51 protein-coding genes and 1 pseudogene are annotated in these 49105 nt (G+C 58.9%); 33 read left to right on the forward strand and 19 right to left on the reverse strand.

The genetic code is table 11. The features are described 5' to 3' along the window. From DEO48_RS06235 to queE, 3 genes are all read left to right on the forward strand, one after another. The coding region (locus DEO48_RS06235) for a PTS transporter subunit EIIC (protein WP_109844655.1) at nt 1–1409 on the forward strand (1409 nt) is incomplete at its 5' end. Then, nucleotides 1409–2116: an N-acetylmannosamine-6-phosphate 2-epimerase gene (locus tag DEO48_RS06240; protein WP_109844656.1), complete on the forward strand. Its 708-nt coding sequence runs from the start codon at nt 1409–1411 to the stop codon at nt 2114–2116. The genes DEO48_RS06235 and DEO48_RS06240, both read left to right, overlap by 1 nt. A 54-nt stretch (nt 2117–2170) precedes the next feature. Then, entirely contained in the window at nt 2171–2842 is a 672-nt protein-coding gene (gene queE / locus DEO48_RS06245) for a 7-carboxy-7-deazaguanine synthase QueE (protein WP_023333236.1), read from the forward strand. Nucleotides 2843–2927: 85 nt separating this feature from the next. Here queE and queD read toward each other — a convergent pair whose 3' ends face one another. Beyond that, a complete protein-coding gene (queD, locus tag DEO48_RS06250) occupies nt 2928–3290 on the reverse strand; it encodes a 6-carboxytetrahydropterin synthase QueD (RefSeq protein WP_023309002.1) in 363 nt (120 codons plus the stop codon). Between the two features lie 306 nt (nt 3291–3596). Between queD and cysJ the strand changes: the two genes are divergently transcribed. The 3 genes from cysJ to cysH are packed head-to-tail and all read left to right on the forward strand — an operon-like array spanning nt 3597 to nt 7864. Continuing rightward, nucleotides 3597–5402 carry an NADPH-dependent assimilatory sulfite reductase flavoprotein subunit gene (gene cysJ, locus DEO48_RS06255; RefSeq protein WP_109844657.1) on the forward strand — a complete coding sequence of 602 codons (1806 nt, stop codon included), beginning with the start codon at nt 3597–3599 and terminating at the stop codon, nt 5400–5402. After that, entirely contained in the window at nt 5402–7114 is a 1713-nt protein-coding gene (cysI, locus tag DEO48_RS06260; protein ID WP_109844658.1) for an assimilatory sulfite reductase (NADPH) hemoprotein subunit, read from the forward strand. Before cysJ ends, cysI begins: the two co-directional genes overlap by 1 nt. Before the next feature lie 15 nt (nt 7115–7129). Continuing rightward, nucleotides 7130–7864 (forward strand): phosphoadenosine phosphosulfate reductase, encoded by a 735-nt coding sequence (gene cysH, locus DEO48_RS06265; protein WP_109844659.1) that lies wholly within the window; start codon nt 7130–7132, stop codon nt 7862–7864. Between the two features lie 88 nt (nt 7865–7952). Here the strand turns inward: cysH and DEO48_RS06270 are convergent, their stop codons facing one another. After that, nucleotides 7953–8996 (reverse strand): aminopeptidase, encoded by a 1044-nt coding sequence (locus tag DEO48_RS06270; RefSeq protein ID WP_109844660.1) that lies wholly within the window; start codon nt 8994–8996, stop codon nt 7953–7955. Between the two features lie 237 nt (nt 8997–9233). On the opposite strand from DEO48_RS06270, the gene cysG reads away from it, so the two are divergent. From cysG to rpoS, 13 genes are all read left to right on the forward strand, one after another. Then, nucleotides 9234–10592, forward strand: a complete 1359-nt coding sequence (gene cysG, locus DEO48_RS06275) for a siroheme synthase CysG (protein WP_023308997.1) — start codon at nt 9234–9236, stop codon at nt 10590–10592. Between the two features lie 9 nt (nt 10593–10601). Then, a complete protein-coding gene (gene cysD, locus DEO48_RS06280; RefSeq protein ID WP_006811770.1) occupies nt 10602–11510 on the forward strand; it encodes a sulfate adenylyltransferase subunit CysD in 909 nt (302 codons plus the stop codon). Nucleotides 11511–11519: 9 nt separating this feature from the next. Beyond that, nucleotides 11520–12944 carry a sulfate adenylyltransferase subunit CysN gene (gene cysN / locus DEO48_RS06285; RefSeq protein WP_109844661.1) on the forward strand — a complete coding sequence of 475 codons (1425 nt, stop codon included), beginning with the start codon at nt 11520–11522 and terminating at the stop codon, nt 12942–12944. Then, entirely contained in the window at nt 12944–13549 is a 606-nt protein-coding gene (gene cysC, locus DEO48_RS06290) for an adenylyl-sulfate kinase (protein ID WP_010434543.1), read from the forward strand. Before cysN ends, cysC begins: the two co-directional genes overlap by 1 nt. Before the next feature lie 58 nt (nt 13550–13607). Then, nucleotides 13608–13934 carry a DUF3561 family protein gene (locus tag DEO48_RS06295; protein ID WP_109844662.1) on the forward strand — a complete coding sequence of 109 codons (327 nt, stop codon included), beginning with the start codon at nt 13608–13610 and terminating at the stop codon, nt 13932–13934. Between the two features lie 166 nt (nt 13935–14100). Beyond that, on the forward strand, nt 14101–14412 hold the full coding sequence (ftsB, locus tag DEO48_RS06300) for a cell division protein FtsB (protein WP_008499609.1): 312 nt from the start codon (nt 14101–14103) through the stop codon (nt 14410–14412). A gap of 19 nt (nt 14413–14431) precedes the next feature. After that, on the forward strand, nt 14432–15142 hold the full coding sequence (gene ispD / locus DEO48_RS06305) for a 2-C-methyl-D-erythritol 4-phosphate cytidylyltransferase (RefSeq protein WP_109844663.1): 711 nt from the start codon (nt 14432–14434) through the stop codon (nt 15140–15142). Further along, nucleotides 15142–15621 (forward strand): 2-C-methyl-D-erythritol 2,4-cyclodiphosphate synthase, encoded by a 480-nt coding sequence (ispF, locus tag DEO48_RS06310; RefSeq protein WP_008499607.1) that lies wholly within the window; start codon nt 15142–15144, stop codon nt 15619–15621. The genes ispD and ispF overlap by 1 nt, the downstream gene beginning before the upstream one ends. After that, nucleotides 15618–16667, forward strand: a complete 1050-nt coding sequence (gene truD, locus DEO48_RS06315; protein WP_023308991.1) for a tRNA pseudouridine(13) synthase TruD — start codon at nt 15618–15620, stop codon at nt 16665–16667. The genes ispF and truD overlap by 4 nt, the downstream gene beginning before the upstream one ends. After that, a complete protein-coding gene (gene surE, locus DEO48_RS06320) occupies nt 16648–17409 on the forward strand; it encodes a 5'/3'-nucleotidase SurE (protein ID WP_109844664.1) in 762 nt (253 codons plus the stop codon). Before truD ends, surE begins: the two co-directional genes overlap by 20 nt. Next, nucleotides 17403–18029, forward strand: coding sequence for a protein-L-isoaspartate(D-aspartate) O-methyltransferase (locus DEO48_RS06325; protein ID WP_023308989.1), 627 nt, complete (start codon nt 17403–17405; stop codon nt 18027–18029). The genes surE and DEO48_RS06325 overlap by 7 nt, the downstream gene beginning before the upstream one ends. 116 nt (nt 18030–18145) lie before the next feature. Continuing rightward, nucleotides 18146–19270 carry a murein hydrolase activator NlpD gene (gene nlpD / locus DEO48_RS06330; protein WP_029741538.1) on the forward strand — a complete coding sequence of 375 codons (1125 nt, stop codon included), beginning with the start codon at nt 18146–18148 and terminating at the stop codon, nt 19268–19270. 59 nt (nt 19271–19329) lie between these two features. Beyond that, the gene (gene rpoS, locus DEO48_RS06335; protein ID WP_008499600.1) at nt 19330–20322 is read left to right on the forward strand and encodes an RNA polymerase sigma factor RpoS; all 993 of its coding nucleotides are present in this window, start codon (nt 19330–19332) and stop codon (nt 20320–20322) included. A gap of 53 nt (nt 20323–20375) precedes the next feature. Here rpoS and DEO48_RS06340 read toward each other — a convergent pair whose 3' ends face one another. Together DEO48_RS06340 and DEO48_RS06345 are read right to left on the reverse strand one after the other, a co-directional pair. Further along, nucleotides 20376–20756 carry a DUF4440 domain-containing protein gene (locus DEO48_RS06340; RefSeq protein WP_109844665.1) on the reverse strand — a complete coding sequence of 127 codons (381 nt, stop codon included), beginning with the start codon at nt 20754–20756 and terminating at the stop codon, nt 20376–20378. After that, nucleotides 20753–21955: an MFS transporter gene (locus DEO48_RS06345; protein WP_109844666.1), complete on the reverse strand. Its 1203-nt coding sequence runs from the start codon at nt 21953–21955 to the stop codon at nt 20753–20755. Before DEO48_RS06345 ends, DEO48_RS06340 begins: the two co-directional genes overlap by 4 nt. A 108-nt stretch (nt 21956–22063) precedes the next feature. Between DEO48_RS06345 and DEO48_RS06350 the strand changes: the two genes are divergently transcribed. Continuing rightward, the gene (locus tag DEO48_RS06350; RefSeq protein WP_109844682.1) at nt 22064–22951 is read left to right on the forward strand and encodes a LysR family transcriptional regulator; all 888 of its coding nucleotides are present in this window, start codon (nt 22064–22066) and stop codon (nt 22949–22951) included. Here DEO48_RS06350 and DEO48_RS06355 read toward each other — a convergent pair. Further along, nucleotides 22948–23355, reverse strand: coding sequence for a MarR family winged helix-turn-helix transcriptional regulator (locus DEO48_RS06355; protein ID WP_023308984.1), 408 nt, complete (start codon nt 23353–23355; stop codon nt 22948–22950). The genes DEO48_RS06350 and DEO48_RS06355 overlap by 4 nt on opposite strands. Nucleotides 23356–23527: 172 nt before the next feature. Here DEO48_RS06355 and DEO48_RS06360 point away from each other — a divergent pair, with 172 nt between their 5' ends. The 3 genes from DEO48_RS06360 to DEO48_RS06370 are packed head-to-tail and all read left to right on the forward strand — an operon-like array spanning nt 23528 to nt 25779. Next, nucleotides 23528–24130 (forward strand): non-oxidative hydroxyarylic acid decarboxylases subunit B, encoded by a 603-nt coding sequence (locus DEO48_RS06360; RefSeq protein ID WP_023308983.1) that lies wholly within the window; start codon nt 23528–23530, stop codon nt 24128–24130. Next, a complete protein-coding gene (locus DEO48_RS06365; RefSeq protein ID WP_047348031.1) occupies nt 24120–25547 on the forward strand; it encodes a non-oxidative hydroxyarylic acid decarboxylases subunit C in 1428 nt (475 codons plus the stop codon). The genes DEO48_RS06360 and DEO48_RS06365 overlap by 11 nt, the downstream gene beginning before the upstream one ends. 10 nt (nt 25548–25557) lie before the next feature. Further along, nucleotides 25558–25779: a non-oxidative hydroxyarylic acid decarboxylases subunit D gene (locus DEO48_RS06370; RefSeq protein ID WP_003862116.1), complete on the forward strand. Its 222-nt coding sequence runs from the start codon at nt 25558–25560 to the stop codon at nt 25777–25779. Nucleotides 25780–25872: 93 nt separating this feature from the next. Here the strand turns inward: DEO48_RS06370 and mutS are convergent, their stop codons facing one another. Next, nucleotides 25873–28434, reverse strand: a complete 2562-nt coding sequence (gene mutS / locus DEO48_RS06375) for a DNA mismatch repair protein MutS (RefSeq protein ID WP_109844667.1) — start codon at nt 28432–28434, stop codon at nt 25873–25875. Nucleotides 28435–28547: 113 nt separating this feature from the next. Continuing rightward, on the reverse strand, nt 28548–28778 hold the full coding sequence (locus DEO48_RS06380; protein ID WP_109844668.1) for a SymE family type I addiction module toxin: 231 nt from the start codon (nt 28776–28778) through the stop codon (nt 28548–28550). 175 nt (nt 28779–28953) lie between these two features. On the opposite strand from DEO48_RS06380, the gene DEO48_RS06385 reads away from it, so the two are divergent. Then, nucleotides 28954–29298, forward strand: a complete 345-nt coding sequence (locus DEO48_RS06385) for a nitrous oxide-stimulated promoter family protein (protein ID WP_045418265.1) — start codon at nt 28954–28956, stop codon at nt 29296–29298. Between the two features lie 5 nt (nt 29299–29303). Here the strand turns inward: DEO48_RS06385 and DEO48_RS06390 are convergent, their stop codons facing one another. The 10 genes from DEO48_RS06390 to hypA form a co-directional block, all read right to left on the reverse strand. After that, the gene (locus DEO48_RS06390) at nt 29304–30524 is read right to left on the reverse strand and encodes an MFS transporter (protein ID WP_063622358.1); all 1221 of its coding nucleotides are present in this window, start codon (nt 30522–30524) and stop codon (nt 29304–29306) included. A gap of 16 nt (nt 30525–30540) precedes the next feature. Further along, nucleotides 30541–31302: an ABC transporter ATP-binding protein gene (locus DEO48_RS06395; RefSeq protein WP_045908495.1), complete on the reverse strand. Its 762-nt coding sequence runs from the start codon at nt 31300–31302 to the stop codon at nt 30541–30543. Then, nucleotides 31302–32339, reverse strand: a complete 1038-nt coding sequence (locus DEO48_RS06400) for an iron ABC transporter permease (RefSeq protein WP_045908496.1) — start codon at nt 32337–32339, stop codon at nt 31302–31304. Before DEO48_RS06400 ends, DEO48_RS06395 begins: the two co-directional genes overlap by 1 nt. Then, entirely contained in the window at nt 32339–33337 is a 999-nt protein-coding gene (locus DEO48_RS06405) for an ABC transporter substrate-binding protein (protein ID WP_109844669.1), read from the reverse strand. Before DEO48_RS06405 ends, DEO48_RS06400 begins: the two co-directional genes overlap by 1 nt. Nucleotides 33338–33490: 153 nt before the next feature. Continuing rightward, a complete protein-coding gene (gene flhA, locus DEO48_RS06410) occupies nt 33491–35563 on the reverse strand; it encodes a formate hydrogenlyase transcriptional activator FlhA (protein WP_109844670.1) in 2073 nt (690 codons plus the stop codon). A 63-nt stretch (nt 35564–35626) separates the two neighbouring features. Further along, nucleotides 35627–36637, reverse strand: a complete 1011-nt coding sequence (gene hypE / locus DEO48_RS06415; RefSeq protein ID WP_109844671.1) for a hydrogenase expression/formation protein HypE — start codon at nt 36635–36637, stop codon at nt 35627–35629. After that, nucleotides 36634–37755: a hydrogenase formation protein HypD gene (gene hypD, locus DEO48_RS06420; RefSeq protein WP_109844672.1), complete on the reverse strand. Its 1122-nt coding sequence runs from the start codon at nt 37753–37755 to the stop codon at nt 36634–36636. Before hypD ends, hypE begins: the two co-directional genes overlap by 4 nt. A gap of 2 nt (nt 37756–37757) precedes the next feature. Beyond that, nucleotides 37758–38030: a HypC/HybG/HupF family hydrogenase formation chaperone gene (locus DEO48_RS06425; protein WP_109844673.1), complete on the reverse strand. Its 273-nt coding sequence runs from the start codon at nt 38028–38030 to the stop codon at nt 37758–37760. Next, nucleotides 38021–38884 carry a hydrogenase nickel incorporation protein HypB gene (gene hypB / locus DEO48_RS06430; RefSeq protein ID WP_109844674.1) on the reverse strand — a complete coding sequence of 288 codons (864 nt, stop codon included), beginning with the start codon at nt 38882–38884 and terminating at the stop codon, nt 38021–38023. The genes DEO48_RS06425 and hypB overlap by 10 nt, the downstream gene beginning before the upstream one ends. A 3-nt stretch (nt 38885–38887) precedes the next feature. After that, nucleotides 38888–39238, reverse strand: a complete 351-nt coding sequence (gene hypA / locus DEO48_RS06435) for a hydrogenase maturation nickel metallochaperone HypA (protein ID WP_047059961.1) — start codon at nt 39236–39238, stop codon at nt 38888–38890. A 211-nt stretch (nt 39239–39449) separates the two neighbouring features. On the opposite strand from hypA, the gene hycA reads away from it, so the two are divergent. The 9 genes from hycA (at nt 39450) to hycI (ending at nt 47228) form a co-directional block, all read left to right on the forward strand. Beyond that, nucleotides 39450–39914 carry a formate hydrogenlyase regulator HycA gene (gene hycA / locus DEO48_RS06440; protein WP_045404197.1) on the forward strand — a complete coding sequence of 155 codons (465 nt, stop codon included), beginning with the start codon at nt 39450–39452 and terminating at the stop codon, nt 39912–39914. Between the two features lie 70 nt (nt 39915–39984). Beyond that, nucleotides 39985–40593: a 4Fe-4S dicluster domain-containing protein gene (locus DEO48_RS06445; RefSeq protein ID WP_023308971.1), complete on the forward strand. Its 609-nt coding sequence runs from the start codon at nt 39985–39987 to the stop codon at nt 40591–40593. Continuing rightward, complete coding sequence (gene hycC, locus DEO48_RS06450; protein WP_109844675.1) at nt 40590–42404, forward strand: formate hydrogenlyase subunit 3; 1815 nt, start codon at nt 40590–40592, stop codon at nt 42402–42404. Before DEO48_RS06445 ends, hycC begins: the two co-directional genes overlap by 4 nt. A gap of 1 nt (nt 42405) precedes the next feature. Further along, nucleotides 42406–43329 carry a respiratory chain complex I subunit 1 family protein gene (locus DEO48_RS06455; protein WP_109844676.1) on the forward strand — a complete coding sequence of 308 codons (924 nt, stop codon included), beginning with the start codon at nt 42406–42408 and terminating at the stop codon, nt 43327–43329. A gap of 15 nt (nt 43330–43344) precedes the next feature. Then, complete coding sequence (hycE, locus tag DEO48_RS06460) at nt 43345–45054, forward strand: formate hydrogenlyase subunit HycE (RefSeq protein WP_109844677.1); 1710 nt, start codon at nt 43345–43347, stop codon at nt 45052–45054. A 9-nt stretch (nt 45055–45063) separates the two neighbouring features. Further along, nucleotides 45064–45606, forward strand: coding sequence for a formate hydrogenlyase complex iron-sulfur subunit (locus DEO48_RS06465; RefSeq protein WP_109844678.1), 543 nt, complete (start codon nt 45064–45066; stop codon nt 45604–45606). Next, nucleotides 45606–46373 (forward strand): NADH-quinone oxidoreductase subunit B family protein, encoded by a 768-nt coding sequence (locus DEO48_RS06470; protein ID WP_033146382.1) that lies wholly within the window; start codon nt 45606–45608, stop codon nt 46371–46373. The genes DEO48_RS06465 and DEO48_RS06470 overlap by 1 nt, the downstream gene beginning before the upstream one ends. Next, on the forward strand, nt 46370–46780 hold the full coding sequence (locus DEO48_RS06475; protein ID WP_109844679.1) for a formate hydrogenlyase maturation HycH family protein: 411 nt from the start codon (nt 46370–46372) through the stop codon (nt 46778–46780). The genes DEO48_RS06470 and DEO48_RS06475 overlap by 4 nt, the downstream gene beginning before the upstream one ends. Continuing rightward, nucleotides 46773–47228: a hydrogenase maturation peptidase HycI gene (hycI, locus tag DEO48_RS06480; protein WP_109844680.1), complete on the forward strand. Its 456-nt coding sequence runs from the start codon at nt 46773–46775 to the stop codon at nt 47226–47228. Before DEO48_RS06475 ends, hycI begins: the two co-directional genes overlap by 8 nt. Before the next feature lie 50 nt (nt 47229–47278). On the opposite strand, the gene DEO48_RS06485 is transcribed toward hycI, so the two are convergent. Further along, nucleotides 47279–48703, reverse strand: a complete 1425-nt coding sequence (locus tag DEO48_RS06485) for a 6-phospho-beta-glucosidase (RefSeq protein WP_109844681.1) — start codon at nt 48701–48703, stop codon at nt 47279–47281. A gap of 18 nt (nt 48704–48721) precedes the next feature. Then, nucleotides 48722–49105: pseudogene (locus tag DEO48_RS06490) on the reverse strand (PTS cellobiose/arbutin/salicin transporter subunit IIBC); the annotation flags it as partial.

A 49105-nucleotide genomic window follows, 5' to 3' on the forward strand; every position in this document is an offset into this window, starting at 1 on the left:
CAGCCTATCCGTTTTTAGACGTGAGCTGGCTTCAGGCCATTTTCACCATCATGAGCAGCGCAGGATCCATCGTGTTTGCGAACCTCTCGGTGTTGTTTGCCGTTGGGGTGGCCGTCGGGCTGGCAAAAAGCGATAAGGGCACGGCGGGTCTGGCGGCGCTACTTGCGTTTCTGGTGATGAATGCCACCATCAACGCGCTGCTGATCCTCACCGGCAAACTGGCGCATGAGAACCCGGGCGCCGTGGGGCAGGGTATGACGCTGGGTATTCAGACGCTGGAAACCGGCGTCTTTGGCGGCGTGGTGATTGGGCTGGTGACCTGCACGCTCCATCACCGGTTTAATAAAATTGCGCTTCCGCAGTTCCTCGGGTTCTTTGGCGGCTCGCGCTTTGTTCCCATCGTCAGCTCGCTGGCGGCGATACTCGTCGGCGCACTCATGACCGTGGTCTGGCCGCATTTCCAGAAACTGATTTTTGGTCTCGGTGGGCTGGTGGATGCCACCGGCTATCTGGGCACGCTGCTGTACGGCTTTATCTTACGCATGCTGGGCCCGTTTGGTTTGCACCACATCTTCTATCTGCCGTTCTGGACCACCGCGCTCGGCGGCAGTGAGATTGTTAACGGTCACCTCGTTGAGGGAACACAGCGGATTTTCTTCGCCCAGCTGGCCGACCCGAACACGCAGCATTTCTATGAGGGCACGTCGCGCTTCATGTCCGGGCGCTTTATTACGATGATGTTTGGCCTGCTCGGCGCGTGTCTGGCGATGTACCACACGGCAAAACCGGAGAACAAAAAGCGCGTTGCCGGGCTGCTGCTCTCTGCGGCGCTAACCTCGTTCCTGACCGGGATTACCGAGCCTATCGAGTTTTCCTTCCTGTTTATTGCGCCGGTGCTTTACGTCATTCATGCGCTGTTTGACGGCCTGGCGTTCATGCTCGCACACATGCTGCATATCACCATCGGGCAAACCTTCTCCGGCGGTTTTATCGACTTCGTGCTGTTCGGCATTTTGCAGGGGGAGGCCAAAACCAACTGGATGTTCGTTCCGCTGGTGGGCGTGCCGTGGTTCTTCCTTTACTACTTCACCTTCCGCTATCTGATTAACCGTTTCGATTTTGCCACGCCGGGTCGGGAAAAGGAGGCGATGGTCAGTGAAGCGACCTTCTCGCAGAGCGAGCGCGCCGTTGCGGTGATCGCGGGATTAGGCGGAAAAGAGAATCTGGAAGAGGTGGACTGCTGCGCCACGCGTCTTCGCGTTACGGTGAAGGACGGCAGCAAAGTGAATGACGCGGCGCTGAAAGCCACCGGCGCGCGCGGCGTTATCGTGCGCGGTAACGGTGTTCAGGTCATTTATGGACCGCACGTCACGATTATCAAAAACGAAGTGGAAGAGATCTTATCGTAATGAAAACTGTACTGGATAACCTGAAGGGAAAACTGGTCGTCTCCTGTCAGGCGCTGGAAAATGAACCGCTGCATAGCCCGTTTATTATGTCGCGGATGGCGCTGGCGGCGGCGCAGGGCGGGGCCGCCGCCATTCGTGCCAACAGCGTGGTGGATATCGAGGCCATTAAGCAGCAGGTCTCTTTGCCTGTTATCGGCATCATCAAACGGGATTACCCGGAAAGCGAGGTGTTTATCACCGCCACGATGAAAGAGGTGGATGAGCTCATGGCCGCCTTTCCGGAAATCATTGCGCTTGATGCGACGGCGCGTGAGCGTCCCGGTGGAGAATCCCTGGAAACGCTGGTCACGCGCATTCGCTCGCGCTACCCCTCGGTACTGCTGATGGCGGATATTTCCACCGTGGGCGAAGCCGTGACGGCGCAGGCGCTTGGCTTTGACTGCGTCGGCAGCACGCTTTACGGCTATACGGCGGAAACGGCGGGCCATTCGCTTCCGGAAAATGACTGCGCGTTCCTGAAGGCCGTGCTGGCCGCCGTGACGGTTCCCGTGATTGCCGAAGGCAACGTGGATACGCCTGAACGCGCGGCCAGATGCCTGGCGCTGGGCGCGCATACGGTCGTCGTCGGCGGCGCGATCACCCGTCCACAGCAAATTACCGAGCGTTTTATGGCGGCGATTGGCGCGCAAAGCACCGATGGAGCATGACCATCCGGCGGGGATCTGCGATACTTATCGTTTATCCCCTTTACTGAGATGACTATGCAGTACCCGATTAACGAGATGTTCCAGACCCTGCAAGGCGAGGGTTACTTTACCGGCGTTCCCGCTATTTTCATTCGTTTACAGGGATGCCCGGTTGGCTGTGCCTGGTGTGATACCAAACATACGTGGGATAAGCTCGCAGATCGGGAAGTGTCGCTGTTTAGCATTCTGGCGAAAACCAAAGAGAGCGATAAGTGGGGCGCGGGCAGTTCTGAAGATCTGCTGGCCATTATTGGTCGTCAGGGCTGGACGGCGCGCCACGTCGTGATCACCGGCGGTGAACCCTGCATCCACGATCTGACGCCGCTGACCGAGCTGCTCGAAAAGAACGGCTACAGCTGCCAGATTGAAACCAGCGGCACCCATGAAGTGCGCTGTTCACACACGACCTGGGTGACGGTATCGCCAAAAGTGAATATGCGCGGCGGGTATGACGTGCTGTCTCAGGCGCTGGAACGCGCGGATGAGATTAAGCACCCGGTAGGGCGCGTGCGTGATATTGAAGCGCTGGATGAACTGCTGGCCACGCTGACGGATGAAAAGCAGCGCGTCATTGCGCTACAGCCGATCAGCCAGAAAGACGACGCGACGCGTCTGTGCATTGAAACCTGTATTGCGCGTAACTGGCGCCTGTCGATGCAGACGCACAAGTACCTGAATATTGCATAAAAAAGCCCGGTGGCGCTAGCGCTTACCGGGCCTACGGTTCGAGGCTCTTGTAGGCCGGGTAAGCGTCAGCGCCACCCGGCAAGCATCACTCCCCGCGATAGATACAGCCAGCGGTGCAGGTCTCTTTGATCATCACCGCGCTCAGCAGCGGCACCAGCGGCTTCATCTGATCCCAAATCCACTTCGCCAGCACTTCGCTGGTCGGGTTTTCAAGGCCCGGAATATCATTCAGGTAGTAATGATCCAGACGATCGTAGGTCGGCTTAAACGCCGCCTTCAGCTCGGCAAAATCCATGATCCAACCGGTATGCGGATCAACTTCACCGGTGATCTCAAGACGCACCATGAACGAATGCCCGTGCAGACGGCCGCATTTATGCCCTTCAGGGACATGCGGAAGGTGGTGGGCGGCTTCGAAGGTGAAATCTTTAAACAGTGTGGTGGACATGATCGCTCTCAGTAATGCGGAAAAAACCGCCGCATAGTACCGGAAAGCACAATTTTTAGCATTAACTAAAACGGCTCTGAAGCCAGGTGTCTCGTTAACAGGCGTTTTTTGTGGTTTTTATCGATAATTTTCAGTGGGTTAATTAATCGTTTTTATCGCTAAGTATGACAACTAAAACAGGTTAGTCCATTTGGTTATTTATTATTTCCATCCCTTCTTTAATTGTTATTATCCTCGCCGTTAACCTTATCTTCAGTTTGGATTTATTCGCTTAAAGTCCGCTTGGCTACTGGAACATAACGACGCATGACAACACAGGCCCCACCTTCAAATTTGCTTCCCCTGAACCCGGAGCAACTGGCGCGCCTTCAGGCTGCCACCTCTGATTTTTCTCCCACTCAGCTTGCCTGGGTCTCCGGTTATTTCTGGGGAATGCTCAATCAGCAGCCTGGCGCTGTGGCGGGTGCACCGGCAACGGCCGTTGAAATTCCGGCCATTACCCTGATTTCCGCCTCGCAGACGGGCAATGCGCGTCGCGTGGCCGAAGCGCTGCGTGACGACCTGCTGGCCGCCAAACTGAACGTGAACCTGGTCAACGCCGGGGATTATAAATTTAAGCAAATCGCGTCAGAAAAACTGCTGGTGATGGTCGCCTCTACCCAGGGCGAAGGTGAACCCGCTGAAGAAGCGGTGGCGCTGCACAAGTTCCTGTTCTCGAAAAAAGCACCGAAGCTGGATGGCACGGCGTTTGCCGTATTTGGCCTTGGCGATACCTCGTATGAATTCTTCTGCCAGTCCGGTAAAGACTTCGACAGCAGGCTGGCGGAGCTGGGCGCGGAGCGCCTGCTGGACCGCGTTGACGCGGATGTCGAATACCAGACCGCCGCCGCCGAATGGCGTGCCCGCATCGTTGAAGTGTTGATAGCGCGCGTGCCGAAAGAGACGTCGGCGCAGGCCGCGTTCACCGCGACGGGGGTCGTCAACGACATTCACACCAGCCCGTACACCAAAGAGGCGCCGCTGACGGGGAGCCTGTCGGTGAACCAGAAAATTACTGGCCGCGATTCGGAAAAAGACGTGCGCCATATCGAAATCGATCTCGGCGACTCTGGCCTGCGCTATCAGCCGGGCGACGCGCTGGGTATCTGGTACCAGAACGATCCGGCTCTGGTGAAAGAGCTGGTTGAGCTGCTGTGGCTGAAGGGTGATGAGCCCGTCACCGTTGATGGCAAAACCCAGCCGATTTCAGAGGCGCTGCAGTGGCATTTCGAACTGACGGTGAACACCCCGAATATCGTCGAAAATTATGCCACCTTAACGCGCAGCGAATCCCTGCTGCCGCTGGTGGGCGACAAGGCGAAGCTGCAGCATTACGCCGCGACGACGCCAATTGTCGATATGGTGCGTTTCTCTCCGGCTCAGCTGGATGCCGATGCGCTAATCGGCCTGCTGCGACCGCTGACGCCGCGCCTGTACTCCATCGCCTCTTCGCAGGCCGAAGTGGAGAGTGAAGTGCATATTACCGTCGGCGTGGTGCGCTACGACATCGAAGGCCGCGCCCGCGCGGGTGGGGCTTCTAGCTTCCTGGCGGATCGCGTGGAAGAAGAGGGTGAAGTGCGCGTCTTCATTGAGCACAACGACAACTTCCGCCTTCCGGCGAACCCGGAAACACCGGTCATCATGATTGGCCCGGGCACCGGCATTGCGCCGTTCCGCGCCTTTATGCAGCAGCGCGCGGCAGATGAAGCGCCGGGTAAAAACTGGCTGTTCTTCGGCAACCCGCACTTTACCGAAGATTTCCTCTACCAGGTTGAGTGGCAGCGCTACGTGAAAGAAGGCGTACTGACCCGCATCGATCTGGCCTGGTCCCGCGACCAGAAAGAAAAAGTATACGTACAAGACAAACTGCGCGAACAGGGCGCAGAGCTTTGGCGCTGGATCAATGACGGTGCCCACATTTATGTCTGCGGCGACGCCAATCGCATGGCGAAAGACGTTGAGCAGGCACTGCTGGAAGTGATTGCCGAATTCGGCGGTATGGATGCCGAAACGGCGGATGAATTTTTAAGTGAGCTGCGCGTTGAGCGCCGTTATCAGCGAGATGTCTACTAATGAGCGAAAAACATCCAGGGCCACTGGTGGTCGAAGGTAAACTGACAGACGCCGAGCGCATGAAGCTGGAAAGCAACTATCTGCGCGGCACCATTGCTGAAGATCTGAATGACGGTCTCACCGGCGGCTTCAAAGGCGACAACTTCCTGCTGATCCGCTTCCACGGTATGTACCAGCAGGACGATCGCGACATCCGCGCCGAGCGTGCCGAACAGAAGCTGGAGCCGCGTCATGCGATGCTGCTGCGCTGCCGTCTGCCGGGCGGGGTGATCACCACCAGGCAGTGGCAGGCCATCGACAAGTTTGCCGGTGAAAACACGATTTATGGCAGCATCCGCCTGACCAACCGTCAGACCTTCCAGTTCCACGGCATTCTGAAGAAGAACGTGAAGCCGGTGCATCAGATGCTGCACTCGGTTGGGCTGGACGCCCTGGCGACCGCCAACGACATGAACCGTAACGTGCTTTGCACCTCGAACCCGTATGAGTCCGAGCTGCACGCCGAAGCCTATGAGTGGGCGAAGAAGATCTCTGAGCATCTGCTGCCGCGCACCCGCGCCTATGCGGAGATTTGGCTCGATCAGGAAAAAGTCGCGACCACGGACGAAGAACCGATCCTTGGCCAGACCTATCTGCCGCGTAAGTTTAAAACCACGGTGGTGATCCCGCCGCAGAACGATATCGATCTGCACGCCAACGACATGAACTTCGTGGCGATTGCCGAAAACGGCAAGCTGATTGGCTTTAACCTGCTGGTGGGCGGCGGCCTGTCCATTGAACACGGTAATAAGAAAACCTACGCCCGCACCGCGAGCGAGTTCGGCTTCCTGCCGCTGGAGCACACGCTGGCCGTGGCGGAAGCGGTAGTGACCACCCAGCGCGACTGGGGCAACCGTACCGACCGTAAAAACGCGAAAACCAAATACACCCTGGAGCGCGTGGGCGTGGAGACGTTCAAAGAGGAAGTGGAACGTCGTGCAGGCATCAAGTTTGAGCCGATCCGCCCTTACGAATTCACCGGTCGCGGCGATCGCATTGGCTGGGTGAAGGGTATCGATAATAAATGGCACCTGACGCTGTTTATTGAAAACGGCCGTATTCTGGATTATCCGGGCCGTCCGCTCAAAACCGGTCTGCTGGAAATTGCTAAGATCCATAAAGGCGAATTCCGCATTACCGCTAACCAGAATCTCATTATTGCCGGCGTGCCGGAGAGCCAGAAGGCGAAGATCGAGAAGCTGGCGCGCGACCACGGGTTAATGGATGCGGTTAAGCCGCAGCGTGAAAACTCGATGGCCTGCGTGTCGTTCCCGACCTGCCCGCTGGCGATGGCCGAAGCGGAACGTTTCCTGCCGTCATTCACTGACAAGGTTGAAGCGATTCTGGAAAAACACGGTATTCCGGACGAGCATATTGTTATGCGCGTCACCGGCTGCCCGAACGGCTGCGGTCGCGCGATGCTGGCCGAGCTGGGTCTGGTGGGGAAAGCGCCGGGGCGCTATAACCTGCACCTGGGTGGTAACCGTATCGGCACGCGCATTCCGCGTATGTTCCGCGAGAACATTACCGAGCCGGAAATCCTTGATTCCATCGACGAGCTTGTCGGGCGCTGGGCGAAAGAGCGCGAAGCGGGTGAAGGCTTCGGCGACTTTACGGTGCGTGCGGGCATCATTCGCCCGGTGCTCGATCCCGCAAGGGATTTCTGGGAGTAACCACGAGAGGTAATTATGTCCGTACTCGATCTAAACGCCCTTAACGATCTGCCTAAAGTCGAACGCATTCTGGCGCTGGCAGAAACCAATGCCCACCTTGAAAAGCTGGACGCTGAAGGGCGTGTGGCGTGGGCGCTGGAAAACCTGCCGGGAGACTATGTGCTCTCGTCGAGCTTTGGTATTCAGGCGGCGGTCAGCCTGCATCTGGTGAATCAGATCCGTCCGGACATTCCGGTGATCCTCACCGATACCGGCTACCTGTTCCCGGAAACCTACCAGTTTATTGACGAGCTGACGGACAAGCTCAAGCTGAACCTCAAAGTGTACCGCGCGACGAAAAGCGCGGCCTGGCAGGAGGCGCGCTACGGTAAGCTGTGGGAGCAGGGCGTTGAGGGCATTGAGAAATACAATGAGATCAACAAAGTCGAACCGATGAACCGGGCGCTGAAAGAGCTCAATGCGCAGACGTGGTTTGCGGGCCTGCGTCGCGAGCAGTCCGGCAGTCGTGCAACCTTACCGGTTCTGGCGGTCCAGCGCGGGGTGTTTAAAGTGCTGCCGATTATCGACTGGGATAACCGGACGGTGTATCAGTATCTGCAAAAACACGGGCTGAAGTACCATCCGCTGTGGGACCAGGGCTATCTGTCGGTGGGCGACACCCACACCACGCGCAAATGGGAACCGGGAATGGCGGAAGAAGAGACGCGATTCTTTGGGCTGAAGCGCGAGTGCGGGCTGCATGAAGGGTGATAACCTTTTTGCCCGGTGGCGCTGTGCTTACCGGGCCTACAAAGGCTTATCGAGAGGGGTGGGGTGAGGGCATCAGGCCTTAAAAACCTCAGGCTTTCGCCGCCTTCGCCAGCTCCTTCACCAGCGGCAGCATGACCTTCACCACATCACGACTGCGGTGCTCAATCCGCTGAGGCAGCGCGCTGTCAATGTGCTGCTGATTATCCAGCATCACGTTGTGCCAGCTTGTCCCGTCCGGGAAGGCTTTCGATTTAGCCCGCTGCTGATAGCCATCTTTCTTGCCCAACGCCCAGTTTGTCGCTTCCACGTACAGCACCGGAATGCCCGCCTTATCGAAGACTTCCCCGTCGTTGCAGCAGCCTGTTCCGCGTGGGAAAGCAGGATTCCCGCCCGGATTGGTCGTGGCATAAACGCCATGGCTGCGGGCAATCGCCAGCGCCCGGTCGCGCGTCAGTTTCCGCACGGTACCCGGCGTACTCTGCCCGCTGTTGAAATAAAGTTTATCGCCGACGATCAGGTTATCGAGGTTGATCACCAGCAGCGTATTTTTCTTCTCCTCAGCGCTCATGCGCTTAAGGAGATTCTCAGCCCCGAGTTTGCCCTCTTCTTCACCGCTGGTAGCCACGAAACGAATGCCATACCGGGTTGGAATATCTTTCATCCGCTCGGCCAGTTCGAGCATCACGCCCAGGCCCGCCGCGTTGTCGTCCATGCCCTGCAGCGTCAGCCCGCCGAGGTTGTTATCCGTATCGGCATCGCTCATCGGCGCGTAGGTATCAAGGTGCGCCATAATAATAATCTGTTCAGCCGCGCTACCTTCATGCGCCGCGATAACCGTACTGCCGGTCACGTTATGCCAGTTTTTCGTTTTATTTCGTGAGGTATAGACGTAGCGGCTGTGAAACGACCGGATATCGCTCTGATAGCCCATCCCGGCAAACTGCTGGCGAAGATAGTCCGCGGAGAGCATCTCCGCAGGCGAGCCGGTCATGCGGCCAGGAAAGACGGTGGCGATATGCCGCGCTTGCATAGTGGCGATTTCACCATAAGGTTGGTTTTTTGCCTGGGCAGGAAGAATAAAGCAAACGCCGAGCGCCAGGGCAGCAATACGGTGGCGCGTTGCGGAAAACATAGTGAGTCCTTAAAAACAGAGCAAAATATTAACCCGCCTAGTATGAAACTGTGATCGCCCATACACAATTTGAATTGCTCTTAAATGCCCGATATTTCGCATGTTAAGCACTTTTTGGTATTAGCTTTTTCACGGCGTTATTCCATTGAGTAACTACTCATTCCAATTCGTAATTTCATTCGGTCTAAGCCGCCCCCTATAGTCCCTTTATTCCTCGTTGTTAGTGAGTTGTTGCTTGTGGACTATCTGCCCTTATTTGCCGCGATAAAAGAGAAGCCGGTGCTGGTTGTAGGCACGGGTGAAATTGCCGATCGCAAAATCGCGTTTTTGCAGCGCGCAGGGGCGCAGGTGCGGGTAGTGGCAGAAGCGGATTTTGACGAATCACAAATCGATACCGTAGTGCTGGTGATTGCAGCGACCGAAGATCGCGACCTGAACCGGCGGATTTCCGACGCCGCTCAGGCCCGTTACCGCCTGGTGAACGTGGTGGACGACCAGCCGTTATGCTCGTTTATCTTCCCGTCGATCGTTGACCGTTCTCCGCTGCTGGTGGCGATCTCCTCCGGCGGTACCGCACCGGTGCTGGCGCGCGTGCTGCGTGAAAAAATCGAAGCGCTGTTGCCGACCAGCCTCGGGCGCATGGCGGAAAAAGCCAGCTTCTGGCGCAACCACCTTAAAACGCGCCTGACCAGCGTAACGGAACGCCGTCGCTTCTGGGAACGCGTGTTTCGCGGCCGCTTTGCCAGCCTGATGCATGCCGGTAATGAGACGGCGGCGCAGAAAATCCTCGAGGACGAACTGGATAACCCCGGCAGCACGGGCGGGGAGATCATTCTGGTGGGGGCAGGGCCGGGCGATGCCGGGCTCCTGACGCTGCGCGGCCTGCAGGTGCTGCAGGACGCGGACGTGGTGTTCTACGACCATCTGGTCACCGACGGCGTGCGCGAGCTGATCCGTCGCGACGCGGAGCAAATCTGCGTCGGCAAACGGGCTGGCGAGCACTCGGTGCCGCAGCACGACACTAACCAGATGCTGGTTGACGCCGCCAAAGCGGGTAAAACCGTGGTGCGCCTGAAAGGGGGCGATCCGTTTATCTTCGGCCGCGGCGGCGAAGAGCTGCAGGCGGCAGCCGAAGCGGGCATACCGTTCCAGGTGGTGCCCGGTATCACGGCGGCCTCTGCGGTAACGGCCTACGCCGGTATTCCATTGACCCACCGCGATTACGCCCAGAGCGTGACCTTTGTGACCGGCCACTACAAGGCCGACAGCACGCCGTTCGACTGGTCGCATCTCGCCCAGAGCCGCCAGACGCTGGCGATCTACATGGGCACGATGAAGGCCGCGGACATCAGCGAACAGCTTATTCAGCACGGTCGCGAGGCGACGACGCCCGTTGCCGTCATTTCTCGCGGCACGCGCGTCGATCAGCACGTTGCGACGGGCACGCTGGAACATCTTGCAACCCTGGCGAAAGACGCCCCGATGCCCGCCCTGATCGTGGTGGGTGAAGTGGTGCAGCTGCACAGCACGCTCGCCTGGTTCCAACACACAACCGATACAGAAGGCTTTGGTTCTTCTGTCGTAAATTTGGCTTAAGGAACGGTTATGGACCAAAAACGTCTTACACACCTGCGGCAGCTCGAAGCGGAGAGTATCCATATCATCCGCGAAGTGGCCGCCGAGTTTTCTAACCCGGTGATGATGTACTCCATCGGTAAAGATTCCAGCGTCATGCTGCATCTGGCGCGTAAAGCGTTTTATCCGGGCACGCTGCCGTTCCCGCTGCTGCACGTGGATACCGGCTGGAAATTCCGCGAAATGTACGAGTTCCGCGACCGTACCGCGAAGGCCTACGGCTGCGAGCTGCTGGTGCACAAAAACCCGGAAGGGGTGGCTATGGGCATTAATCCGTTCGTGCACGGCAGCGCCAAGCACACCGATATCATGAAAACCGAAGGGCTGAAGCAGGCGCTGAACAAATACGGTTTTGACGCGGCCTTCGGCGGCGCGCGCCGTGACGAGGAGAAATCCCGCGCCAAAGAGCGTATCTACTCCTTCCGCGACCGCTTCCACCGCTGGGATCCGAAAAACCAGCGTCCGGAGCTGTGGCACAACTACAACGGTCAGATCAACAAAGGCGAAAGCATTCGCGTCTTCCCGCTCTCCAACTGGACCGAGCTGGATATCTGGCAGTACATCTATCTGGAAAACATCGAGATCGTTCCGCTGTACCTGGCCGCCGAGCGCCCGGTGCTGGAGCGCGACGGCATGCTGATGATGATCGATGACGATCGCATCGACCTGCAGCCGGGTGAAGTGATCAAAAAACAGATGGTCCGTTTCCGTACCCTCGGCTGCTGGCCGCTGACCGGCGCGGTGGAATCCAGCGCGCAGACGCTGCCGGAGATCATCGAAGAGATGCTGGTGTCCACCACCAGCGAGCGACAGGGGCGCGTGATTGACCGCGACCAGGCAGGCTCCATGGAGCTGAAGAAACGTCAGGGTTATTTCTAAGGAGCCGCCATGAACACCACTATTGCTCAACAAATTGCCAACGAAGGCGGCGTGGAAGCGTATCTGCACGCGCAACAACACAAAAGCCTGCTGCGTTTTCTGACCTGCGGCAGCGTGGATGACGGGAAAAGTACCCTGATTGGCCGCCTGCTGCACGACACGCGCCAGATTTATGAAGATCAGCTCTCTTCCCTGCATAACGACAGTAAACGTCACGGCACTCAGGGTGAAAAACTCGACCTGGCCCTGCTGGTGGACGGCCTGCAGGCGGAGCGCGAGCAGGGCATCACCATCGACGTGGCCTACCGCTACTTCTCTACCGAGAAGCGCAAATTTATTATCGCTGACACCCCGGGGCACGAGCAGTACACACGCAACATGGCGACCGGCGCGTCCACCTGCGACCTGGCGATCCTGCTGATGGACGCGCGTAAAGGCGTGCTGGATCAGACCCGTCGTCACAGCTTTATCTCGACGCTGCTGGGGATCAAACACCTGGTGGTGGCGGTCAACAAGATGGATCTGGTCAACTTCAGCGAAGAGAAGTTCGATGAGATCCGCCAGAGCTACCTGACCTTTGCCGAACAGCTGCCGGGCAACCTGGATATTCGCTTTGTGCCGCTCTCGGCGCTGGAAGGGGATAACGTCGCCTCCCAGAGCGCGAACATGCCGTGGTACAGCGGTCCGACGCTGCTGGAAGTGCTGGAAACCGTTGAAATTCAGCGCGTGGTCGATACCCAGCCGATGCGCTTCCCGGTGCAGTACGTGAACCGTCCAAACCTCGATTTCCGCGGTTTCTCAGGCACCCTGGCGTCAGGCTCCGTGAAGGTAGGTCAGCGCGTCAAGGTGCTGCCATCCGGCGTGGAATCGACTATCGCCCGCATCGTCACCTTCGACGGTGACCTGCAGGAAGCGGGCGCCGGTGAAGCCGTAACGCTGGTGCTGAAAGACGAAATTGATATCAGCCGCGGCGACCTGCTGGTCGACGCGCAGGAAACGCTGGCGGCAGTGCAGGGGGCTTCCGTGGACGTGGTCTGGATGGCCGAACAGCCGCTGACCGCAGGCCAAAGCTATGACATCAAAATTGCCGGCAAGAAAACCCGCGCCCGCGTGGACGGTATTCAGTTCCAGGTGGATATCAACAACCTGACCCAGCGTGACGTCACCGAGCTGCCGCTGAACGGCATCGGTCTGGTCGATCTGACCTTCGACGAACCGCTGGTGCTGGATCCGTATCAGCAGAACCCGGTCACGGGAGGTCTTATCTTTATCGACAGGCTGACCAACGTTACCGTCGGGGCCGGTATGGTTCGCGAACCGATTAAACAGGCTGTCGCGACGTCTGAATTCAGCGCCTTCGAGCTGGAACTGAACGCGCTGGTGCGTAAACACTTCCCACACTGGGGCGCACGCGATCTGCTGGGAGGCAAGTAATGGCCGCCCATGATGAGAACGTCGTCTGGCATCCTCATCCGGTGACCGTCGCCCAGCGCGAACAGCTCCACGGTCACCGTGGGGTTGTGCTGTGGTTTACCGGGCTGTCCGGCTCGGGTAAATCGACGGTGGCAGGCGCGCTGGAAGAGGCGTTGCATCAGCAGGGCGTAAGCACGTACCTGCTGGATGGCGATAACGTGCGTCACGGCCTGTGCAGCGATTTAGGGTTTAGCGACGATGACCGCAAAGAGAACATCCGCCGGGTGGGCGAAGTCGCCAGCCTGATGGCTGACGCCGGGCTGGTGGTGCTGACCGCGTTTATCTCCCCGCACCGCGCCGAGCGCCAGATGGTGCGCGAACGCGTGGGCCAGGATCGCTTTATCGAGGTGTTTGTCGATACGCCGCTGGAGATTTGCGAAGCGCGCGACCCGAAAGGGCTGTACAAGAAAGCGCGTGCCGGAGAGCTGCGCAACTTCACCGGAATTGACGCGGTATACGAAGCGCCTGAATCGCCTGAAATTCACCTGGAAGGTCAACAATTGGTAACAAATTTAGTAAGCCAATTATTAGACCTGCTCAGGCGGGACGATATTATCAGATCCTGAGGCGGTATCGTTCGGGAGCTGTCTTCCCGAACGATGAGTCACGGTCACAGGATTAGCTATGCGCAACAGTGAACATTACATCACCACCACCGGGTCGGAGCCGCTAGCGACCGACGACGAAACGACCTGGTCATTTCCTGGGGCCATCATTGGCTTCGTCTCATGGCTGCTGGCGCTTGGCATTCCGTTTCTTATCTACGGCGGCAACACGCTGTTCTTCTTTCTCTACACCTGGCCTTTCTTTCTGGCGTTGATGCCCGTGGCGGTTGTTGTCGGCATTGCGCTGCACTCTCTGCTCAACGGCAAGCTCCTCTACAGCACCGTGGTCACGATTATGACGGTGGTTCTGATGTTTGGTCTGTTATTTTTGTGGCTCATGGGCTAACTTCAGCCATAATTCAAACCGTAACCAACTGTGTAACGATATTGTGCAGGACGATTCTGCGGAAAAAATGTGGTACATTTGCCCGCGATGTTGCGGCATCTCTGTTACCCCGGCGTAGTGCTCTGGGGAAGTCTTGGGATGATGATGCCGTTTTTCAGGGGGCAGGATGGGTAAACTAACGCTGCTGTTGCTGGCTTTGCTAATCTGGCTGCAATATTCGCTGTGGTTCGGTAAGAACGGACTGCACGACTATAGCCGGGTGAGCGATGACGTCGCGGCTCAGCAGGCAACAAACGCCAAACTTAAGGCGCGAAACGATCAACTCTTTGCTGAAATTGATGACCTCAATGGCGGGCAAGAGGCGATTGAGGAACGCGCACGCAATGAACTCAGTATGACTAAGCCGGGCGAAACCTTTTATCGTCTGGTTCCGGATGCGTCTAAACGCAATCAGGGCTCAGCACAAAACAATCGATAATCAGGCCCAGGATTACGACATGGCAGTAACTTTTTCGGACGTATGCGCCGTGGTGCCGGCCGCAGGTTTTGGCCGGCGCATGCAGACAGAATGTCCCAAGCAGTACCTCTCTATTGGCGATAAAACGATCCTCGAGCACGCCGTGGCGGCGCTGCTGGCGCACCCGCGGGTGACGCGTGTGATCATCGCTATCAGCCCTGGCGATGCGCGCTTCGCGCAGCTGCCGCTGGCAAATCATCCACACATTACCGTCGTTGACGGTGGCGCCGAGCGCGCCGATTCCGTTCTGGCGGGCCTTCAGGCCGCCGGAAACGCGTCGTGGGTGCTGGTACATGACGCGGCGCGTCCTTGCCTGCATCAGGACGATCTTGCGCGCCTGCTGGCGCTGAGCGAAACAAGCAAGGTTGGCGGGATTCTGGCCGCACCGGTGCGCGACACCATGAAGCGCGCCGAGCCGGGCAAACAGGCTATCGCCCACACCGTCGATCGCGTCGATTTATGGCACGCGCTGACGCCACAATTTTTCCCCCGCGAATTACTCCACGACTGCCTAACGCGAGCGCTTAAAGAAGGTGCGACCATCACGGACGAAGCCTCTGCGCTGGAGTATTGCGGTTTCCACCCTGAGCTTGTTGAAGGACGCGCTGATAATATAAAAGTGACGCGTCCGGAAGATTTACAGCTCGCGGAATTTTATCTTACCCGTTCGACCCATCAGGAGAAGGCATAATGCGAATTGGACACGGTTTTGATGTACACGCCTTTGGCGGAGAAGGCCCAATTATCATTGGCGGCGTGCGCATTCCCTATGAAAAAGGACTGCTGGCGCATTCTGATGGCGACGTGGCACTGCATGCGCTGACCGACGCGCTGTTGGGCGCTGCCGCGCTGGGTGATATCGGCAAGCTGTTCCCGGACACCGACCCGGCATTTAAAGGGGCGGACAGCCGCGAACTGCTGCGCGAAGCGTGGCGCCGCATTCAGGCGAAAGGTTACACCCTCGGCAACGTCGACGTGACGATTATTGCCCAGGCCCCGAAAATGCTGCCGCACATTCCGCAGATGCGCGTGTTTATTGCAGAAGATCTGGGCTGCCATATGGACGACGTGAACGTCAAAGCGACGACGACCGAGAAGCTGGGCTTTACCGGGCGTGGCGAAGGGATTGCCTGTGAGGCCGTGGCGCTGCTGGTGAAGGCGAGCAAATGACGGACTTCGACAACCTGACATACCTGCACGGTAAACCGCAGGGGAACGGGGTGCTGAAAGCCAGCCCGGAAGATTTCCTCGTGGTGGAGGATCTGGGCTTTGAGCCGGATGGCGAAGGCGAACATATCCTGGTGCGTATTCTGAAAAATGGCTGCAATACCCGCTTTGTGGCCGACGCGCTGGCAAAATTCCTCAAAATTCATGCCCGCGAAGTGAGCTTTGCCGGACAGAAAGATAAACACGCCGTCACGGAACAGTGGCTCTGCGCGCGCGTTCCCGGCAATACGATGCCTGATTTAAGCAAATTTGAGCTTGAAGGCTGTAAGGTACTGGAATTCGCCCGCCACAAGCGCAAACTGCGTCTGGGGGCGTTGAAGGGGAACGACTTTACGCTGGTGCTGCGTGAAGTGTCCCACCGCGAAGATGTTGAAAAACGTCTGAACGCTATCAGTGAACGCGGCGTACCGAACTACTTTGGCGCGCAGCGCTTTGGCATTGGCGGCAGCAACCTGCAGGGCGCGCTGCGCTGGGCGCAAAGCGATGCGCCGGTGCGCGACAGGAATAAACGCAGTTTTTGGTTGTCGGCGGCCCGCAGCGCGTTGTTTAATCAGATTGTGAGCGAAAGGCTGAAAAAACCGGACGCGAATCAAGTTGTTGTTGGCGATGCGCTACAATTAGCGGGACGCGGAAGCTGGTTTGTGGCAACGGCCGAAGAAATGGCCGATGTGCAGTCGCGCGTGGACGCAAAAGCGCTGATGATTACCGCCGCGTTGCCGGGTACGGGCGACTGGGGAACACAGGGCGACGCGCTGGCCGCCGAGCAGTCAGCCGTAGCGGATGCGCCAGAATTACAATCCTTGCTTGTGCGGGAAAAAGTCGAGGCGGCACGCCGCGCGATGCTGCTCTATCCGCAGCAGTTAAGCTGGAACTGGTGGGATGACGTAACCGTCGAGTTACGCTTCTGGCTACCGGCAGGTAGCTTTGCCACCAGTGTTGTCAGGGAACTTATCAACACCTCGGGTGATTATGCGAATATTGCTGAGTAACGATGACGGGATCCACGCGCCAGGCATTCAGACCCTGGCGAAACACCTCCGTGAATTTGCGGACGTGCAGGTCGTGGCGCCCGATCGTAACCGCAGTGGAGCGTCTAACTCTCTGACGCTGGAGTCGTCGCTTCGCACCTTTACCTTTGAAAATGGCGATATTGCCGTACAGATGGGCACGCCAACCGACTGTGTTTTTCTGGGCGTGAACGCGCTGATGCGGCCGCGTCCGGATATCGTTGTTTCCGGCATTAACGCCGGTCCTAATCTCGGTGATGACGTGATTTACTCCGGCACAGTGGCGGCCGCAATGGAAGGGCGCCATCTGGGATTCCCGGCGCTGGCGGTCTCGCTGAACGGCCATACGCACTACGATACCGCCGCCGCGGTGACCTGTTCGATCCTGCGGGCGCTCGGCCGCGAGCCGTTGCGTACCGGGCGCATCCTCAACATCAACGTGCCGGATCTTCCCCTCGACGAAATTAAAGGCATTCGCGTCACCCGTTGCGGGAGTCGACACCCTGCCGATCGGGTCATCCCGCAGCAGGATCCTCGCGGCAACACGCTTTACTGGATTGGCCCTCCCGGCGATAAGTGCGATGCGGGTCCGGATACCGACTTTGCCGCCGTGGATGAAGGCTATGTTTCGGTTACCCCGCTGCACGTAGATTTAACCGCGTATAGCGCGCATGATGTGGTGTCGGGCTGGCTGGATCGCGCAGGAGTGAACGCGCAATGGTAAACAAACGTGTACAAACTCTTCTGGAACAACTCCGCGCGCAGGGGATCCGCGACGAGCACGTGCTTGAAGCGCTTGCTCAGGTTCCACGTGAGAAATTTGTAGACGAGGCGTTTGAACACAAAGCGTGGGAAAACGTGGCGCTGCCCATCGGACAGGGCCAGACGATTTCGCAGCCTTATATGGTGGCGCGCATGACGGAGCTGCTGGAGCTGACGCCCGAATCACGCGTGCTGGAGATTGGCACCGGGTCGGGGTATCAAACCGCGATCCTGGCGCATCTGGTTCATCATGTATGCTCCGTTGAGCGGATTAAAGGTTTACAGTGGCAGGCGCGTCGTCGCCTGAAACAACTTGATTTACATAATGTTTCGACACGACACGGTGATGGATGGCAGGGTTGGAAGGCGCGCGCGCCGTTTGACGCGATCATCGTGACGGCGGCCCCGCCTGAAATTCCTGCAGCCCTGTTGTCGCAGCTGGATGAGGGGGGCATTCTTGTTCTGCCCGTTGGGGACGAGCAGCAGCTTTTGAAGCGCGTTCGTCGGCGCGGCGGCGAGTTTATTATCGACACCGTGGAAGCCGTGCGCTTTGTGCCTCTGGTAAAGGGGGAGTTGGCCTGAGACTCGGAATTATCCAGGGTTATTAAGGCAAATTCAGCGTATGGTGTGGCGCGAAAGATTCGTGTCATCACGGTAAATTTTAAGTCACTGGTAGTTAACACATTCCTGGGGGATAAATGAGCGCGGGAAGCCCTAAATTCACCATCAGCCGTGTTGCGGCATTATCACTGGTTTCGCTCTGGCTGGCAGGCTGTACAAGTTCTAACAACGCGCCTGCGCCCGTCAGTTCTGTCGGCGGAAACAGCGGCTCGGGTAACACGTCCAGCGGAATGTTGATCACTCCTCCGCCTAAAATGGGTACCTCTACGGCGCAACAAAATCCGCCAATCCAGCCGGTTCAGCGTCCAATGACGCAGCCGACACAGATTCAGCCAGTGGAACAGCCTGTTCAGACCCAGAATGGCCGCATAGTCTATAACCGTCAGTATGGGAACATTCCGAAAGGCAGCTATACCGGTGGCAGCACTTATACAGTGAAACGCGGCGATACGCTGTTCTACATTGCGTGGATCACCGGGAACGATTTCCGTGACCTCGCGCAGCGCAATAACGTCCAGGCCCCGTATGGTCTGGAAGTGGGGCAAACGCTCCAGGTTGGCAACGCGACGGGCACGCCGCTTACGCCTGGCAACACCGTTTCAGCGGCCGATGTGACGGCTCAAAATAACAGCGTTAAGCCTGCACAAAAATCCACCACGGTGGTTGCTTCACAACCTGTAATTACGTATTCTGAGGATTCAGGTGATCAGACTGCTAACAAAATGTTGCCGAATAATAAAGGGACTGCGACTGTTGTCACAGCACCGGTGACGGCACCTGTGGTTAGCTCTACTGAACCGACTGCCAGCAGTATGACTTCCAGTTCGCCAATCTCTGCATGGCGCTGGCCAACTGACGGCAAGGTTATCGAGAACTTCTCTTCCTCCGAGGGGGGAAATAAAGGGATCGATATCGCAGGGAGTAAAGGACAGGCTATCATCGCGACCGCTGACGGACGCGTTGTGTATGCCGGTAACGCTCTGCGCGGTTACGGTAATCTTATTATCATCAAACATAACGATGATTACCTGAGTGCCTACGCCCATAACGACACAATGCTGGTCCGGGAACAACAAGAAGTTAAGGCGGGGCAAAAAATCGCTACTATGGGTAGCACCGGAACCAGTTCTACACGCTTGCATTTTGAAATTCGTTACAAGGGGAAATCCGTAAACCCGCTGCAGTATTTGCCGCAGCGATAATTTGACGGGGCATGCCAGCCAGGGTGTCTCGTTCAGGGATCACGGGTAGGAGCCACCTTATGAGTCAGAATACGCTGAAAGTTCATGATTTAAATGAAGACGCGGAATTTGATGAGAACGGAGTAGAGGCTTTTGACGAAAAAGCCTTAGTAGAAGAGGAACCCAGTGATAACGATTTGGCTGAAGAAGAGCTGTTATCGCAGGGTGCCACACAGCGTGTACTGGACGCGACTCAGCTTTACCTTGGGGAGATTGGTTACTCCCCACTGCTAACGGCCGAAGAAGAAGTCTATTTCGCACGTCGTGCTTTGCGTGGTGATGTAGCCTCGCGTCGTCGCATGATTGAAAGTAACCTGCGACTGGTCGTGAAAATTGCCCGCCGTTACGGCAATCGTGGTCTGGCTCTGCTGGATCTGATTGAAGAGGGCAACTTAGGTCTCATCCGCGCAGTTGAGAAGTTTGACCCGGAACGCGGGTTCCGTTTCTCAACCTACGCGACCTGGTGGATTCGTCAGACCATCGAACGGGCTATTATGAACCAGACCCGTACGATCCGCCTGCCGATTCACATCGTCAAAGAGTTGAACGTTTATCTGCGTACCGCACGCGAGTTGTCCCATAAACTGGACCACGAGCCAAGCGCAGAAGAGATTGCCGAGCAACTCGATAAACCGGTTGATGACGTTAGCCGTATGCTGCGTCTCAACGAGCGCATTACCTCCGTTGACACCCCGCTGGGTGGCGACTCCGAAAAAGCGCTGCTGGACATCCTGGCCGATGAAAAAGACAACGGTCCGGAAGACACCACGCAGGACGATGACATGAAGCAGAGCATCGTCAAATGGCTGTTCGAGCTGAACGCCAAACAGCGTGAAGTGCTGGCACGTCGTTTCGGTTTACTGGGGTATGAAGCTGCGACACTGGAAGATGTCGGCCGTGAAATTGGCCTGACCCGTGAACGTGTTCGTCAGATTCAGGTTGAAGGTCTGCGACGCCTGCGTGAAATCCTGCAGGGGCAAGGTCTGAATATCGAAGCGCTGTTCCGCGAATAAGCAACCTTTCGTCAAAAAATGGCCCGTCGTGAGACGGGCCTTTTTCTTTTGTGTTACGGCTGTGCCGCCGTCTCGTGCAGCAGACGCCACGTTATTTTGTCGCCTTCCTGATTGAGCACCGCGGTTGACCAGCGCACGTTAACGGGCAGATCTGGCCGGGTTTGCGTCTCGCGGTAGTGAAGCACCGCGCCACGATCCCAGCGCTGGATCGTGGATAATTCGTCAATGACGATTTTCAGTCCTGGACGGCTTCCGCGCTGATTTTCCAGAAAACTGGCAAGACCGATATAGTCGATCTGAACGCCGCCCGGTGGGATCATCATAAAATCCGGGCTGAAGCGGGCGAGCAGGGCGTCGGAATCACCTTCACCTTTTCCTAACCAGCCTTCAAGCGCAATGTGGAGGTCGATAATGTCGTGTTCGAAAGGCGTCATGAATTCTCCTGTCGCAGCTGGGTGAGCACCTGCGTATTGTTAAGACGAAAAATGTACGGTACAGGCAGCAGGGTCATGCCTGCGGCAAAAATAAACATCCCGTGCCAGGCGGCGAGCGGTGGCAGCCAGGCCTGCGCCAGGTTCAGCGCCTGCGCCAGCAGCAGGGCTCCGGCAAAAAAGCTCAGCTGACGATTAAGATTCCACAGCGCGCTGGCATCCGGCATCTCTTCCCGGCGCGTCGTCAGAAAAGCGCTGCTCTGAGCCGTACTGCTGCACAGGCTTCCCCCAGCGCCCATTAAGGTAAACGCAACGGCAGGCAGCAGCGTAGCCGAACTGACGTTAATCAAAAGCAGGATACCCGTCGCCTGCAGCAGGCAGCCGATGACGATCAGCGGTCGGGGGCCGATACGGTTAAAATAGCGTCCCGTTGCCGTGATGGCGATAAACGATGCCACGGACCACGGCAGCATGAGCATCCCCGTTGCGGCTGGGCTCATGTTCGCCACATGCTGAAGATAAAACATGCCCGTGACGTTCACCCCAATAAATACGCCGGGAACGCATAAATAAACAAGCATCGAAAAACGCAAAAGCGGGTCCGCGAGCAACGACAGGTTTAGCAGTCTGGCCGCTTTCATCGCGGGCATCTCGTGTTTAAGCCACAGGCAGGCCAAAACAAAGGTCACGACAGCGACCGGTAGCGTGGCGAAAAATATCCATCGCCAGCTTAGCGTCTGCACCAGCAGGCCTCCGATAGCAGGGGAGCAGGCCGGGGCAAGCAGCGCGACCAGCATCACCGCCGAGGAGAGTCGGGCACGCTCGTGAGGCTTAAACTGTTGCCAGGTCAGCGCCTGTCCGACGGGGATCAGTAAGCCCCCTCCCACGCCCTGGAGTACTCGCCAGGCGATCAGGCTTTCAAGCGTTGCAGACAGGCCCGCCGCTGCGGAGGCTGCGCTGAACAGAAAAAGCGAGAGCAGGATGACGCGCTTAGGCCCGATGCGGCGCGTGAGCACGCTGCTGAACGGGATCACCAGCGTCAGGCCGGCTATGTACCCGTTGCTGACCCAGGCGAGGGCTGAAGGCGTGGTGTTAAAGGCTTGGGCCATTGCCGGGAAGGCGACGCTGGCAATAAACATATTGATTAAATCAAGAAAAAAGCCCAGCAGATAAACAACGGCGACTTTGCTGCGATACGTCATGGTGGATCCTCCGGTGAGGTGGCGTATCGTATCGATCCGGGAAGCACGGATAAACCTGACAAAGCGCGATATACTGTCAAAAATATTTTGACAGTAAAGGGCGTGATGATGATTAACCTGCAGCGGGCTCAGATGTTTGTCGCGGTGGCCGACACGGGCAGTTTCACTGCCGCAGCCGAGGCAATGGGGCTGACAAAAGCCGTGGTCAGCTTCAATATTCGCCAGCTAGAAGATGAGCTGGGCGTTACGTTGCTGCTGCGCTCCACCCGCCGTCTGACGTTAACCGAGGCGGGCGCGCTATTTCATCAGCGCAGCGTGGCGCTTCTGAAGGATGCGGAACGGCTGCAGGATGATGTCCGCGCGAATCATGCGGGGCTCACTGGCGAACTGCGGATCACGACTACGCCCGAGTATGGCTCACAGGTGGTGGTGCCGCTGCTGGCCAGGTTTAGCCAGCAGCACCCGGATCTTCGCGTGCGGCACGTTTCGTCGTCCCTGCATGCCGACCTTATCTCGGAGCGCTTTGACGTAGCCATCCGTCTGGGAACGCTTGCCGATTCGCGCAACCACGCCGCGCTGATTTCGCACTTCTCTATTCTCCCCGTTGCGACGCCCGGGTGGCAGGTTAACCATCCGATCGAAACGCTTGCGCAGCTGGCCCACGCGGACTGGATTATTCACGAGCGTCTGGCCTCGCCGCTGCGCTGGCAGGTGAAGGATGCCAGCGGTGCGCCTGAAACGCTGGAGATAAAAAAAGCGCCGCGCCTGTTTGCCGACAGCGCTCAGGCCCTTATGGCCTTTGCACTTGCTGGCGGAGGTGTGGCGTTACTGCCGGAATGGCTGGCGCGCGATGCGCTTGATGCGGGAAAACTGGTCCCGGTTTTACCGGGATATACCTTTGCGCAGCAGGGCATATATGCGGTTTATCCCGATGCCCGGCACGTGTCGGCGAAGGTGCGCACCTTTATCGATTTTATGCGCGCCAGCGTGAATTAATCGTGCATCATCTTTTTGATGAGCGCGGAGAACTGCTCCCGCTCGGCCTTGTTAAGACGTCCTAAAAACGCCTCATCCACCTCGTTGCCAACCGGTTTACAGCCAGCAAGCAGGGCTTCACCTTCTGGCGTCAGGAAGACAAACCGGCGGCGCTTATCGGCCGGATCGTGCTCGCGTTTGACCAGACCGCGCGCCTCCATGCGGCTGAGCATCTCCGCCAGGGTCGCTTTCGTGCTGACCGCCACTTCGGTCAACGCCACCTGTTCAATACCCGGATGCTCGGCAATAGAGCGCATCACCGCATACTGTGGCTTGGTCAGTTCCGGTAAGGCATGTTGCCACTGCGCGGTATGCTGTTGAAAAAGCTGACGTAACAGGTGGAACGCCTCTTGTCTTAGTTCCATGAACACTCCGACGGAAAAAATCTCTCCCCTATGATAGCCGCTATTGCTCTCAATTTTAACGCGGCATCCTTTAGCCATTCGTGTGATCGTGTGCGAACGATCTTGTCAGGAAAACGATCCTGGAGTAGCTTATTTATAATGTTCGTGTACGAACAAAATATTGAGGTGATGAATGAGATTGATAGTAGGAATGACGGGGGCAACGGGCGCACCGCTGGGCGTGGCGCTGCTGCAGGCGCTGCGGGAAATGCCGGAGGTGGAGACGCATCTGGTGATGTCTAAGTGGGCAAAAACCACCATTGAGCTGGAAACTCCTTACACCGCGCAGGACGTTGCTGCTTTGGCTGACGTTGTCCACAGTCCGGCTGACCAGGCCGCCACCATCTCCTCCGGCTCGTTTCGCACCGACGGCATGATCGTCATTCCCTGCAGCATGAAAACGCTGGCGGGTATCCGCGCGGGCTACGCCGAAGGGTTGGTGGGACGCGCGGCGGACGTGGTGCTGAAAGAGGGGCGCAAGCTGGTATTGGTTCCTCGTGAAACGCCGCTCAGCACCATTCATCTTGAGAATATGCTTGCCCTTTCCCGCATGGGCGTGGCGATGGTGCCGCCCATGCCTGCCTATTACAACCACCCGCAAACCGCCGATGACATTACCCAGCACATCGTGACCCGCGTGCTCGACCAGTTCGGTCTGGAGCATAAAAAGGCGCGCCGCTGGAACGGGCTGCGGGAGGCGAAACATTTTGCACAGGAGAATAAAGATGGCATTTGATGATTTGAGAAGCTTCCTGCAGGCGCTCGATGAGCAAGGGCAACTGCTGAAAATTGAGGAAGAGGTTAACGCCGAGCCCGATCTGGCGGCGGCAGCCAACGCGACCGGCCGCATTGGCGACGGCGCGCCCGCGCTGTGGTTCGACAACATTCGTGGCTTTACCGATGCCCGCGTGGTGATGAACACCATCGGCTCCTGGCAGAACCACGCCATTTCGATGGGGCTGCCTGCGAACACCCCGGTAAAAAAACAGATCGACGAATTTATCCGCCGCTGGGATAAATTTCCCGTTACACCGGAGCGCCGCGCCAACCCGGCCTGGGCGCAGAATACGGTGGACGGTGAAGACATTAACCTGTTCGATATTCTGCCGCTGTTCCGGCTGAACGACGGCGACGGGGGTTTCTATCTCGATAAAGCGTGCGTCGTCTCGCGCGATCCGCTTGACCCGGATAACTTCGGCAAGCAGAACGTCGGCATCTACCGCATGGAAGTGAAGGGCAAGCGCAAGCTCGGCCTGCAGCCGGTACCGATGCACGATATCGCTCTGCATCTGCACAAAGCCGAAGAGCGCGGCGAAGACCTGCCGATTGCCATTACCCTCGGCAACGATCCGATCATTACCCTGATGGGCGCGACGCCGCTGAAATACGATCAGTCCGAGTATGAAATGGCCGGCGCGCTGCGTGAAAGCCCATATCCGATTGCCACCGCGCCGCTGACCGGCTTCGACGTGCCGTGGGGTTCTGAAGTGATCCTGGAAGGGGTGATTGAAGGCCGCAAGCGTGAAATCGAGGGGCCGTTCGGCGAGTTTACCGGACACTATTCCGGTGGTCGTAACATGACGGTTGTCCGTATCGACAAAGTCTCTTACCGCACCAAACCGATTTTTGAGTCGCTCTACCTCGGCATGCCCTGGACCGAGATTGACTACCTGATGGGGCCGGCTACCTGCGTCCCGCTCTACCAGCAGCTCAAAGCGGAATTCCCGGAAGTGCAGGCGGTGAATGCGATGTATACCCACGGTCTGCTGGCGATTATCTCCACCAAAAAACGCTACGGCGGTTTTGCCCGCGCGGTCGGTTTACGCGCCATGACCACGCCGCACGGCCTCGGCTACGTGAAGATGGTAATTATGGTGGATGAGGATGTCGATCCGTTCAACCTTCCGCAGGTGATGTGGGCGCTGTCGTCGAAAGTGAACCCGGCAGGCGATCTGGTGCAACTGCCGAACATGTCGGTCCTTGAACTCGATCCCGGTTCCAGCCCGGCGGGCATTACCGACAAACTGATTATCGATGCCACCACGCCTGTCGCGCCGGACACCCGGGGCCACTACAGCCAGCCGGTACAGGATCTGCCTGAAACCAAAGCCTGGGCTGAAAAACTGACCGCGATGCTGGCAGCACGTCAATAAGGAGGAAAAGATGATTTGTCCACGTTGTGCCGATGAGCATATTGAAGTGATGGCGACGTCGCCGGTAAAAGGGGTCTGGACCGTTTATCAGTGCCAGCATTGTTTGTATACCTGGCGCGATACCGAACCGCTGCGCCGCACCAGCCGCGAGCACTATCCGGAAGCGTTCCGCATGACGCAGAAGGATATTGATGAGGCGCCGCAGGTGCCGACAATCCCGCCGCTGCTGTAAAAAAAAAGCCCGGTGACGCTGCGCTTACCGGGCCTACGGTTTTGTAGGTCGGGTAAGACGAAGCCGCCACCCGACAAAACAGACCGCAGAAAACTAAACCAGACTCTTCAACCTGTAAATCCACTCCAGCGCCTGACGCGGCGTCAGTGAATCCGGGTCGAGGTTCTCCAGCGCTTCCACCGCAGGCGACGTCTCTTCCGCAGGCATCAGCAGCGACATCTGGGTGCCATCAATCTGCGTCGCCGCCGCATTCGGTGACAGGCTTTCCAGTTCACGCAGTTTCTGACGCGCGCGCTTGATCACGTCCTTCGGTACGCCTGCCAGCGCCGCGACGGCCAGGCCATAGCTCTTGCTCGCCGAGCCATCCTGCACCGTGTGCATGAAGGCAATGGTATCGCCGTGCTCCAGCGCATCCAGATGAACGTTCGCAACCCCTTCCATTTTCTCCGGCAGCTGCGTTAGTTCGAAATAATGGGTGGCAAAAAGCGTCATGGCCTTGATTTTATTCGCAAGGCTTTCCGCACAGGCCCATGCCAGCGACAGACCATCATAGGTTGACGTTCCGCGTCCGACCTCGTCCATCAGCACCAGGCTGTGCTCCGTCGCGTTATGCAGAATGTTTGCCGTTTCGGTCATCTCGACCATGAAGGTTGAGCGTCCGCTCGCCAGATCGTCCGCTGCCCCAACGCGGGTAAAGATGCGGTCGATGGGGCCAATCTCCACGTTTTGCGCCGGGACGTAGCTGCCGATATACGCGAGCAGCGCAATCAGCGCCGTCTGACGCATATAGGTACTCTTACCGCCCATGTTCGGACCGGTAATGATCAACATTCTTCTCTGCGGTGACAGGCTCAGCGGGTTGGCGATGAACGGTTCGTTCAGCACCTGCTCTACCACAGGGTGACGGCCTTCGGTAATGCGAATGCCGCGCTTATCGGTAAAGGTCGGGCAGGTGTAGTTAAGCGTTTCAGCGCGTTCTGCCAGATTGACCAGCACGTCCAGCTCCGCCAGCGCGCTGGCGCTCTGCTGCAGGTCGCCCAGGTGAGGCATCAGCATGTCAAACAGCTCGTCATAAAGCTGTTTTTCCAGCGCCAGCGCCTTGCCTTTCGAGGTGAGGACTTTGTCTTCGTACTCTTTCAGTTCAGGAATGATGTAGCGTTCGGCGTTTTTCAACGTCTGGCGACGCACGTAGTGAATCGGCGCCAGGTGGCTCTGCCCGCGGCTAATCTGAATGTAGTAACCGTGTACCGCGTTATACCCCACTTTCAGGGTGTCGAGCCCAAGACGTTCGCGCTCGCGGATTTCCAGCTTGTCGAGATAGTCCGTCGCACCGTCGGCCAGCGCGCGCCATTCGTCCAGCTCTTCGTTGTAGCCTGGGGCAATCACGCCGCCATCACGCACCAGAACCGGAGGCGCATCGATAATGGCGCGCTCCAGCAGTTCGCGAAGCTCGGTAAATTCGCCCATGGTTTCGCGCAGTTTCTGTACTGGCGCGCTGTCAACGTCACTCAGCTGCGCGCGCAGTTCCGGCAGCTGCTGGAAAGCATGGCGCATCCGCGCGAGGTCGCGTGGTCGCGCTGTTCGTAGTGCCAGACGCGCAAGGATACGCTCCAGATCGCCTACCTGACGCAGGACCGGCTGCAGCTCGGTATAACGATCCTGCAGCGCGGCAATCGTCTGCTGACGGCAAACCAGCGTCTCGGTATTGCGGATCGGCATATGCAGCCAGCGTTTCAGCATGCGGCTGCCCATTGGCGTAACCGTACTGTCGAGGACCGACGCGAGCGTATTTTCTACGCCACCCGCCAGGTTCTGCGTGATCTCCAGGTTACGGCGCGTGGCGGCATCCATGATGATGCTGTCCTGCTGGCGCTCCATGGTGATAGATCGGATATGCGGCAGGGCGGTGCGCTGGGTATCTTTCACGTACTGCAGGAGGCAACCTGCCGCACACAGCCCGCGCGGTGCGTTTTCAACGCCAAAGCCAATCAGATCGCGGGTGCCAAACTGCAGATTCAGCTGCTGGCGCGCGGTATCAATTTCGAATTCCCACAGCGGACGACGGCGCAACCCGCGACGACCTTCAATCAGCGCCATTTCAGCGAAATCTTCGGCATAGAGCAATTCTGCAGGGTTGGTGCGCTGCAGTTCGGCAGCCATCGTTTCACGGTCAGCCGGTTCACTCAGACGAAAACGTCCGGAGCTGATATCCAGCGTCGCGTAGCCAAACCCTTTACCGTCCTGCCACAGCGCTGCCAGCAGGTTATCCTGGCGCTCCTGTAACAGGGCTTCATCACTGATGGTGCCAGGCGTGACGATGCGCACGACTTTGCGTTCCACCGGGCCTTTTGAGGTCGCCGGATCGCCGATCTGTTCGCAGATGGCAACGGACTCGCCCTGATTCACCAGCTTCGCCAGGTAGTTTTCTACCGCGTGGTGCGGGATACCTGCCATAGGAATGGGTTCGCCTGCCGATGCGCCACGTTTGGTCAGCGAGATGTCGAGCAGCTGCGATGCACGCTTAGCATCGTCATAAAACAGCTCGTAAAAATCGCCCATACGGTAAAACAGCAGGATTTCCGGATGCTGTGCTTTCAGCTTCAGATACTGCTGCATCATCGGCGTATGTGCGTCGAAATTGTCGATTGTGCTCATGGAGTTATGATGTCCATTTCTTTGAAAATAAACCGTTTTGATGGGCTCAATGGCCGTTTGTTCCTTCTATTGTCGCATGAAAAAAAGGTCCGGCGCAGAAAAATGTCGTGGCTTTACGAGGCATCTTCCGCCATTAATTCGATGACAATTTTTCCATGCTCCACGCCCACCCTGACTCGGGAATGGGTCGTAAATCCCGCTTTTTCAAGCCAGTCACCTTTTAAGCTCAGCGCCGCATGCACGCTGTAGCGCTTCGGTATCTTGGTATTGCGGTCTTCATGGCGCTTTCTAAAATATCCCACTTTTAAATGGCGGTAGGGTTTGTTGATAGCAAGTTCTTGCATAGGGTCTCCCGACAACACGGATAAAAGTCATTACTGATGCCTGTATAAAATACCAGTGATTGTCGGGCGGTGCAGGGCTAAAACTGGAATCAGGCTTCAGAAAACCGCATGCAAAAACTGAAATTCTGCATTGAAAGGTGTATTATTTTTGCACTTTATTGTTCGGTAAGTCGCTATGTCCGGTAAACGAATTTCACGCGAAAAAGAGACCATCGCGAAAATGATCGCGCTGTATCAGAAGCAGTGTCCTCAGGCCTCTGCGGAAGAGGGGCACTATCAGGCGCTAAATGCCTATGCCGATAAGCGCCTGGATAAATGCGTTTTCGGGGAGGAAAAGCCTGCCTGTAAACAGTGTCCGGTCCACTGCTACCAGCCTGCCAAACGCGAAGAGATGAAGCAAATTATGCGCTGGGCAGGCCCGCGAATGCTCTGGCGTCACCCGATTCTGACCGTCCGTCATCTGATGGATGATCGTCGTCCCGTACCGGAACTGCCGGAAAAGTATCGTCCGAAAAAGTGACCGGTTCAGCTTCTGAGCGGGCGGCAAATCACGTTCATGGCCAGCGCGCTGCAGAGCGGGAAGAGGGCCAGCAGCAGCCAGGGAAGCATCGCCTGCGTGGAGGGCACCAGGGCGCGATCCAACAGACTGCCAAACAGCAAATTCCCCGTCAGGACCGCGACTCCGCCAGCGGTGGCGAGTGCGCCATAGTGCGCCCCCAGCGTGGACTCTTCGGCAAACCTTGGGATCAGATCCTTTGCCGAGGGTACCAGCAGCATCTGCCCCAGCGTCAACAGCGTCACGAAACAGACCGACGGCAGCAGGCGCAGCCAGCCCTCTGGCGGTGCCGTCGACGCAAACATTGCCACACTTGCAAAGGCGGCGGAGAGCAGCAAAAAGCCCACCGGCAGGATCCTCACCGCGCCCACGCGCCGGGCGAAACGCGCCAGCGGCAGCTGTAACGCCACGATCAGGACAGAGGCCAGCATAAAAAGCGGGCCGAGATCTTTCTCGTTACCGCCGGAACGCTGGATCTCTACCGGCAACGCCAGATAGAGTTGGTTATAGCTCAAAAGCCACGAGCTATAGGCAATAATAAAGGCGACAAAGCGGGGCTGGCGGAATGTCGTCCACCAGGGAACGAGCTTCAGCGTCCGCGAGGCGTGGCGTGACGCGGGCAGGCAAAAGTAGAGCACCACCAGCGCAACGATAAAGACCCCTGCGCCCGCCAGCGCCACCTGGCGAAAGCCCAGGCCGGTGAGCAGGGCGCCGGCAACCGGGCCCAGTACCGCACCGAGTTCCCCGCAGACCGCAAAGAGCGCGAACCACTCCGCCCGGCTTCGTTTACCTTTCGCCTCGCTGTGCGTGCCCGCTTTCGCCAGCAATGCTTCAATCGACGGAGAAAACAGCGCGCCGCCCACGCCTGTCAAACATGCGCCCAGAATAATCGGCCACAGCGATCCTCCGAACGCCAGCAGCAGATACCCCGCAACGCGAACAATACAGCCGCTCAGGATAACGACTTTCGCGCCAAACCTGTCCGAGAGCGCGCCGCCGACGATAAACATCCCCTGCTGAGAGAAGGTGCGCAGGCCGAGGATCAGCCCGATCAGCCCGCCGGAGAGCAGCATGTCGTCGCGCAGGAATATCGCCAGGAAGGGAACAACGGCGTAAAAGCCGATGTTAAAAACAAACTGGCTACCCAGTAAGACGGGCGGCCAGAGCGTGGTGGCAGGGCGAAGGGGCATCGTTGTTCACTCGCCCCTAAACGATAAAGTGAATGTGCTTTTTGCCATGGAACGGTGAGATCTCAATTTTGGTTTTGACCCGGAAGACGTCCCAGAGCAGCGACTCGGACAGGATGTCCTGCGGTGTTCCCGTCGCCACAATGTGCCCTTTCTGCATCACAATCAGCGAGTCGCAGAACATCGAGGCGTGGTTGAGATCGTGGATGGCGACAATGCTGGTGACCGGTAATTCGCTGATCAACTGCATCAGCTGCATCTGATGATGAATGTCCAGGTGGTTGGTCGGTTCATCCAGCAGGATTTCCGTCGGGGTCTGGGCCAGCGCGCGGGCAATGTGGACGCGCTGACGTTCACCGCCGGAGAGGCTCAGCCAGCCCTGGTCGCTTTTATCCAGCATATCCACGCGCTGCAGAGCGGCGGTGACGGTTTCGTCATCGTGCGTGCTCCAGTTGGAAAAGGCGGAGTGGTGCGGAATACGTCCAAGTTTCACCACGTCGCGCACGCGCATGTTGGCGTCAGTCATGCCGTGCTGTTCCACGAAGGCGACCCGGCGGGCAAGCTGTTTTTTGGCGATGCGGGTAATGTCCTGTCCGTCCAGGGTGACGCAGCCAGCATCCGGGCGACGCAGCCCCGCGAGGATACGTAAAAGAGAGGATTTACCGCAGCCGTTAGGGCCAAGCAGTCCTACCGTTTCGCCCCGTGACACCTTCAGCGAGACGTCATTAACGATGACTTTTTTGCCGACCTTCCAGGTAATATTTTCCGCGCAGATGCTCATCACTTATTCCTTGAACGGTAAATAATCACGGCAAAGAAGGGGACGCCAACCAGCGCGGTGACCACGCCGACGGGCAGGCTTTGCGGTGCAATCAGCATGCGTGAGGCAATGTCTGCCAGCACCATCAGGATCGCGCCTGCCAGCGCGCTGGCAATCAGCAGCGTGCGGTGCAGCGGCCCGAACAGGAAACGCATCACGTGCGGCACCACCAGCCCGACAAAGCCGATTGACCCCGCCATGCTGACGATGGTTGCGGTAATCAGCGCGGTGGTGGTAAAGAGCGCCAGGCGCACCCAGGGAACGGCAATGCCCAGCGACGCGGCTGCGTCGTCACCGAACGTAAAGGCATCCAGCGCCCGGGAATAGTAGAGGCAAATGGCTAACCCAATCAGCACCACGACCAGTGCCAGCTGGAATTCAGGCCAGCGTACGCCGCTGAAGCTGCCCAGCAGCCAGAACATCACGTCGCGCGCCTGCTGGGCGCTGGCGGAGGTGCTGATGGTGTAGGCGGTAATGGCGTTGAAAAGCTGCGAGGCGGCGACGCCTGCCAGAATAGTACGTTCATTCCCGCCGCGCGCGCCGTTCGTCAGAAACGCGACAAACGCAAACGCGGCGAATGCCCCGGCGAAGGCACCGGCAGAAAGGGAGACCGCACCGGTGCCGATCCCCAATACGACAACAGAAACCGCCCCGGTCGACGCGCCCGCGGACACGCCGAGCACGTAGGGTTCCGCCAGCGCGTTCTTCAGCAAGCTCTGCAATACGGCACCGCAGATGGCCAGCCCCGCGCCGCAGCAGGCCGCCACCAGCGCGCGGCTCAGGCGAAAGTCCCAGATCACGCTTTCATAGATGCGAGTGAGCGGAACCTCGGTGAGCCCCATTTTATTGCTGATGGCGTAAAACACGTTATCAAGCGGGATGGACAGCTCGCCGACGCTGACGCTCAGGGCGATCACCAGAAATAGCAGTACCAGGGCGAGCAAAGCCGAGGTCGTCAGAACCAGGCTCTGCCGGGCCTGAAGAACGGCGATTGTCATCAGTTCAGCCCCAGCTTTCTGAGCTGTTCGCCGACCTGCTCAGCCCCGTAAATCGTGCGAATCGTCGGGTTCATGGCCTGACCGTCCATCACCACGATGTGGCCTTTTTTCACCGCGTCCAGCTGGCTGACGGCAGGATCGCTCTTCAGGAATTTGATTTTTTCTTCCGCGTTATCCAGCGCCCAGCGGTTGCGGTCCAGGCTGGAGACCACAATCACATCCGGATTGGCGGCAATAATGCTTTCCCAGCCCACGGTTGGCCATTCGGTCTCGGAGGTGATGGCGTTATGCCCGCCCATCAGGCTCGCAATAAACCCGGAGGGGCTATTTTTACCGCCTACGTAGGCGTCCGCAGAGGGGGATGAGCTGGAGAACCAGAAGACAAACGAGAGGTCTTTTTTGTTCTTGCCGAATTCCTTACGCAGGTCGGCCTCACGTTTTTTGAAATCGGCAATCACGGCCTGACCGCGGTCTTCAACGTTAAAGATTTTGGCGAAATCCTCAATCTCCTGATAGAGATACGTCATACCCCACAGTTTCTGGCGGCTGCCGTACATATCGCCCGTGGCTTTTTTGGTCGCGCACATGCCCGGTGACACGTAGCTGTTCACGCCCAGGGTCATCAGATCGTCGCGTTTTGCGACCTTGCTTTCCGGCCCCAGCAACAGCGGCGTTTGGGCGGGGACAAAGTCGGGATTTTGCGCAAGCACGGATTCAAGGGTAGGGATTTCGACCGTCAGGGTTTTGATTTTTGCGTTCTGTTCCGCGAGCTGCGGCAACACTTTCGTCGGCCAGAAGGCGCTGGCCTTCACCTTATCTTCCAGCCCCAGCAGGAGCAAGATTTCGACGGTATTCTGACCCAGGGCCACGACGCGTTCCGGCGCTTTGGTGAATGTCTCTTTATAGCCACAGTTTTCAATGGTCAGAGGATATGTGGTTGCCAGAGCAGAACTGACCGACGCAACCGCTAGGCCTAACGCGCAGATGACCTTCTTCATGAAACGCTACCCTTGATTAATATTATTATTGATGCAAATGAAACTCATTATTAAGGCGGAATTTTATACAGAGGAAACGATTTTGTGTCAATGAGGGACATTGCGCAGGGTAACGAAAGGCGGTGTCAGAGCAACACCGCCGGATTGGGGGGCTTAAACCAGGCTCTCTTTATCAATCCCGAGACGCTTCATGCGTGACAGCAGGGTGGTGCGTTTTAACCCCAGGCGCTGGGCGGCACCTTTTGGCCCGGCGACCACGCCGTTGGTCTCTTTCAGCACGCGCATAATGAGCTGATATTCATCTTCTCCCTCTTTCGCTGTCTCGGCGGCGGGCGCGGTTACGTCAGGAAGCGTAACTTCAGGCAGGGAGAGTTGCAGCACGTTTCCGCGCGTCAGCAGCACCGCGCGTTCGATGACGTTTTCCAGCTCGCGCACGTTGCCGGGCCATTCCATCGATGAAAGGGTACGCAACGTCTCGGCAGGAATACTGTCGATGTTTCGCCCCATCCGGCGCGCGATCTTCGCGGTAAAGGCTTTGACCAGCAGGGGGATATCTTCCGGGCGCTCGCGCAGCGGCGGCAGGAAGATCGGGAAGACGTTCAGACGATAGTAAAGGTCGCTGCGAAACTCGCGGTCGGCGACCATTTTTTTCAGGTCCCGGTTGGTGGCCGCAATCAGCCGCACGTCGGTCTGGATAAGCTTGTTGCTGCCAAGGCGCTCAAACTCCTGCTCCTGCAGGACGCGCAGCAGTTTCGGCTGTAGCTCCAGCGGCATATCGCCCACTTCGTCGAGAAACAGCGAGCTTTTGTCCGCCAGCTCAAAACGGCCCAGCCGCTGGCTGCTGGCCCCGGTGAATGCGCCTCGCTCGTGGCCGAACAGATCGCTTTCCAGCAGTCCCGCAGGCATCGCGGCGCAGTTCATCTTTACCATCCGTCGGCTGTTGCGGTTGCTCAGGTTGTGGATGGCGCGGGCGATCAGCTCTTTGCCCGTGCCGGTTTCGCCCAGAATCAGCACCGTGCTGTCGCTCTGCGCCACCATCTCAACCTGCTTGAGCACGCTGTACATGGCGTCGCTGCGCCCGATGATTTCGCCAAACTCGCTGTCCACGTTGTTGAGCTGTTCGGTCAGGGCGAGGTTTTCGTCCACCAGCCGCTCCTTCAGACGGTGGATCTCCTGGTAGGCGAGGGCGTTATCCAGTGCGATAGATATACGCTCGGCAATCTGGCGCAGCAGCTTCAGGTTGGCGGTGGTGAACACGCCTTCCTCGCACTGCGCCAGCTTCAGCACGCCCAGCATGGTGTTACCGGACATCAGCGGCAGCAGGCACAGGGTCTGAATTTTATTGCCCCAGGTGTTAAACAGCATCCGCTCGTACGGCGCGACCGGGTCCTGCTCGTTCAGGTTGAGCAGGAGGATCTCTTTGCTTTTGAAGACCCGCTCAGAAAGGGTGCCCGCTTCGTCCACTTCGCTCTGCTCGTGCGCCGGGTTGGCTTCATCGAGATAATGCGTGGAGTAGATGTTCAGCTTGCCCTTGCGATGGCCGCGCAGCGCAATGCTGATGGCGTCTATTTTGAAATAGTGGTGGATCTCTTTCGAGACTTCGCTGACCAGCTCGTCCATGTCCAGGCGGGAGAGCACGGCGTTGGTGATGGCGACCAGAATGCGGAAGTTGTCGCGCTCGCGGCTCAGCAGGTCGTAATCGACGTTATTGGTGACGCGGCCTTGGATCTGCTCCGCGACGACGGCCACAATCTGGGTAAAGGTGTGCAGGCGCTCGTATTCCGCCTCGCTCCAGGGCTGGTCGGTCGTGCGGATAAACTCGCAGCCGCCAAAAATCTGGCCCTCAGCCGCCAGCGGCAGCATGCAGTAATGCCCGAAAGGCTGATAGAGGTCGCTCTCCGTCAGCTTCGGCCACGCCTGGCGGAACTCCGCAAAGCTGCAGTGCAGCACTTCAGGCCGGGAGAGTATGCGGCGCACCGGGCCATGCGCCAGATACGTTTCGTCTTCGTATTCAAACGTTTTGCCATTATCACGCGTCGAGTAGTAGCTCGCGCGCTGCGTTCCGCTATGCCAGAGCACAATCGCGGCGCTGTCCGCCAGCGCCGATTGCCTGACCAGCCGCGTCAGGGCATCGCTCAGCGCGCCGAGGTCGGGCTGCTGTAAAAGTGTGCGCGTGATGTCAAACAGGCCCTGCTGTCCAAGATCGCTCATCGGTGTATACGGCATATTGCTTTCCAATAGAAACTGGCAAAAAAGAGACATTCAGTGCTGACCGCTTTTGGCGCGGTTCTAGCAAATACGGGGTAAGGGTTCCGCGTGCGGCAGGTCAAGCGTCCGCTTCACGCCATAAAGTCCGGTCAGGCGCACCCCTTTGCGCTCAACCACTTCACCAATCATCGCCGCCTCTTTTCCTGACGGATGAGCCCGCAGCTGTTCAAGAACGGCTTCCGCGGCCGAGCGTTCAACGCCAATCACCAGTTTGCCTTCGTTGGCAAAGTTGAGCGGGTCCAGCCCCAGCAGTTCGCAAAGCCCACGAACGGCGGGCTTAACGGGCAGGCTGCGCTCGGTGAGTTCAATCCCGCATCCGCAGCTTGCCGCAAACTCATGGACCACGGCGTTGACACCGCCTCGCGTGGCATCCCGCAGGGCCTTCACGCCGGGAATACCGCGCAGCGTCTGAATCAGCGGGGTGAGTACCGCGCAGTCGCTGCGCAGTTCGCCGTCCAGCCCCAGGCCCTCGCGCAGGTTCAGGATGGTCGCCCCGTGGCAGCCCAGCGTGCCGGTCACGATCAGCACGTCGCCCACGCTGAGGCGCTGTGCGCCCCAGTGAATATCGGCGGGGATCGCGCCCATGCCGGCGGTGTTGATAAACAGCTTGTCGGCCGCGCCGCGCTGCACCACTTTGGTATCGCCGGTGACGATAGCTATCCCGGCCTCGCGCGCGGTCTGCGCCATGCTGTTGACCACTGTCGTGAGCGTCTCCATCGGCAATCCCTCTTCGAGGATAAACCCGCAGGAGAGGTAGCGCGGAACGGCACCGCTGACCGCCACGTCGTTGGCCGTGCCGCAGACGGCGAGCTTACCGATATCGCCGCCGGGGAAGAACAGCGGGTCAATCACGTAGCTGTCGGTGGAGAAGGCCAGCCTGTCGCCCTGCGCGGTGAGGGTGGCGAGGTCAATGCGCGCCTGGTCTTCCTGTTCGGCGAGCCAGGGGTTGTTGAAAGCTTCCATAAACAGCCGGTTAATCAACTGCTGCATCGCCTGTCCGCCGCTGCCGTGCGCCATTTCAACCGTATTCATGCTTCACTCTCCTGGTTGCGATACTGATACCACGCGGCACACGCCCCTTCGGAGGAGACCATCAGCGCGCCAAACGCCGTTTGCGGGTTACAGGTATTGCCAAATAATGGGCATTGATGCGGTTTGCATTTACCGGTAAGCACGTCGCCGCAGCGGGCCCGGGGATCGTCGCAAACCTGCTGCGGCTGCGGGCAGAAATGCGCTTCGGCGTCGAACGCGCGATAGGCTGACGTCAGGCGCACGCCGGATTCGGCAATCAGCCCCAGACCACGCCACTCGCTGTCGCCCTCAACGCTGAACACGTCGGCGATCGCCTGCTGCGCCCGTTCATTTCCCGCATCCGGCACCACGCGGCGGTACTGGTTTTCCACCGCACTCAGGGCCGCTATTTTCTGCTCAACCAGCATGGTCACACCTTGCAGTAGATCAAGTGGTTCGAAACCAGCGACCACTAACGGACGATTGTACTGTTCAGCGATAAAACCGTAGGCGTCTGTGCCAATCACCATGCTGACATGCCCCGGTGCCAGAAAGGCGTCAATGCCGTTTCCCGGCTCTTCCAGCAGGCTGCGCAGCGTGGGAATGAGCGTAATGTGCTGGCAGAAGAAGAAAAAATTCCCGACGCCGCGCGCTTTCGCCTGCTGCAGCGTGATGGCGGTGGCGGGCATGGTGGTTTCAAACCCCAGGCCAAAAAACACCACCTTGCGCGCGGGGTTGTCCTCCGCCAGCGTCAGGGCATCCATCGGCGAATAGACGATCCGGATGTCGGCCCCGCGCGCTTTCGCCTGCAGCAGCGAGCCGGTTTTCCCCGGCACGCGCATCGCGTCGCCAAAGGTGCAGAAAATGACGTCAGGCTGGCTGGCAATTTCGATGCAGCTGTCGATGCGCCCCATCGGCAGCACGCACACCGGGCAGCCGGGGCCGTGGATAAACTCGATGTTCTCCGGCAGCAGCTGGTCGAGGCCAAATTTGAAGATGGCGTGCGTATGTCCGCCGCACACCTCCATGATCCGCAAGGGGTTTTCCGCCGTGTAATCCAGCAGCGCGGCGCGCGTTTTCAGGTGCCCGATAAGCTGCAGCACCTGCTCGGGCGCGCGGTATTCATCAACGTAACGCATGGCTAAAGCTCCTCGCCGTACAGCAGCGCGCCCACGTCAGGCTCCACGTCGAACATGTTTTGCAATGCATCCAGCGTGTCGCGGGCTTCCGCTTCGTTAATCACGCTCATGGCAAACCCCACGTGGACGAGCACCCACTGGCCGAGACGCGATGCGCCCGTTTCATCGCTGCAGCCCACCAGCGTCAGGTCCACGTCGCGCAGGATGCCGCAGACCTCCACTTTGGCCTGGTTCCCGTCAATGGAATGGATTTGTCCCGGTACGCCTATGCACATCGTTCGCTCTCCAGCCAGTTCAGCCAGGCGTCCATGCCGTCGCCGCGCGTGGCGGAGACCAGCAGGATCTCAATCTCCGGATTCACTTCCCGGGCGCAGGACAGGCACTTGTCCACGTCGAAGTTCAGGTATGGAAGCAGGTCAACTTTGTTCAGCAGCATGATAGACGCGGCGGCAAACATATGCGGGTATTTCAGCGGTTTGTCTTCGCCTTCGGTCACCGAAAGCACCGCCACCTTGTGGCGTTCGCCCAGATCGAAGCTCGCCGGGCAGACCAGGTTGCCGACGTTTTCAATAAACAGAATGCCGTTATCCGCCAGCGGCAGACGCGGGGCGGCGTCGGCAATCATCTGCGCATCCAGGTGGCAGCCTTTGCCGGTATTGACCTGAATCGCCGGGGTGCCGGTTTCGCGAATGCGCGCCGCGTCGTTAACGGTTTGCTGGTCGCCTTCGATCACCGAGCAGGAGACGCGCTCGCTCAGGCGTTTGAGCGTTTCCGTTAATAACGTGGTTTTGCCGGAGCCGGGGCTGGAGACCAGGTTCAGCACCAGCTGTTTGCGGGCGGCAAAGCGCGCGCGGTTGCGGGCGGCGATCTGGTTATTTTTGTCCAGCACGTTGATTTCCACTTCCAGCATCCGGCGCTGGCTGATGCCCGGCGCGTGGGTACCCGCTTCGCCATGGCCGTAGTGCAGATCGCCCGCAGCGGAGCGTTGCGGGGCGAAGGTGATACCGGTTAAAGCCGCAGCTAGCCGCGGGGCAGGCGAAAAGGGCGCGGAGCGAAACGCGGAATGGGGACGGTGTTCATCCCCTTCTATATACAGGTTGCCTTCGGCGCAACCGCAGGTGCTACACATACTTTACTCCTTCTCGATTTCGAGGCGTTGGATCTGCATGCCGTCGTCCGCCACGATGCGAAGACCGGTGCTCTGACACTGCGGACAGCGCTGAACCTTTGATGACAGCAGGGTGACGTACTGCTGGCACTGCTCGCACCAGCACTCCGCCTGCTGCTCTTCAATATGGAGTTCGCAGCCTTCCGCCAGCGTGCCGCGACACACCAGCTCAAAACAGAAATGCAGGGCGCTGGGCTCGACGCAGGAAAACGCCCCGACCTTCAGCCAGACGCCGGTGACGCGCTTCGCGTGGTTTTGCACTGCCTGCTGTTCGATAAGTTCCAGAGCCCGCTGGCAGAGGGTGATTTCGTGCATGACGCCTCCTCAATGAATTGCGCCATTGAATGCAATAACGGTGCCAGCTTGATTTTTGTTAAGGCGTGACGATGTCAACGCTGTCGAAATGACACGTCGACACCGCGGCGTTGACAGCGGTTTTGTAATTAAATCTATTTAAAATCAGTAATATAAAAACTGGCATGAAATCTGCTTAACAACCGCTATCTCCATTAACCGGATACCTTCTATGACTATTTGGGAAATCAGCGAAAAAGCGGATTACATCGCGCAGCGTCATCAGCAGCTGCAGGACCAGTGGCACCTCTACTGCAACTCTCTGGTTCAGGGCATAACCCTCTCGAAAGCGCGTCTTCACCACGCGATGAGCTGCGCGGCGCAGGGCGACATGCGCTTCGTCCTGTTCGGCCATTTCATCATCAACGTTACCCTGGCGGACAACTTCAACAGCCACACCATTGAGTACCACCTCGAGACAAAAGACGGCGAAAAACAGTGTATTGCGAAGGCGCAGCTGATGGCCGACGGCATGGTGGACGGCCACGTCAGCAACCGCGATCGCCAGCAGGTGCTGGAGCACTATCTGGAAAAAATCGCGCCGGTCTATAACGGCCTGTACGCCGCCGTTGAGCACGATCTCCCGGTCAACCTGAAGCAGCTGATGGATGGAAATACCTCAGCGAACGTGGCCTGACTCCTGCGTGTCGAGAAGTGTCGACAAGACAGTTTTTCGTCAAAAATGACTATCACCAGAGGATAACCCGGTGAACCGTTTTGTAATTGCTGACTCGACGGTCTGTATTGGCTGTCGAACCTGTGAGGCGGCGTGCTCGGAAACGCATCGCCTGCATGGGCTGCAGTCCATGCCGCGCCTGCACGTCATGCGTAATGAAAAAGAGTCTGCCCCGCAGCTCTGCCATCACTGTGAAGACGCCCCCTGCGCGGGCGTCTGCCCTGTGAATGCCATCACCCGCGTTGATGGCGCAGTCCAGCTGAACGAAAGCCTGTGCGTAAGCTGCAAGCTGTGCGGCATTGCCTGCCCGTTCGGCGCGATTGAATTTTCCGGCAGCCGTCCGCTGCATATTCCGGCGAACGCCAACTCGCCAAAAGCCCCGCCCGCACCACCGGCTCCGGCACGCGTAAGTACGCTGCTGGACTGGGTGCCCGGCATCCGTGCCGTTGCGGTGAAATGCGACCTGTGCAGCTTCGATGAGCAGGGCCCGGCCTGCGTACGCACCTGCCCGACTAAAGCTTTGATTCTGGTTAACATTCGCGACATCGCCCGTACCAGCAAGCGTAAACGCGAGCTGACCATCAACAGTGATTTTGGCGATCTTTCTCTGCTACAGGCGCTTAACGAGGGGGCGAAATGAACGCGGCGATGATGATTACCAGCGCGGTAGCCTGTTTTGCTGGCGCCGCTGTTCTGGCGCTGATCTTCTCATTCCATAAAACCCTGAGCGGTGCGATCGCCGGGCTCGGCGGGGCGGTGGCTAGCCTGATGACGCTGGCAGCAGGCGGCGTTGTCCTGCTCGGCGGCCAGTCCGCTGAGACCGTGATGCCGCTGATTCGCCACACCGTTGAGATCGCGCCCCTGAACGCCATCTGGCTGGTGACGTTTGGCCTGTGCGGACTGTTTATCAGCCTGTTCAATATCGACTGGCACCGCCATCCGCACGCCAGGGCTAACGGCCTGCTGGTTAACCTGCTGATGGCGGCGGCGGTCTGCACCGTTATCGCCAGCAACCTCGGCGCGCTGGTGGTGATGGCGGAAATCATGGCGCTGTGCGGCGTGTTCCTGACGGGCTGCAGCGCCTCCGGCAAGCTGTGGTTTGCGCTGGGACGCCTAGGAACGCTGCTGCTGGCGCTGGCCTGCTGGCTGGTGTGGCACCGCTTCGGCACGCTGGATTTCTCTGCGCTCAACGGGCATCCGCTGGGGAACGACGTCTGGCTGCTGGGCGTGCTCGGCTTTGGCCTGCTCGCCGGCATCATCCCGCTGCACGGCTGGGTGCCGCAGGCGCATGCGAATGCCTCCGCGCCCGCCGCCGCGCTGTTTTCCGTGGTGGTGATGAAAGTGGGTCTGTTCGGGATTCTGGCGATTACGCTGACCGGCGGACAGCCGCCGCTGTGGTGGGGCGTCGTGCTGCTGATTACGGGCATGATCACCGCGTTCGTCGGCGGCCTGTACGCGCTGATGGAGCACAATATTCAACGCCTGCTGGCGTACCACACGCTGGAAAACATCGGCATCATCCTGCTCGGTATTGGCGCGGGGGTGACCGGGCTGGCGCTCAACCAGCCGGCGCTGATTGCCGCCGGTTTTATCGGCGGTCTGTATCACCTCGTCAACCACAGCCTGTTTAAAAGCACCCTGTTCCTCGGCGCGGGCAGCGTCTGGTTCCGCACCGGCCATCGGGATATCGAAAAGCTGGGCGGGATTGGCAAAAAGATGCCCGTCATTTCGCTGGCGATGCTGGTGGGTCTGATGGCAATGGCCGCGCTGCCGCCGCTGAACGGCTTTGCCGGGGAGTGGGTGATCTACCAGTCCTTCTTCGCGCTCGGCCAGAGCGACGCATTTATCGCACGCCTGCTCGGCCCGCTGCTGGCGGTCGGTCTGGCGATAACCGGGGCGCTGGCGGTGATGTGCATGGCGAAAGTCTACGGCGTGACCTTCCTCGGCGCGCCGCGCACCCGCGAAGCGGAAAACGCCTGCTGCGCACCGTTGTTGATGGGCGTGAGCGTGGTCGCGCTGGCGCTGTGCTGTATCGCGGGCGGCGTCGCCGCGCCGTGGCTGCTGCCGCTGCTGGGCAACGCCATTCCGCTGCCGCTGACCGTGGCGAATACCACCGTCTCTCAGCCCATGATCGCGCTGCTGCTGATTGGCGCACCGCTGCTTCCGTTCGTACTGATGCTGTTCTTCAAGCGCGACCGGCTCGCCTCCCGCTCGCGCGGTGCGGCGTGGGCCTGCGGCTACGAACACGAACAGTCGATGGTTATCACCGCCCACGGTTTTGCCATGCCGGTGAAGGAGAACTTCGCCGCCGTGCTGAAGCTGCGCCACTGGCTGAACCCGGTGGGCTGGGTACCCGGCTGGCAGAGCGCCGCCGCGCCCGCGCTGTTCCGCCGTCTGGCGGTCATCGAGCTGGCGGTGCTGGTGGTCATTGTGATTTCACGAGGAGCCTGACATGAGTCTGTTACTGGCAATTCTTCAGGCGCTGGTGCTGTTCGCCGCCGCGCCGCTGCTGTCGGGCATCACGCGCGTGGCGCGCGCCCGGATGCACAACCGTCGCGGGCCCGGGGTGCTCCAGGAGTACCGCGATCTCTTTAAACTGCTCTCCCGTCAGAGTGTGGCCCCGGACGCCGCAGGCTGGGTCTTCCGCCTGACGCCGTTTGTGATGGTGGGCGTGATGCTGACCATCGCCACCGCGCTGCCGGTGGTGACGGTGGCGTCGCCGCTGTCCGTGCTTGGCGATCTGATCACGCTGATTTACCTCTTCGCCATCGCCCGCTTCTTCTTTGCGATTGCGGGCCTGGACACCGGGAGCCCGTTTACCGGCATCGGTGCCAGCCGCGAGGCGATGCTCGGCGTGCTGGTCGAGCCGATTCTGCTGCTGGGGCTGTGGGTTGCCGCGCAGGTCGCGGGTTCCACCCACATCAGCTTTATCACCCACACCGTTTACCACTGGCCGGTGTCCCGCTCGATCCCGCTGGTGCTGGCGCTGTGCGCCTGCGCGTTCGCCACGTTTATTGAGATGGGCAAACTGCCGTTCGATCTGGCGGAAGCCGAGCAGGAGCTGCAGGAGGGGCCGCTTACCGAGTACAGCGGCTACGGCTTCGCGGTGCTGAAGTGGGGCATCAGCCTCAAACAGCTGGTGGTGCTGCAGATGTTTGTCGGCGTCTTCTTCCCGTGGGGGCAGATGACGCACTTTTCCGCGGGCGGTCTGGTGCTGGCCGTCGTGGTTGCCGCCCTCAAGCTGCTGGTCGGCGTGCTGGTGATTGCCCTGTTTGAAAACAGCATGGCGCGCCTGCGTTTTGTGGAAACGTCGCGCATCACCTGGGCCGGTTTTGGTTTTGCATTTTTAGCGTTCGTCTCCTTGCTGGTGGCGTGATTAAAGAGAGTATTTATGTCTGAAGAAAAGAAAGGTCAGCAGTATCTCGCCGCGTTGCATCAGGCTTTCCCCGGCGTGGTGCTGGAGGACTCCTGGCAAACCAAAGACCAGGTAACCGTCACCATTAAGGTGAACTATCTGCCGGAAGTGGTGGAGTTTCTGTACTACCAGCAGGGCGGCTGGCTGTCGGTGCTGTTCGGCAACGACGAGCGCCAGCTGTGTGGCAACTATGCGGTGTACTACGTGATGTCGATGGAGCAGGGCGAAAAGTGCTGGCTCACCGTGCGCGTCGAAGTCGACCCGGCTAAGCCGGAATACCCGTCCGTCACGCCGCGCGTGCCCGCCGCCGTCTGGGGCGAGCGCGAAGTGCGCGACATGTACGGCCTGGTGCCGGTCGGCCTGCCGGACGAGCGCCGCCTGGTGCTGCCGGACGACTGGCCGGACGAACTCTATCCGCTGCGCAAAGACAGCATGGACTACCGCCAGCGCCCGGCGCCGACCACCGACAGCGAAACCTACGAGTTTATCAACGAGCTCGGCAGCAAGAAGAACAACGTGGTGCCGATCGGCCCGCTGCACGTCACCTCCGACGAACCGGGCCACTTCCGCCTGTTCGTCGACGGCGAGAACATCATCGACGCCGACTACCGCCTGTTCTACGTCCACCGCGGCATGGAAAAGCTGGCGGAAACCCGCATGGGCTACAACGAAGTGACGTTCCTCTCTGACCGCGTGTGCGGCATCTGCGGCTTCGCCCACAGCACCGCCTATACCACCTCGGTGGAGAACGGCATGGGGATCGTGGTGCCGGAGCGCGCGCAGATGATCCGCGCCATTCTGCTGGAGGTGGAGCGCCTGCACTCGCACCTGCTGAACCTCGGCCTGGCCTGCCACTTCGTCGGCTTTGACTCCGGGTTTATGCAGTTCTTCCGCGTGCGCGAGGCGTCAATGAAGATGGCGGAGATCCTCACCGGGGCGCGTAAAACCTACGGCCTGAATCTGATTGGCGGGATCCGCCGCGACCTGCTGAAGGACGACATGATCCAGACCCGCCAGCTGGCGCAGCAGATGCGCCGCGACGTGCAGGAGCTGGTGGACATGCTGCTCAGCACGCCAAACATCGAGCAGCGTACCGTCGGCATCGGCCGCCTTGACCCGGAGATCGCCCGCGACTTCAGCAACGTCGGCCCGATGGTGCGCGCCAGCGGCCACGCCCGCGACACGCGTGCCGATCACCCGTTCGTCGGCTACGGCCTGCTGCCGATGACCGTGCACAGCGAGCAGGGCTGCGACGTCATCTCGCGCCTCAAGGTGCGCATCAACGAGGTGTTCACCGCCCTGAACATGATCGACTACGGCCTCGATAACCTGCCGGGCGGCCCGCTGATGGTGGAGGGCTTCACCTACATTCCGAACCGCTTTGCCCTCGGCTTTGCCGAAGCGCCGCGCGGGGACGATATCCACTGGAGCATGACCGGCGACAACCAGAAGCTCTACCGCTGGCGCTGCCGCGCGGCCACCTATGCCAACTGGCCAACCCTGCGCTATATGCTGCGCGGCAACACGGTTTCCGATGCGCCGCTGATCATCGGTAGCCTCGACCCGTGCTACTCGTGCACCGACCGCATGACCGTGGTGGACGTGCGCAAGAAGAAAAGCCAGGTGGTGCCGTACAAAGAGCTTGAGCGCTACAGCATCGAGCGTAAAAACTCGCCGCTGAAATAAGGACTCGCCATGTTTACCTTTATCAAAAAAGTAATCAAAACGGGCACGCAGACCCGCAGCTATCCGCTGGAGCCGATGCCGGTGGATAAAAACTTTCGCGGCAAGCCGGAGCACAACCCGCAGCAATGCATAGGCTGCGCGGCCTGCGTCAACGCCTGTCCGTCGAACGCCTTAACGGTCGAAACGGATCTCAAAACCGGCGAGCTGGCCTGGCAGTTTAACCTCGGGCGCTGCATCTTCTGCGGCCGCTGCGAGGAGGTCTGCCCGACGGTCGCCATTCGCCTGTCGCAGGAATACGAGCTGGCGGTGTGGAAGAAGGAGGACTTTCTGCAGCAGTCGCGCTTTGACCTGTGCAGCTGCCGCGTCTGCCAGCGCCCGTTTGCCGTGCAAAAAGAGATCGACTACGCCATCGCGCTGCTGCAGCACAACGGTGACGCCCGCGCGGAGCATCACCGTGAAAGCTTTGAGACCTGCCCGGAGTGCAAGCGTCAGAAGTGCCTGCTGCCGTCCGACCGTATTGATATCACCCGCCATATGAGAGAGGCCAGCTGATGGAAAATTTACTCGGCCCGCGAGACGCTAACGGCATTCCTGTGCCGATGACGGTGGAGGAGTCCATCGCCAGCATGAAGGCGTCGCTGCTGAAAAAAATCAAACGCTCGGCCTATGTCTACCGCGTGGACTGCGGCGGCTGCAACGGCTGCGAGATTGAGATCTTCGCTACGCTGTCGCCGCTGTTTGACGCCGAGCGCTTCGGCATCAAGGTGGTGCCGTCCCCGCGTCATGCGGACATTCTGCTGTTTACCGGGGCCGTCACCCGCGCCATGCGCTCGCCCGCGCTGCGCGCCTGGCAGTCCGCGCCGGACCCGAAAATCTGCATCTCCTACGGGGCCTGCGGCAACAGCGGCGGTATCTTCCACGACCTTTACTGCGTCTGGGGCGGCACCGACAAAATCGTGCCGGTGGACGTCTACATTCCGGGCTGCCCGCCAACGCCTGCCGCGACGCTGTACGGCTTCGCGATGGCGCTTGGCCTGCTGGAGCAGAAAATCCACGCCCGCGAGCCGGGCGAGCTGGACAACCGGCCTGCGGCCATCCTGCACCCGGACATGGTCCAGCCGCTGCGAGTGAAGATTGACCGCACGGCGCGCAGGCTGGCGGGCTATCGCTACGGGCGTCAGATAGCCGATGATTATCTGCGCCTGCTGAGCCAGGGCGACCATCAGGTGGCGCGCTGGCTGGAGGCGGAAAACGATCCGCGTCTCAATGAGATCGTGGCGAACCTGAACAGCATCGTGGATGAGGCGCGTATCCGATGAGTGAAACGGTGGTGTTCAGCCAGCTGAGCCGTAAGTTTATTGATGAGAACGATGCCACGCCCGACGCGGCGCAGCAGGTGGTCTATTACAGCCTGGCGATTGGGCATCACCTCGGGGTGATTGACTGCCTGGAGGCGGCGCTGAGCTGCCCGTGGCCCGAATACCTGGCATGGATCGCCACGCTGGAGGAGGGCAGTACGGCGCGGCGCAAGATGGAGGGCGTGCCGAAGTACGGCGAGATCGTCATCGACGCCAACCACATTGCAATGCTCGCCAACGCCTTTGACGCGGCGCTCGGCAGGCAAACCCCCGAGCAGCAGTCGTGGAGCAAAACGCTGCTTAGCATGCTGCACGATATTCATCAGGAGAGCGCCATCTACCTGATGGTGAGGAGATTACGTGACTGACGTTTTACTGTGTGTCGGCAACAGCATGATGGGCGACGACGGCGCGGGCCCACTGCTGGCAGAGATGTGCGCCGCGAATCCGCAGGGCAGTTGGGTGGTGATTGACGGCGGCAGCGCGCCGGAAAACGACGTGGTCGCCATCCGCGAACTGCGCCCGGAGAGGCTGTTAATCGTCGATGCCACCGATATGGGGCTGAACCCGGGCGAAATCCGCCTGATTGACCCGAACGACATCGCCGAGATGTTTATGATGACCACCCACAATATGCCGCTGAACTACCTTGTCGATCAGATCAGGGACGACGTGGGCGAGGTGCTCTTTTTGGGAATTCAGCCGGATATCGTTGGGTTTTATTACCCGATGACGCCGCCGGTGAAGGAGGCGGTGGAACGGGTCTATTCACGGCTTGCGGAGTGGGTTGGGGACGGTGGTTTTTCTCAGCTCTGAGCAGTGCCAAACCCCTCTCCCTGTGGGAGAGGGAGAGGGGTAAGGACAGGCTACTCCAGATCCGCCCCGTTACTCGCAATCACCTTCTTATACCATCCGAACGATTTCTTGCGTTTCCGCTCCAGCGTGCCGTTTCCGGCGTCGTCGCGGTCAACGTACACAAACCCGTAGCGCTTGCTCATCTCGCCCGTTGAGGCGGCCACCAGGTCAATGCAGCCCCAGGTGGTGTAGCCCATCAGCGGCACGCCGTCCTCAATCGCGTCGCCCATCGCGCGGATATGCTCGCGCAGATAGCTGATGCGGTAGTCGTCGTTGATCTCGCCGTTTTCATCAATGACGTCCTTCGCCCCGAGGCCGTTTTCCACCAGGAACAGCGGCTTCTGGTAGCGGTCGTACATCATGTTCATGGTGATGCGCAGGCCGAGAGGGTCGATGCCCCAGCCCCATTCGCTCACCTGAATATGCGGGTTGCGCAGGGACTTCACGATGTTCGCCGCGCTGGTGTTGCCCGCGTTCATGTCCGCCGACGCGCAGCGCGAGGCGTAATAGCTGAACGAGACAAAGTCGACGGTGTTTTTCAGCAGGTCGTCGTCGCCCGGATCTTTCACAATCACCACGCCTTTCTCGCGGAACACGCGGGCGGAGTAGGCCGGATAGCTGCCGCGCGCCTGCACGTCGATAAAGAACAGGTTCTCGCGGTCTTTCTCCAGCGCCATCCACACGTCTTCCGGCTTGCAGGAGTAGGGGTAGAAATTGCCGCCCGCCAGCATGCAGCCCACCTGGTTTTCCGGGTTCACCTCGTGGGCGATTTTGGTTGCCAGCGCGCTCGCCACCAGCTCGTGGTGCGCGGCCTGGTATTTCACCTGGTCTTCCTTTTCGCCTTCCTCAAACACCAGCCCCGCGCCGGAGAACGGGCTGTGCAGCATGATGTTGATTTCGTTGAAGGTCAGCCAGTATTTCACCAGCCCGTTAAATTCTTCAAAGCAGGTGCGGGCGTAGCGGGCGAAGAAATCGACCATCCTGCGGTTGCGCCAGGAGCCGTATTCCGTCACCAGGTGCATCGGCACGTCGAAGTGGCAGAGCGTTACCAGCGGCTCGATGTTGTACTTTTTGCACTCCTCGAACACCGCGCGGTAGAAGGCAATGCCCTCTTTGTTCGGCAGCGGTTCGTCGCCGTTGGGGTAGAGGCGGCTCCAGGCAATTGAGGTGCGGAACACCGTAAAGCCCATCTCCGCCATCAGGGCGATGTCTTCTTTATAGCGATGGTAAAAATCAATCGCTTCGTGGCTCGGGTAGAACTCGTCGTCACGCAGCGAAAAACGCTTTTCCTTACCGATCTTCACCGCCAGGCGATTCGCGCCGTGGGGGATCATATCGATGGTCGTTAGTCCTTTGCCGCCTTCACGGTAAGCACCTTCACTCTGGTTGGCGGCAAGCGCGCCGCCCCATAAAAATCCTTGTGGAAAAACAGACATTCTTACCTCGCTTTCAATTTATGCTTTTGCTGCGTTGTTCTGTACCGGTGCGGTCTGCAGGGCGCGCGCTTTTTCAGCCTCGTCTTCGACCGGGATATCCTCAAACCCTAAAAGCAGGGTCAGAACAAACGACAGCACCACTGCCAGCCCCATCACGCCGAACACCCAGACGATGGTCATCGGGTTGGCCGGGTCAAAGAACTGCACGCTGGTGAACAGCCCCGGTGCCGCCATCGAGTGGCTGGCAAGACCGGCCATGCCGGCGACCGCCCCGCAGATAAAGCCGCTGATCAGGCTCGCAATCAGCGGACGTTTCAGACGCACCGCCACGCCGTACAGGGCCGGTTCAGAGATCCCCGCCATAATGGCGGAGGCTGCCGCCGCCAGCGCCGTCTGGCGCAG

It is taken from the genome of Enterobacter sp. CGMCC 5087, assembly GCF_003144775.1.
Lineage (GTDB): Bacteria > Pseudomonadota > Gammaproteobacteria > Enterobacterales > Enterobacteriaceae > Enterobacter > Enterobacter cloacae_M.

Bases quoted from the DNA above. Each gene is read 5' to 3' on its own strand.
- DEO48_RS06470 (WP_033146382.1), top strand. From the start codon at position 45,606: ATGGAAAATTTACTCGGCCCGCGAGACGCTAACGGCATTCCTGTGCCG.
- DEO48_RS06365 (WP_047348031.1), top strand. From the start codon at position 24,120: ATGGCATTTGATGATTTGAGAAGCTTCCTGCAGGCGCTCGATGAGCAA.
- DEO48_RS06465 (WP_109844678.1), top strand. From the start codon at position 45,064: ATGTTTACCTTTATCAAAAAAGTAATCAAAACGGGCACGCAGACCCGC.
- truD (WP_023308991.1), top strand. From the start codon at position 15,618: ATGACGGACTTCGACAACCTGACATACCTGCACGGTAAACCGCAGGGG.
- DEO48_RS06240 (WP_109844656.1), top strand. From the start codon at position 1,409: ATGAAAACTGTACTGGATAACCTGAAGGGAAAACTGGTCGTCTCCTGT.
- surE (WP_109844664.1), top strand. From the start codon at position 16,648: ATGCGAATATTGCTGAGTAACGATGACGGGATCCACGCGCCAGGCATT.
- DEO48_RS06485 (WP_109844681.1), bottom strand. From the start codon at position 48,703: ATGTCTGTTTTTCCACAAGGATTTTTATGGGGCGGCGCGCTTGCCGCC.
- rpoS (WP_008499600.1), top strand. From the start codon at position 19,330: ATGAGTCAGAATACGCTGAAAGTTCATGATTTAAATGAAGACGCGGAA.
- DEO48_RS06325 (WP_023308989.1), top strand. From the start codon at position 17,403: ATGGTAAACAAACGTGTACAAACTCTTCTGGAACAACTCCGCGCGCAG.
- DEO48_RS06455 (WP_109844676.1), top strand. From the start codon at position 42,406: ATGAGTCTGTTACTGGCAATTCTTCAGGCGCTGGTGCTGTTCGCCGCC.
- hycE (WP_109844677.1), top strand. From the start codon at position 43,345: ATGTCTGAAGAAAAGAAAGGTCAGCAGTATCTCGCCGCGTTGCATCAG.
- hypA (WP_047059961.1), bottom strand. From the start codon at position 39,238: ATGCACGAAATCACCCTCTGCCAGCGGGCTCTGGAACTTATCGAACAG.
- cysC (WP_010434543.1), top strand. From the start codon at position 12,944: ATGGCCGCCCATGATGAGAACGTCGTCTGGCATCCTCATCCGGTGACC.
- DEO48_RS06390 (WP_063622358.1), bottom strand. From the start codon at position 30,524: ATGCCCCTTCGCCCTGCCACCACGCTCTGGCCGCCCGTCTTACTGGGT.
- hycA (WP_045404197.1), top strand. From the start codon at position 39,450: ATGACTATTTGGGAAATCAGCGAAAAAGCGGATTACATCGCGCAGCGT.
- cysH (WP_109844659.1), top strand. From the start codon at position 7,130: ATGTCCGTACTCGATCTAAACGCCCTTAACGATCTGCCTAAAGTCGAA.
- DEO48_RS06380 (WP_109844668.1), bottom strand. From the start codon at position 28,778: ATGCAAGAACTTGCTATCAACAAACCCTACCGCCATTTAAAAGTGGGA.
- cysD (WP_006811770.1), top strand. From the start codon at position 10,602: ATGGACCAAAAACGTCTTACACACCTGCGGCAGCTCGAAGCGGAGAGT.
- queD (WP_023309002.1), bottom strand. From the start codon at position 3,290: ATGTCCACCACACTGTTTAAAGATTTCACCTTCGAAGCCGCCCACCAC.
- DEO48_RS06385 (WP_045418265.1), top strand. From the start codon at position 28,954: ATGTCCGGTAAACGAATTTCACGCGAAAAAGAGACCATCGCGAAAATG.
- DEO48_RS06475 (WP_109844679.1), top strand. From the start codon at position 46,370: ATGAGTGAAACGGTGGTGTTCAGCCAGCTGAGCCGTAAGTTTATTGAT.
- DEO48_RS06405 (WP_109844669.1), bottom strand. From the start codon at position 33,337: ATGAAGAAGGTCATCTGCGCGTTAGGCCTAGCGGTTGCGTCGGTCAGT.
- DEO48_RS06295 (WP_109844662.1), top strand. From the start codon at position 13,608: ATGCGCAACAGTGAACATTACATCACCACCACCGGGTCGGAGCCGCTA.
- DEO48_RS06400 (WP_045908496.1), bottom strand. From the start codon at position 32,339: ATGACAATCGCCGTTCTTCAGGCCCGGCAGAGCCTGGTTCTGACGACC.
- hypB (WP_109844674.1), bottom strand. From the start codon at position 38,884: ATGTGTAGCACCTGCGGTTGCGCCGAAGGCAACCTGTATATAGAAGGG.
- DEO48_RS06425 (WP_109844673.1), bottom strand. From the start codon at position 38,030: ATGTGCATAGGCGTACCGGGACAAATCCATTCCATTGACGGGAACCAG.
- cysN (WP_109844661.1), top strand. From the start codon at position 11,520: ATGAACACCACTATTGCTCAACAAATTGCCAACGAAGGCGGCGTGGAA.
- queE (WP_023333236.1), top strand. From the start codon at position 2,171: ATGCAGTACCCGATTAACGAGATGTTCCAGACCCTGCAAGGCGAGGGT.
- ftsB (WP_008499609.1), top strand. From the start codon at position 14,101: ATGGGTAAACTAACGCTGCTGTTGCTGGCTTTGCTAATCTGGCTGCAA.
- cysJ (WP_109844657.1), top strand. From the start codon at position 3,597: ATGACAACACAGGCCCCACCTTCAAATTTGCTTCCCCTGAACCCGGAG.
- DEO48_RS06340 (WP_109844665.1), bottom strand. From the start codon at position 20,756: ATGACGCCTTTCGAACACGACATTATCGACCTCCACATTGCGCTTGAA.
- ispD (WP_109844663.1), top strand. From the start codon at position 14,432: ATGGCAGTAACTTTTTCGGACGTATGCGCCGTGGTGCCGGCCGCAGGT.
- DEO48_RS06370 (WP_003862116.1), top strand. From the start codon at position 25,558: ATGATTTGTCCACGTTGTGCCGATGAGCATATTGAAGTGATGGCGACG.
- DEO48_RS06270 (WP_109844660.1), bottom strand. From the start codon at position 8,996: ATGTTTTCCGCAACGCGCCACCGTATTGCTGCCCTGGCGCTCGGCGTT.
- DEO48_RS06345 (WP_109844666.1), bottom strand. From the start codon at position 21,955: ATGACGTATCGCAGCAAAGTCGCCGTTGTTTATCTGCTGGGCTTTTTT.
- ispF (WP_008499607.1), top strand. From the start codon at position 15,142: ATGCGAATTGGACACGGTTTTGATGTACACGCCTTTGGCGGAGAAGGC.
- DEO48_RS06355 (WP_023308984.1), bottom strand. From the start codon at position 23,355: ATGGAACTAAGACAAGAGGCGTTCCACCTGTTACGTCAGCTTTTTCAA.
- mutS (WP_109844667.1), bottom strand. From the start codon at position 28,434: ATGAGCACAATCGACAATTTCGACGCACATACGCCGATGATGCAGCAG.
- nlpD (WP_029741538.1), top strand. From the start codon at position 18,146: ATGAGCGCGGGAAGCCCTAAATTCACCATCAGCCGTGTTGCGGCATTA.
- hypE (WP_109844671.1), bottom strand. From the start codon at position 36,637: ATGAATACGGTTGAAATGGCGCACGGCAGCGGCGGACAGGCGATGCAG.
- hycC (WP_109844675.1), top strand. From the start codon at position 40,590: ATGAACGCGGCGATGATGATTACCAGCGCGGTAGCCTGTTTTGCTGGC.
- DEO48_RS06350 (WP_109844682.1), top strand. From the start codon at position 22,064: ATGATTAACCTGCAGCGGGCTCAGATGTTTGTCGCGGTGGCCGACACG.
- DEO48_RS06360 (WP_023308983.1), top strand. From the start codon at position 23,528: ATGAGATTGATAGTAGGAATGACGGGGGCAACGGGCGCACCGCTGGGC.
- cysI (WP_109844658.1), top strand. From the start codon at position 5,402: ATGAGCGAAAAACATCCAGGGCCACTGGTGGTCGAAGGTAAACTGACA.
- flhA (WP_109844670.1), bottom strand. From the start codon at position 35,563: ATGCCGTATACACCGATGAGCGATCTTGGACAGCAGGGCCTGTTTGAC.
- DEO48_RS06395 (WP_045908495.1), bottom strand. From the start codon at position 31,302: ATGAGCATCTGCGCGGAAAATATTACCTGGAAGGTCGGCAAAAAAGTC.
- hypD (WP_109844672.1), bottom strand. From the start codon at position 37,755: ATGCGTTACGTTGATGAATACCGCGCGCCCGAGCAGGTGCTGCAGCTT.